Source organism: Streptomyces sp. NPDC048295, from assembly GCF_040652135.1.
Taxonomy (GTDB): domain Bacteria; phylum Actinomycetota; class Actinomycetes; order Streptomycetales; family Streptomycetaceae; genus Streptomyces.
The window spans coordinates 114,416-172,086 of record NZ_JBEZLL010000011.1 but is presented as its reverse complement, the minus strand read 5'-3'; the positions used below and the strand labels follow the sequence as shown (position 1 = coordinate 172,086).

General features: G+C 70.8%; 48 protein-coding genes and 1 pseudogene (2 of these 49 running past the window's edge). 35 read left to right on the top strand and 14 right to left on the bottom strand.

The genetic code is table 11. From position 1 onward, the window contains the following. From AB0D53_RS18795 to AB0D53_RS18720, 16 genes are all read left to right on the top strand, one after another. A protein-coding gene (locus AB0D53_RS18795) for an ATP-binding protein (RefSeq protein ID WP_362447508.1) crosses the window boundary here: on the top strand, positions 1-1,107 show its 3' portion. It extends 258 nt beyond the left edge of the window; the window shows 1,107 of its 1,365 coding nt (coding positions 259-1,365); its start codon lies off the left edge, out of view; the stop codon is at positions 1,105-1,107. Then, positions 1,104-1,529: a roadblock/LC7 domain-containing protein gene (locus tag AB0D53_RS18790; protein WP_329819483.1), complete on the top strand. Its 426-nt coding sequence runs from the start codon at positions 1,104-1,106 to the stop codon at positions 1,527-1,529. The genes AB0D53_RS18795 and AB0D53_RS18790 overlap by 4 nt, the downstream gene beginning before the upstream one ends. Next, positions 1,526-1,879, top strand: a complete 354-nt coding sequence (locus tag AB0D53_RS18785) for a DUF742 domain-containing protein (RefSeq protein ID WP_362447504.1) — start codon at positions 1,526-1,528, stop codon at positions 1,877-1,879. The genes AB0D53_RS18790 and AB0D53_RS18785 overlap by 4 nt, the downstream gene beginning before the upstream one ends. Beyond that, positions 1,857-2,471 carry an ATP/GTP-binding protein gene (locus AB0D53_RS18780; RefSeq protein ID WP_362447501.1) on the top strand — a complete coding sequence of 205 codons (615 nt, stop codon included), beginning with the start codon at positions 1,857-1,859 and terminating at the stop codon, positions 2,469-2,471. Before AB0D53_RS18785 ends, AB0D53_RS18780 begins: the two co-directional genes overlap by 23 nt. After that, entirely contained in the window at positions 2,468-3,742 is a 1,275-nt protein-coding gene (locus tag AB0D53_RS18775) for a cytochrome P450 (protein ID WP_362447498.1), read from the top strand. The genes AB0D53_RS18780 and AB0D53_RS18775 overlap by 4 nt, the downstream gene beginning before the upstream one ends. Positions 3,743-3,846: 104 nt before the next feature. Then, the gene (locus AB0D53_RS18770) at positions 3,847-4,245 is read left to right on the top strand and encodes a cell division protein SepF (RefSeq protein WP_362447495.1); all 399 of its coding nucleotides are present in this window, start codon (positions 3,847-3,849) and stop codon (positions 4,243-4,245) included. Between the two features lie 109 nt (positions 4,246-4,354). Continuing rightward, a complete protein-coding gene (locus AB0D53_RS18765) occupies positions 4,355-5,602 on the top strand; it encodes an ATP-binding protein (protein WP_362447492.1) in 1,248 nt (415 codons plus the stop codon). Further along, complete coding sequence (locus AB0D53_RS18760) at positions 5,599-5,967, top strand: nucleotide pyrophosphohydrolase (protein ID WP_362447489.1); 369 nt, start codon at positions 5,599-5,601, stop codon at positions 5,965-5,967. The genes AB0D53_RS18765 and AB0D53_RS18760 overlap by 4 nt, the downstream gene beginning before the upstream one ends. A 123-nt stretch (positions 5,968-6,090) precedes the next feature. Continuing rightward, complete coding sequence (locus AB0D53_RS18755; protein ID WP_362447486.1) at positions 6,091-6,666, top strand: DUF6099 family protein; 576 nt, start codon at positions 6,091-6,093, stop codon at positions 6,664-6,666. 58 nt (positions 6,667-6,724) lie between these two features. Continuing rightward, positions 6,725-7,648 carry an LLM class F420-dependent oxidoreductase gene (locus AB0D53_RS18750; protein ID WP_362447483.1) on the top strand — a complete coding sequence of 308 codons (924 nt, stop codon included), beginning with the start codon at positions 6,725-6,727 and terminating at the stop codon, positions 7,646-7,648. A gap of 64 nt (positions 7,649-7,712) precedes the next feature. After that, the gene (gene mmuM, locus AB0D53_RS18745; protein WP_362447480.1) at positions 7,713-8,693 is read left to right on the top strand and encodes a homocysteine S-methyltransferase; all 981 of its coding nucleotides are present in this window, start codon (positions 7,713-7,715) and stop codon (positions 8,691-8,693) included. 44 nt (positions 8,694-8,737) lie between these two features. After that, on the top strand, positions 8,738-10,297 hold the full coding sequence (locus tag AB0D53_RS18740) for a 3' terminal RNA ribose 2'-O-methyltransferase Hen1 (RefSeq protein ID WP_362447477.1): 1,560 nt from the start codon (positions 8,738-8,740) through the stop codon (positions 10,295-10,297). Next, positions 10,294-12,855, top strand: a complete 2,562-nt coding sequence (locus tag AB0D53_RS18735) for a polynucleotide kinase-phosphatase (RefSeq protein ID WP_362447474.1) — start codon at positions 10,294-10,296, stop codon at positions 12,853-12,855. The genes AB0D53_RS18740 and AB0D53_RS18735 overlap by 4 nt, the downstream gene beginning before the upstream one ends. A gap of 111 nt (positions 12,856-12,966) precedes the next feature. Continuing rightward, positions 12,967-14,199 (top strand): arginine deiminase, encoded by a 1,233-nt coding sequence (locus AB0D53_RS18730; RefSeq protein WP_362447471.1) that lies wholly within the window; start codon positions 12,967-12,969, stop codon positions 14,197-14,199. A 112-nt stretch (positions 14,200-14,311) separates the two neighbouring features. After that, positions 14,312-15,328, top strand: a complete 1,017-nt coding sequence (gene argF / locus AB0D53_RS18725) for an ornithine carbamoyltransferase (protein WP_362447468.1) — start codon at positions 14,312-14,314, stop codon at positions 15,326-15,328. Between the two features lie 175 nt (positions 15,329-15,503). Beyond that, positions 15,504-16,946, top strand: a complete 1,443-nt coding sequence (locus AB0D53_RS18720) for an amino acid permease (RefSeq protein WP_362447465.1) — start codon at positions 15,504-15,506, stop codon at positions 16,944-16,946. A 10-nt stretch (positions 16,947-16,956) separates the two neighbouring features. On the opposite strand, the gene AB0D53_RS18715 is transcribed toward AB0D53_RS18720, so the two are convergent. Continuing rightward, the gene (locus AB0D53_RS18715; protein WP_362447462.1) at positions 16,957-17,388 is read right to left on the bottom strand and encodes an ATP-binding protein; all 432 of its coding nucleotides are present in this window, start codon (positions 17,386-17,388) and stop codon (positions 16,957-16,959) included. A 299-nt stretch (positions 17,389-17,687) separates the two neighbouring features. On the opposite strand from AB0D53_RS18715, the gene AB0D53_RS18710 reads away from it, so the two are divergent. Together AB0D53_RS18710 and AB0D53_RS18705 are read left to right on the top strand one after the other, a co-directional pair. Continuing rightward, on the top strand, positions 17,688-18,515 hold the full coding sequence (locus AB0D53_RS18710) for an enoyl-CoA hydratase family protein (RefSeq protein WP_362447459.1): 828 nt from the start codon (positions 17,688-17,690) through the stop codon (positions 18,513-18,515). Between the two features lie 4 nt (positions 18,516-18,519). Next, positions 18,520-20,832, top strand: a complete 2,313-nt coding sequence (locus AB0D53_RS18705; protein WP_362447456.1) for a bifunctional salicylyl-CoA 5-hydroxylase/oxidoreductase — start codon at positions 18,520-18,522, stop codon at positions 20,830-20,832. Here the strand turns inward: AB0D53_RS18705 and AB0D53_RS18700 are convergent. From AB0D53_RS18700 to AB0D53_RS18690, 3 genes are read right to left on the bottom strand one after another with little or no spacing between them, the layout of a single operon-like run. Beyond that, positions 20,819-21,250 carry a hypothetical protein gene (locus AB0D53_RS18700; RefSeq protein ID WP_362447453.1) on the bottom strand — a complete coding sequence of 144 codons (432 nt, stop codon included), beginning with the start codon at positions 21,248-21,250 and terminating at the stop codon, positions 20,819-20,821. The genes AB0D53_RS18705 and AB0D53_RS18700 overlap by 14 nt on opposite strands. Then, positions 21,247-22,068 carry a GNAT family N-acetyltransferase gene (locus AB0D53_RS18695; RefSeq protein ID WP_362447450.1) on the bottom strand — a complete coding sequence of 274 codons (822 nt, stop codon included), beginning with the start codon at positions 22,066-22,068 and terminating at the stop codon, positions 21,247-21,249. Before AB0D53_RS18695 ends, AB0D53_RS18700 begins: the two co-directional genes overlap by 4 nt. Positions 22,069-22,071: 3 nt before the next feature. After that, positions 22,072-23,718: an AMP-binding protein gene (locus AB0D53_RS18690; RefSeq protein ID WP_362447447.1), complete on the bottom strand. Its 1,647-nt coding sequence runs from the start codon at positions 23,716-23,718 to the stop codon at positions 22,072-22,074. Positions 23,719-23,912: 194 nt separating this feature from the next. On the opposite strand from AB0D53_RS18690, the gene AB0D53_RS18685 reads away from it, so the two are divergent. Further along, entirely contained in the window at positions 23,913-25,040 is a 1,128-nt protein-coding gene (locus AB0D53_RS18685) for an acyl-CoA dehydrogenase family protein (protein WP_362447444.1), read from the top strand. After that, complete coding sequence (locus tag AB0D53_RS18680) at positions 25,037-25,438, top strand: RidA family protein (protein WP_329819520.1); 402 nt, start codon at positions 25,037-25,039, stop codon at positions 25,436-25,438. The genes AB0D53_RS18685 and AB0D53_RS18680 overlap by 4 nt, the downstream gene beginning before the upstream one ends. 68 nt (positions 25,439-25,506) lie before the next feature. Here the strand turns inward: AB0D53_RS18680 and AB0D53_RS18675 are convergent, their stop codons facing one another. The 5 genes from AB0D53_RS18675 to AB0D53_RS18655 are packed head-to-tail and all read right to left on the bottom strand — an operon-like array spanning position 25,507 to position 30,981. Then, positions 25,507-26,640 (bottom strand): FAD-dependent monooxygenase, encoded by a 1,134-nt coding sequence (locus AB0D53_RS18675; protein WP_362447439.1) that lies wholly within the window; start codon positions 26,638-26,640, stop codon positions 25,507-25,509. Positions 26,641-26,693: 53 nt separating this feature from the next. Next, positions 26,694-27,263 carry an ATP/GTP-binding protein gene (locus AB0D53_RS18670; protein WP_362447436.1) on the bottom strand — a complete coding sequence of 190 codons (570 nt, stop codon included), beginning with the start codon at positions 27,261-27,263 and terminating at the stop codon, positions 26,694-26,696. 6 nt (positions 27,264-27,269) lie between these two features. Further along, complete coding sequence (locus tag AB0D53_RS18665; protein WP_362447696.1) at positions 27,270-27,626, bottom strand: DUF742 domain-containing protein; 357 nt, start codon at positions 27,624-27,626, stop codon at positions 27,270-27,272. A 44-nt stretch (positions 27,627-27,670) separates the two neighbouring features. Beyond that, positions 27,671-28,105, bottom strand: a complete 435-nt coding sequence (locus AB0D53_RS18660) for a roadblock/LC7 domain-containing protein (RefSeq protein ID WP_362447433.1) — start codon at positions 28,103-28,105, stop codon at positions 27,671-27,673. After that, a complete protein-coding gene (locus AB0D53_RS18655) occupies positions 28,102-30,981 on the bottom strand; it encodes a nitrate- and nitrite sensing domain-containing protein (protein WP_362447430.1) in 2,880 nt (959 codons plus the stop codon). The genes AB0D53_RS18660 and AB0D53_RS18655 overlap by 4 nt, the downstream gene beginning before the upstream one ends. Positions 30,982-31,226: 245 nt before the next feature. Here AB0D53_RS18655 and AB0D53_RS18650 point away from each other — a divergent pair, with 245 nt between their 5' ends. From AB0D53_RS18650 to AB0D53_RS18620, 7 genes are all read left to right on the top strand, one after another. After that, the gene (locus tag AB0D53_RS18650) at positions 31,227-34,154 is read left to right on the top strand and encodes a Na+/H+ antiporter subunit A (protein WP_362447427.1); all 2,928 of its coding nucleotides are present in this window, start codon (positions 31,227-31,229) and stop codon (positions 34,152-34,154) included. Further along, positions 34,151-34,753 carry a Na(+)/H(+) antiporter subunit C gene (locus AB0D53_RS18645; RefSeq protein ID WP_362447424.1) on the top strand — a complete coding sequence of 201 codons (603 nt, stop codon included), beginning with the start codon at positions 34,151-34,153 and terminating at the stop codon, positions 34,751-34,753. Before AB0D53_RS18650 ends, AB0D53_RS18645 begins: the two co-directional genes overlap by 4 nt. Beyond that, positions 34,750-36,405: a Na+/H+ antiporter subunit D gene (locus tag AB0D53_RS18640; RefSeq protein ID WP_362447421.1), complete on the top strand. Its 1,656-nt coding sequence runs from the start codon at positions 34,750-34,752 to the stop codon at positions 36,403-36,405. Before AB0D53_RS18645 ends, AB0D53_RS18640 begins: the two co-directional genes overlap by 4 nt. Continuing rightward, positions 36,402-37,046, top strand: a complete 645-nt coding sequence (locus AB0D53_RS18635) for a Na+/H+ antiporter subunit E (protein ID WP_362447418.1) — start codon at positions 36,402-36,404, stop codon at positions 37,044-37,046. The genes AB0D53_RS18640 and AB0D53_RS18635 overlap by 4 nt, the downstream gene beginning before the upstream one ends. Continuing rightward, a complete protein-coding gene (locus AB0D53_RS18630; RefSeq protein WP_362447415.1) occupies positions 37,043-37,381 on the top strand; it encodes a monovalent cation/H+ antiporter complex subunit F in 339 nt (112 codons plus the stop codon). The genes AB0D53_RS18635 and AB0D53_RS18630 overlap by 4 nt, the downstream gene beginning before the upstream one ends. Beyond that, positions 37,378-37,731, top strand: a complete 354-nt coding sequence (mnhG, locus tag AB0D53_RS18625) for a monovalent cation/H(+) antiporter subunit G (protein WP_362447412.1) — start codon at positions 37,378-37,380, stop codon at positions 37,729-37,731. The genes AB0D53_RS18630 and mnhG overlap by 4 nt, the downstream gene beginning before the upstream one ends. Positions 37,732-37,796: 65 nt before the next feature. Beyond that, positions 37,797-38,642, top strand: a complete 846-nt coding sequence (locus AB0D53_RS18620; protein ID WP_362447409.1) for a hypothetical protein — start codon at positions 37,797-37,799, stop codon at positions 38,640-38,642. A gap of 101 nt (positions 38,643-38,743) precedes the next feature. Here the strand turns inward: AB0D53_RS18620 and AB0D53_RS18615 are convergent, their stop codons facing one another. The 4 genes and pseudogenes from AB0D53_RS18615 to AB0D53_RS18600 all read right to left on the bottom strand — a co-directional run. Continuing rightward, positions 38,744-40,273, bottom strand: coding sequence for a UDP-N-acetylglucosamine 1-carboxyvinyltransferase (locus AB0D53_RS18615; RefSeq protein WP_362447406.1), 1,530 nt, complete (start codon positions 40,271-40,273; stop codon positions 38,744-38,746). Positions 40,274-40,532: 259 nt separating this feature from the next. Further along, complete coding sequence (locus tag AB0D53_RS18610) at positions 40,533-41,156, bottom strand: RraA family protein (protein WP_362447403.1); 624 nt, start codon at positions 41,154-41,156, stop codon at positions 40,533-40,535. Positions 41,157-41,182: 26 nt separating this feature from the next. Next, a complete protein-coding gene (locus tag AB0D53_RS18605) occupies positions 41,183-41,701 on the bottom strand; it encodes a hypothetical protein (protein ID WP_362447400.1) in 519 nt (172 codons plus the stop codon). Between the two features lie 113 nt (positions 41,702-41,814). Continuing rightward, positions 41,815-42,219, bottom strand: a pseudogene (locus tag AB0D53_RS18600) (GNAT family N-acetyltransferase); the annotation flags it as partial. Between the two features lie 29 nt (positions 42,220-42,248). Between AB0D53_RS18600 and AB0D53_RS18595 the strand changes: the two are divergent. The 3 genes from AB0D53_RS18595 to AB0D53_RS18585 all read left to right on the top strand — a co-directional run bounded on the left by AB0D53_RS18595 (position 42,249) and on the right by AB0D53_RS18585 (position 47,690). Beyond that, on the top strand, positions 42,249-43,556 hold the full coding sequence (locus AB0D53_RS18595) for a hypothetical protein (RefSeq protein ID WP_362447397.1): 1,308 nt from the start codon (positions 42,249-42,251) through the stop codon (positions 43,554-43,556). A 360-nt stretch (positions 43,557-43,916) separates the two neighbouring features. Beyond that, a complete protein-coding gene (gene acnA / locus AB0D53_RS18590) occupies positions 43,917-46,631 on the top strand; it encodes an aconitate hydratase AcnA (protein WP_362447394.1) in 2,715 nt (904 codons plus the stop codon). 414 nt (positions 46,632-47,045) lie between these two features. Beyond that, positions 47,046-47,690, top strand: a complete 645-nt coding sequence (locus tag AB0D53_RS18585; RefSeq protein WP_362447391.1) for a histidine phosphatase family protein — start codon at positions 47,046-47,048, stop codon at positions 47,688-47,690. Between the two features lie 87 nt (positions 47,691-47,777). On the opposite strand, the gene AB0D53_RS18580 is transcribed toward AB0D53_RS18585, so the two are convergent. Beyond that, entirely contained in the window at positions 47,778-51,623 is a 3,846-nt protein-coding gene (locus tag AB0D53_RS18580; RefSeq protein ID WP_362447388.1) for a GH92 family glycosyl hydrolase, read from the bottom strand. 500 nt (positions 51,624-52,123) lie between these two features. Between AB0D53_RS18580 and ngcE the strand changes: the two genes are divergently transcribed. The 5 genes from ngcE to AB0D53_RS18555 form a co-directional block, all read left to right on the top strand. Continuing rightward, entirely contained in the window at positions 52,124-53,572 is a 1,449-nt protein-coding gene (ngcE, locus tag AB0D53_RS18575) for an N-acetylglucosamine/diacetylchitobiose ABC transporter substrate-binding protein (protein WP_362447384.1), read from the top strand. Between the two features lie 50 nt (positions 53,573-53,622). Further along, on the top strand, positions 53,623-54,546 hold the full coding sequence (locus tag AB0D53_RS18570) for a sugar ABC transporter permease (protein ID WP_362447381.1): 924 nt from the start codon (positions 53,623-53,625) through the stop codon (positions 54,544-54,546). A 142-nt stretch (positions 54,547-54,688) separates the two neighbouring features. Then, positions 54,689-55,555 (top strand): carbohydrate ABC transporter permease, encoded by an 867-nt coding sequence (locus AB0D53_RS18565; protein ID WP_362447693.1) that lies wholly within the window; start codon positions 54,689-54,691, stop codon positions 55,553-55,555. Positions 55,556-55,746: 191 nt separating this feature from the next. Continuing rightward, a complete protein-coding gene (locus AB0D53_RS18560; protein WP_362447378.1) occupies positions 55,747-56,946 on the top strand; it encodes an ROK family transcriptional regulator in 1,200 nt (399 codons plus the stop codon). A gap of 122 nt (positions 56,947-57,068) precedes the next feature. Then, positions 57,069-57,671: the 5' portion of a substrate-binding domain-containing protein gene (locus AB0D53_RS18555; RefSeq protein ID WP_329819575.1), read on the top strand. The gene runs 495 nt beyond the window's last position; 603 of the gene's 1,098 nt are visible here — the first part of the coding sequence; the start codon lies at positions 57,069-57,071; the stop codon falls past the right edge of the window.

The following is a 57,671-nucleotide window of genomic DNA, read 5'->3' as shown; positions in this document are numbered from 1 at the left end:
GACGGCGATTCCGCGCGGCTGCTCACCGAGGCGGTGCAGGCCGCCCGCAAGGCCGTCGTCGAGGAGCGCGGCCGCGTCGACGCGGCCGCCCGCGCGGCGATGCGCGGCACCTCCGCCAAGATCCAGTCCCTGCTCAACCAGTCCCAGCAACTCCTGCACGAGCTCCAGCACGAGTACGACGACCCGCGGATCCTGCAACTCGACTTCCGCAACGAACTGGCGCTGCGCCGCACCCAGGCCACCGCGGTCCTCTGCGACGCCTGGCCCGGCCTCGCCCGCCAGAACTCGCCGCTCGTCGAGATCGTGCTCGGTGCCCAGTCCCGGGTCGCCGGCTACGAACGCATCAAGGTCGCCAACCACCTGCGCGACGAACGGCTGGCGCTCGTCGCCCGCGCCGCCGAACCCCTCGCCATCGCACTGGCCGAACTCCTGGCCAACGCCACCGCCTACTCGCACCCCGACACCGATGTCCAGGTCACCGTCCAGCAGAGCGGCGGCCGGGGCGCGTTCCTGGTGGTCGACGACGCGGGCATCGGCATGGACGACGACGCGCTCGACCGGGCACGGGCCCTGCTGGCGGGCCCGCCCGAAGTCCTGCTGACCGAGCTGGGCGATCCGCCGCAGACCGGCTTCGCCGTCGTCGGCCGGCTGGTGCTGCAGTACGGCTTCAACTGCCACATCGAGGCATCGCCGTTCGGCGGCATGCGTACGATCCTGCGCGTCCCCGCCCATCTGCTGACCGTGATGGAGGAGGACCGCAGCCTCTCCGCCCTCGTCCCGAAGCCGGTGCAGACGCAGGCCGCCTCCGCCCATCCCGCCCCGACCGAGCAGGAGACCGCCCCTGTGCCGCAACCCGCCGGCGGGGAGGCTGCCGCGCTGCCCAGCCGGCGCCGACGCGCCCCGCGTCCGGCCCGCCCCGCGCCCGCCGACGCGGCCCCGGACCGCGAACAGGTGCCTCGTACACCGGAGCAGGCCGGGGCTTCCTGGGCGGCACTCCAGCAGGGCACCCTCAACGGCAGGAGCGTCGCCGGGCGGCCATCCGCACCGGCACCGGACGACCACGACCACCCGGACGACCGGGACGAGCAAGGAGACGACCTGACGTGAGCGCCCCCACTTCCACCGCCGGTGACCTCGCATGGGTGCTGACCCCGCTGCTGGAGCTGCCCGGAGTCCAGCACGCCGTCGTCGCCACCGGGGACGGCCTCGTCGAGGGCGCGTCGCCCGGCCTGGACCGGGCCTCCGGCGAACGCGTCGCCGCCATGACCGCGACGCTGCACGCCGCGGCACGCGCGTTCACCACGGCGTTCACCGATGTCGAGGCACCGCGCCTGGCCCAGACGGTCGTCGAGTCCGACCAGGGCTTCGCCATCGTCGTACCGGCCGGGAACAACACCACACTCGCCCTGTTCGCGGAACCCGGTGCCAAGCTCGGCGACATCGCGTACCAGATGCAGGTGCAGGTCACCGCCCTGACCCGGGCGATGAACGCACCCGCCCGCCTGCCGGACACCGCCGCCCGGCCATGACCGCCGGTCGGGGGCGCCGTCTGATACCCGCCTATCTGGTCACCGGCGGCCGTACCCGGCCCGCCGGCCCCGCGCTCGACCGGCTCGACGTACTCGTACGCGCCGACGGCGAGCTGCCCCCGGACACCGGCTCGGAACAGCGCAGGCTGTGGGAGCTGCTCGAACCGGGAGCGCTCACCGTCGTCGAGTGCGCGGCCCACCTGGACCTGCCGGTCAGCGCCACCGTCTTCCTGGCCACGGACCTCGCGGCCGCCGGACATCTGCACACCCGACCGCCCATCCCCAGTGCCGGGGAGATCGACCGGTCGCTCGTCGAGAGGCTGCTCGTTGGACTCCGCTCCCTGCACTGACCGCACCGGCGTGGGCTATCTGCCGCCCGCGGCCCGGACCCTGATGAAGCTGGTCGTCACGGGCCCGTTCGGTGTCGGTAAGACCACCCTGATCCGGACGCTGTCGGAGATCGCCACGCTCCACACCGAAGAGGCGATGACCCAGTCCAGCACCCGGCTCGACGACACCGCCGGGCTGCCGGACAAGACCACGACCACCGTCGCCATCGACTTCGGCCGGCTCACCGTCCTGGACGACCTGGTGCTCTACATGTTCGGCACCCCCGGCCAGCAGCGCTTCCTGCCGCTCTGGGAGGACATCGCGCGCGGTGCGCTCGGCGCGCTCGTCCTGGTCGACACCCGCAGGCTCGGCGACTCCTTCGCGGTCATGGACATGGTCGAGGAGCAGGGGCTGCCGTACGCGGTCGCGGTCAACCGCTTCCCGGACGCCCCCGCCCACCCCGACGAGGTCCTGCGCAAGCACCTCGACCTCGCGCCCGGGACCCCGCTCGTGCAGTGCGACGCCCGCGAACGCCGCGGCAGCATCGACGCGCTGATCGCGCTGGCCGAGCACGTGCTCACCCGGATGCCCAGGCCCGAGGACCCGTCATGACACCGTACGCACAGCCGCCGCAGCCCCTCGCCCTGTACGGCCCGGAATTCGCCGCCGACCCGAAAAGCCACTACCGCCGCCTGCGCGAACACGGCCCGCTCGCACCCGTCCGGCTCGCCCCCGGCATCGACGCCCTGCTGGTCACCGACTACCAGGCCGCCGTCGATCTGCTGCGTGACACCCACACCTTCACCAAGGACCCGCGCGCCTGGCAGGCCACCGTCCCCGAGGACTCGCCGGTCCTGCCGATGCTCGGCTACCGGCCCACCGCGCTCTTCAGCGACGGCGATGTGCACGCCCGCTACCGCGACGCCATCAACGACAGCCTCGCCCTGATCGAACCGCACGTCCTGCGGGCCGAGGTCGCCCGGGTCGCCCAGCGGCTCATCGGCGAATTCGCCGCCACCGGAAACGGCGACCTCATCGCCCAGTACGCCCGACGCCTTCCGCTGCATGTCTTCGTCACCTGGTTCGGCGTGGAGCCGGGCGACGGCGAACGCATCGTCAACGGCATCGCGGGCATGTTCAACTCGGCCGAGAACGCCGCCGCCGCGTACGCCGACCTCGTCGAGGTCGTCACCGCGCTGGTCGCCGACCGGCGCGCCCGGCCGCGCCGCGACCTCACCTCGTACCTCCTCGGCCACCCCGCGAATCTCGACAACGACGAGACTGTGCGTCAGATCACCCTCATCATGAGCGCGGGCCACGATCCGACCACGAATCTGATCGGCAACGCGCTGCTGCACATGCTCACCGACGCCCGCTACGCCGGTTCGCTGCACGGGGGCGCGATGACGGCGCACGAGGCGATCGACGAGGTCCTCTGGCAGGACCCCCCGCTGGCCAATCTCTCGGCCCACTACCCGCGGCGCGACACCGAGTTCCACGGCGTGCGGCTGCGCGCCGGACAGCTCCTCCTGGTCTCCTACGCCGCGGCCAACACCCGTTCCACACCTGCTCCTTCGGACCTCGCGATCCGCTCCGGGGCCAGTGCCCACCTCGCCTGGTCCGCGGGTCCGCACCGGTGCCCGGCGAAGCAGCCGGCGCTGCTCATCGCCATGACCGCGATCGAGCAGCTCACCAGTCAGCTGTGCGACGCGGAACTGGCCGTTCCGGTCGATGGGCTGAAGTGGCGTCCGGGCCCCTTCCACCGTGCGCTGGTCCGGCTTCCGGTACGGTTCACCCCCGTCGACATGAGCGCGGAAGCGCACCGGCTCAGGGCCGCCGGGGAAGCCGCGGACGAGGCGCCGGCGGTGTCGATCGGGCCATGAACCGTGTCGGTGGTACGCCGAACGGGTGAGTGGCGAGAGAATTGCCCGATGAACAGCGAGCGCAGCCGGCGCAACGCCAACCGAAGCACAGACGGGGTGGTCCGGTGAGCAGGTACGACAGGTACGACGTCACGGACGAGCAGTGGGAGGGGCTTGCCCAGGTCGTACCTCTGCGCAGCCGCAACGAGTGGCCGTCCCGGGTGGATCACCGCTCGGTCCCCGACGAGGGCCCGGCCTCGGAGCAGCGGCGACTCGTCGTGCTGCGGGTCCAGGTCTTCGCGGACGCACGGGAGGTGGCCGAGTACCTGGTCGCCCAGATCCCGGTGCTCCTCGACCTGACCAGCGCCGAGACGGACGTCGCCAAGCGCATCCTGGACTTCACCAGCGGGGTGGTCTTCGGCCTCGGCAGCGGAATGCACCGGGTCGACCGGAATGTCTTCCTGCTGTCGCCGGTCGGCATGGAGGTCGAGGGAGTCACGGCGGCGGGCCTTCCCGGTTCGTAGTCCGGGAAGGGCGGCCCGGGCCGGGGTGGGCCGGTTCATGTACTCCGATCGTAGGAAGGTCGTTCAGGCGGAACGGTTCGCCGGCCCACGGCCCGCATACCGTCCGCCCATGACCGCACTCCGTCCGGAAGTCACCCCGCCACCGCCGACCGGCCCCTCCGGGTCCGCCGGGCCGCCCACCGCCGCCCGGGCTCCGGCCCGTACGGAGGCCGCGCGACCTCCGCACGGGCCGGAGCGCTCTGCCGGACCCGTCGTCACCGAGCTGCGGCTGTCCTCCTTCGCCTCGCACCGGGGAGCCGTCTTCCCGGTCGGCCCGGTCACACTCTTCACGGGGCCCGGCGGCAGTGGAAAGTCCAGCGCGCTGCGGGCTTACGAGGCGCTGGCGCGGCTGGGCGCCGGGGACCCGCTGGACGAGGTGTTCCCGGACCCGGAGGGCTGCGTGCCGGAAGGGGCCGCGGCCGACGCGCAGGGCCGCCGCGGGTTCCGGATCGGCTGCACGGCGGACGGACCGGCGGGACCGGTGCGGCTCGACGTCGCCGTCCAGGCGGAGCCCGCTCTCCGCATCGTCGGCGAACGGCTCACCGGTGGTGGCGAGACCCTGCTCACCACCGCGTTGCGAGACCCGGGGCGCTCCATGGTCCAGGCGGCCTGGCACACCGCCGGCGTGGTCCCGGTGACGCGTGCGCCGCTCCCGGACGACCGCCTCGGCACGGCACTGCTGCCGCTGCGCGTCGCGGGCCGGACCGAGGGGCAGTTACGGGTGCTGGCCGCCGCCGAACAGATGGTCGTGGCCCTGCGGTCGGTCTTCGCGTGCCAACCGCGGCCGCAGCGGATGCGTGCCCCCGTGCCGGCCGGTGACGGCGGGCTGCGACGCGGTTGCGACAACTTCGCGGCGGTGCTTGAGCGTACGCACACACAGTGCGCCCAGCGCCACGCCCGGCTGGTCGCCGCGGCGCGTGCCGGATGCGCGGGGCCGGTGACCGCGCTGGGCGTCGAGCGGCTCATCGACGGATCGCTGCGGGCGACGGTCGGGCGGGGCGGGGGGCGGGCCACCCCGGCCGGACGGCTGGGGGACGGCGAACTGCGCTACCTCGCGTTCGCCCTCGTGCTGCTCGCCGGTCCCGGGGTGCTGGAGGTGGACGCCGCGGGGGAGGTGCCGTCGGCCATGCAGACCCTCACCGTGCTGGCCGACGGACTCGACCGGGACCTGGACGGCGGCCAGCTGCGCGAACTGCTGTCCCTGGCCGTGTCGATCGGGGCGGCCGGACACCTCAGACTGGTCGGGACGGTCACGGAGCCCGGCGCGACGGGGGCCCGGGAGACGCCCGGGGTGGCGGTGGTAGACCTGGAGCCGTGACAGAACCTGATGTACATGCCCTGCAGAGACGGCTCGCCGCGTTCGCGGCCGCACGGGACTGGGAGCAGTACCACACCCCGAAGAACCTGGCGGCGGCACTGAGCGTCGAGGCATCCGAACTGGTGGAGATCTTCCAGTGGTTGACGCCGGAGGAATCGGCGCGGGTGATGGAGCGGCCCGAGACGGCGCACCGGGTCGCGGACGAGGTCGCGGATGTCCTCGCGTATCTGCTGCAGTTCTGCGAGGTGCTGGGGATCGACGCGCTCACGGCATTGTCGGAGAAGATCGAACGGAACGAGTCCCGCTTCCCGGTGCCGGGGCGCCAGGACTCCCCGGAACCGAGTGATCGTCACTCTTCGGAGTGATCGACTTATCCACAATCGAGTTAGTGTCCATAGATTTCCGAATTCCCCTGGCTTTTCGGTACCAGTGACCTCACTGTGGGTAATGGATGAGGTGAGCGGCTTTTCGTACGGACGGGGGAACGCATGGAAGCGGAACGGCTTGTAGGAGTCAGCCGGCGTGCTCTGGCTCAGAGCAGGGGGACGCCGGACATCATCGCGGAGGCGTGGCAGGCACAGGCGCTGGCCCAGGCGATCGGCAGCCGCCTGGCTGCCGAGGGGCCCAAGGAGTTACGGGGCGAGGCGCGCGGGCTGAGTGAGATCGGCGGGCGGAGCGGCGGGGCGCTGGACCACCCGGCGGCGCGTGCCGGGGTGGCACGGGCCGCGCAGCTCTCCGGGCTCGCCGATCCCCGGGCGACGCTGACGGCGCTGGGCACACTGCTCGGGGAAGTGGGGATGGCGCTGGTCGGGGTGGCCTGCGAGACCGATGAGCAGGGGCTCTACTGGCAGTGCATGGAGGCGATCGACGCGGCCGACGAGTCCATGGACCGGGTGCACGGAATGCTCCGCCGCCTCGATGAGCAGGACAGGGAGCGGCAGCAGGATCTGGAGCGCGGCCGGGGACGGGACGGCCCGTACGGTGCGCACGGGCCGTACGGTGCGACCGGCGCACCGGCGGGTACGACCGCGGCCGGCCGCGGCCGGGCAAGGCTCCGGGAGTGACCGCGCGGGGAGGCCGGAGGAGAGCGGCGGCCGGTGCCCGGAGGTGCAGGATGGAGGTATGGATCTTCGAATCTTCACCGAGCCCCAGCAGGGGGCGAGCTACGACACCCTGCTCACCGTCGCCAAGGCGACCGAGGACCTCGGCTTCGACGCCTTCTACCGCTCCGACCACTACCTCCGCATGGGGCCGGGGGACGGGCTGCCCGGCCCGACCGACGCGTGGATCACACTGGCCGGGCTGGCGCGTGAGACCAGGCGGATCCGGCTCGGCACCCTGATGACCGCGGGGACCTTCCGGCTCCCCGGTGTGCTGGCCATCCAGGTCGCCCAGGTCGACCAGATGTCCGGCGGGCGGGTCGAGCTCGGTCTCGGCGCCGGGTGGTTCGAGGAGGAGCACAGGGCCTACGGCATTCCGTTCCCCAAGGAGAAGTTCGGCAGGCTGGAGGAGCAGCTGGAGATCATCACCGGGCTGTGGGCGACCGGGATCGGCGAGACGTTCAGCTTCGACGGCACCTACTACCAGCTCACCGACTCACCCGCGCTGCCCAAGCCGACGCAGGCCAAGGTGCCGGTGCTGATCGGCGGTCACGGTGCGACGCGCACACCGCGGCTGGCCGCCCGCTACGCGGACGAGTTCAACATCCCCTTCGCGTCGCTGGAGGACAGCGAGAAGCAGTTCGGCCGGGTCGGCGAGGCCGCCCGCGCGGCCGGCCGCGCACCGGACGACCTGGTGTACTCCAACGCCCTGGTGGTCTGCGTCGGAAAGAACGACGTGGAGGTGGCGCGCCGTGCCTCCGTCATCGGGCGTGAGGTGGCGGAGCTGAAGGCGAACGGGCTGGCCGGCTCGCCCGCCGAGGTGGTCGACAAGATCGGCCGGTACGGCGCGATCGGTTCGTCCCGGATCTACCTCCAGGTCCTGGACCTGGAGGATCTGGACCACCTGGAGCTGATCTCCTCCCAGGTCCAGTCCCAGCTCGCCTGAGGCATGGGGCCTGGGTCCGGGGCCCGGGACCTCAAGGACAACAGGAGGACGAAGGGAGTCACCTGTGCACCCCGCCCGGCCGTCCGGCGACCCGTTTCCCCTCCGTGCGCCCGCCCGGAAACCCGTCCGCACGCTCGCCAGTGCTCTCGCGGCGGGGCCCGTCGTGCTGGACGGGGGTCTCTCCAACCAACTGGAGGCGCAGGGCTGCGATCTGTCCGACGCCCTGTGGTCGGCCCGTCTGCTGACCGACGGGCCCGGACAGATCGAGGCGGCTCACACCGCCTATGTGCGTGCGGGTGCGCAGGTGCTCATCACGTCCGGCTACCAGGCGACCTTCGAGGGATTCGCGCGGCGGGGCATCGGACGCGCGGAGGCGGTGGAGCTGTTCGCCCGCAGCGTCCGGCTGGCACGACGGGCCGCCCGTGCGGTGGAGCGGGAGGTGTGGGTCGCCGCTTCGGTCGGCCCGTACGGGGCGATGCTGGCGGACGGCAGCGAGTACCGGGGCCGCTACGGGCTCTCCGTCCGGGAGCTGGAGCGCTTCCACCGGCCCAGGATCGAGGCGCTGGCCGCTGCCGGGCCCGATGTGCTGGCGCTGGAGACGGTGCCGGACATCGACGAGGCGGAGGCGTTGCTGCGGGCGGTCGAGGGATGCGGGCTGCCCGTCTGGCTCTCGTACAGCGTGGCGGGCGGGCGGACCAGGGCGGGCCAGCCGCTGGAGACGGCCTTCGGGCTGGCCTCGGGCCACGACGAGGTGGTGGCCGTGGGGGTGAACTGCTGCGATCCGGCGGATGCGGACCGGGCGGTGCGGGTGGCTGCCGAGGTGACCGGGAAGCCGGTCGTCGTCTATCCCAACAGCGGCGAGCGGTGGGACGAGGGGGACCGGGAATGGGCCGGAGCGGCCACGTTCGACGCGGGCAGGGCAAGGGCCTGGGCCCAGGCCGGGGCCCGGCTGATCGGCGGCTGCTGCCGGGTCGGTCCGGACACTGTCGCGGAACTGGCCGGGCTGCTCGCCCCGCCGGTGGCCGACGAGGCCGTGGACACGTGAAAATACCTGGTGGGGGGAGAACGGACCGGACCATACTCGGACGTGTGTTCCTGACAATCAGCACCACCGGCGACCCCGGACGTCCGGCTACCGACCTCGGCTTCCTGCTGCACAAGCATCCCGAGAGGGCGCAGACGTTCTCCACCTCCCACGGCACCGCGCATGTCTTCTATCCCGAGGCATCCGCCGAGCGCTGCACCGCGGCGCTCCTGCTGGAAGTGGATCCCGTGGCCCTGGTGCGCCGCGGCAAGGGCAAGGGCCGGGGCGGCGCTCCCGACGCGGCGCTCGCGCAGTACGTCAACGACCGCCCGTACGCGGCGTCCTCGCTGCTGTCCGTCGCCCTGAGCGCGGTCTTCAAGTCCGCGCTGAACGGTGTGTGCCGTGCTCTGCCCGAGCGCGCGCAGGCGCCGATGCCGCTGCGGATCGAGGTGCCCGCGCTGCCGGCCCGCGGTGGTGCGGAGCTGGTGCGCAAGCTCTTCGGGCCGCTCGGCTGGACGGGCGTGGACGCCGTGGCCGTACCGCTGGACGAGCAGTTCCCGGAGTGGGGGGACTCCCGGTACGTACGGCTGGTGCTCGAAGGCGAGCTGCGGCTCGCGGACGCTCTGCGGCAGCTCTACGTCCTGCTGCCGGTGCTCGACGACGCCAAGCACTACTGGGTCGCGCCGGACGAGGTGGACAAGCTGTTGCGGGCGGGAGAGGGCTGGCTCGCCGCCCACCCGGAGCAGAAGCTGATCACCAGCCGCTATCTCTCGCGGCGCTGGGGACTGACCCGGCAGGCGATGCAGCGGCTCGAACTGGTGCGGCTCGCCGAGTCGGACGATCTCGACGTCGACAGCATCGACAACGCCGTGGACGAGACCACCGACACCGAGGAGAAGCCGGTCCCGCTCGCCGAGCAGCGGCGCGCCGCGATCCTCGACGCGCTGCGGGCCGCGGGCGCGAGCCGGGTGCTCGACCTGGGCTGCGGGCAGGGCCAGTTGGTGCAGGCCCTGCTCAAGGACGTGGGCTTCACGGAGATCGTCGGCGTCGACGTCTCGGTGCGCGCCCTCACGATCGCGTCGCGCCGGCTGAAGCTGGACCGGATGGGGGAGCGGCAGGCCGCCCGGGTCACGCTCAGGCAGGGCTCGCTCACCTACACCGACAAGCGGCTCAAGGGGTACGACGCGGCCGTGCTCAGCGAGGTCGTCGAACACCTCGACCTGCCGAGACTGCCCGCCCTGGAGTACGCGGTGTTCGGGTCGGCCCGCCCCCGGACCGTGCTCGTGACCACGCCGAACGTCGAGTACAACGTCCGGTGGGAGACCCTTCCGGCCGGGCATGTGCGCCACGGCGACCACCGGTTCGAGTGGACCAGGGCCGAATTCCGGGACTGGGCCCGGGAAGTGGCGCAGCGGCACGGATACGGAGTCGACTTCGTCCCCGTGGGGACGGACGACCCCGAGGTGGGACCGCCCACACAGATGGCCGTGTTCACGATGACCGCGGCCGACGGTGCCGGACAGCCGCACCGGAACGAAACGAAGAAGCAGAACACGCAGCGGAACCGGAACGAGGCCGCGAAGCAGAACGGCGAGCGGACCGAGAAGGAGGCGAATGCCGCATGACCACTACCTCACGCACGCTGCCGGTGACCGACCTCTCCCTCGTGGTCCTCATCGGGGCCAGCGGCTCCGGCAAGTCCACCTTCGCCCGCAGGCACTTCAAGCCCACGGAGATCGTCTCCTCGGACTTCTGCCGCGGCCTGGTCGCCGACGACGAGAACGACCAGAGCGCCAGCCGTGACGCCTTCGACGTCCTGCACTACATCGTGGGAAAGCGGCTGGCGGCCGGGCGGCTGACCGTCGTGGACGCGACCAGCGTCCAGTCCGAGAGCCGCAAGCAGCTCGTCCAGCTGGCCAGGAGCCACGACGTGCTGCCCATCGCGATCGTCCTAGACCTGCCCGAAGAGGTCTGCGTAGCGCGCAACGCGGCCCGGCCCGACCGCGCCGACATGCCGCGCCACGTCATCCAGCGCCACCGTCGCGAACTGCGCCGTTCGCTGCGCGGACTGGAGCGCGAGGGCTTCCGCAAGGTGCACGTCCTGCGCACAGAGGAAGAGGCGGACCGCGCCGAAGTGGTGCTGGAGCGCCGCTACAACGACCTGCGCCACCTCACCGGCCCCTTCGACATCATCGGTGACATCCACGGCTGCAGCTCCGAGCTGGAGTCCCTGCTCGGCAAGCTCGGCTATGTCGACGGAGCGCACCCCGAAGGGCGTACGGCGGTCTTCGTCGGCGACCTCGTGGACCGCGGCCCCGACAGCCCCGGGGTGCTGCGCCGCGTCATGGCCATGGTGTCGGCGGGCAACGCCCTGTGCGTGCCGGGCAACCACGAGAACAAGCTCGGCCGCTACCTCAAGGGCCGCCAGGTGCAGCCCACCCATGGGCTCGCCGAGACCATCGAGCAGCTCGACCGGGAGGACGAGAAGGACCCGGCCTTCCGGGGCCGGGTGCGCGAGTTCATCGACGGCCTCGTCAGCCACTACGTGCTCGACGGGGGCGGGCTCGTCGTCTGCCACGCCGGACTGCCCGAGAAGTACCACGGCCGCACCTCCGGACGGGTCCGCTCGCACGCGCTGTACGGGGACACCACCGGCGAGACCGACGAGTTCGGCCTGCCCGTGCGCTACCCGTGGGCGGAGGAGTACCGCGGCCGTGCCGCCGTGGTCTACGGGCACACCCCGGTGCCCAACACCTCCTGGGTCAACAACACCATCTGCCTGGACACCGGAGCCGTCTTCGGCGGGAAGATGACCGCGCTGCGCTGGCCGGAGCGCGAGCTCGTCGACGTACCCGCCGAGCAGGTCTGGTACGAGCCGGCCAAGCCGCTGGCTACCGGGGCACCCGGTGGCCGGGAGGGGCGGCCGCTCGACCTCGACGACGTGCAGGGGCGCCGGATCGTCGAGACCCGGCACATGGGCCGCATCGCGGTCCGTGAGGAGAACGCCGCCGCCGCGCTCGAAGTCATGAGCCGGTTCGCCGTCGACCCCCAGCTGCTCGGCTACCTCCCGCCGACCATGGCGCCCACCGCCACCTCGCGCGAGGACGGCTATCTGGAGCACCCGGCCGAGGCCTTCGCGCAGTACCGGGCGGACGGCGTCGCCGAGGTCGTGTGCGAGGAGAAGCACATGGGATCGCGTGCGGTGGCGCTGGTCTGCAGGGACGCGGCCGCCGCCCGTGAGCGGTTCGGTGCGGGCGCCTCCGACTCCGCCGGTGGCCCGACCGGTGCGCTGTACACCCGTACCGGACGGCCGTTCCTCGACGACGTCGCGCTCACCGAGGTGATCCTCGGCAGGCTGCGCGCCGCCGTCACCGCCGCCGGGCTCTGGGAGGAGTGGGGCACCGAGTGGGTGCTGCTCGACGCCGAGCTGATGCCCTGGTCCCTCAAGGCGGGCGGGCTGCTGCGCTCGCAGTACGCCGCGGTCGGCGCCGCGTCCGGCGCAGCCCTGCCGGAGGCCAACGCGGCCCTCGCGGCGGCAGCGGCCCGCGGTGTGGACGTCGGTGCTCTCGCCGACCGTCAGCGGGGCCGCGCCGAGGACGCCACCGCGTTCACCGAGGCGTACCGCCGGTACTGCTGGAGCACCCAGGGGCTGGACGGGGTGCGGCTCGCGCCGTTCCAGATCCTCGCGGTCCAGGGCCGCTCACTGGCCTCCGTACCGCACGACGAGCAGCTGGCCTGGATCGACCGCCTGGTCGAGCACGACCCGACCGGGCTCCTGCGGACCACCCGCCGCCTCGTCGTCGACACGGGCGACGAGGCGTCGGTGCGCGCCGGTGTCGAGTGGTGGCTGGAGATGACCGGCCGCGGCGGCGAGGGCATGGTCGTCAAGCCGCGCTCCGCGCTCGTGCGGGACGGCAGGGGCAGGCTGGTCCAGCCGGGCATCAAGGTGCGCGGCCGGGAGTACCTCCGGATCGTCTACGGCCCCGAGTACACCCGCCCGGAGAACCTGGAGCGGCTGCGCGACAGGTTCCTCGGCCACAAGCGCTCGCTGGCCCTGCGGGAGTACGCGCTGGGGCTCGAAGCACTGGACCGGCTGGCCGACGGGGAGCCGCTGTGGCGGGTCCACGAGGCGGTGTTCGCGGTGCTGGCCCTGGAGTCGGAGCCGGTCGACCCGAGGCTCTGACGCCTGTCGCGGAGGGCGGGGGAATCGTCGACGGGATCTCCGATGCGATGAACGGAGATCCCGCTGGCGATTCGTGGGAGTGAAACGCCTGCGCACGGTGAGGATGGAGACATGGGATTCCACGTCGACTCCGAGGCCGGGCGGCTGCGCCGCGTCATCCTGCACCGCCCCGATCTGGAACTGAAGCGCCTCACCCCCAGCAACAAGGACGCGCTCCTGTTCGACGACGTGCTCTGGGTGCGCCGGGCCCGTGAGGAGCACGACGGCTTCGCGGACGTGCTGCGGGACCGGGGCGTGGCGGTGCATCTCTTCGGCGACCTGCTCCGTGAGTCGCTGGACATCCCGGTGGCCAGGCGGCTCGTCCTGGACCGGGTCTTCGACGAGAAGGAGTACGGCCCGCTCGCCACCGAGCATCTGCGGGCCGTCTTCGAGGAGCTGCCCAGCGGCGAGCTGGCCGACGCGCTCGTCGGCGGGATGACCAAGCGGGAGTTCCTGTCCGGGCACAGTGAGCCGACCTCGGTCCGCTTCCATGTGATGGACCTGGACGACTTCCTGCTCGACCCGCTGCCGAACCACCTCTTCACCCGGGACACCTCGGCGTGGATATACGACGGGGTGTCCATCAACGCGATGCGGTGGCCGGCCCGGCAGCGCGAGACCGTCCACTTCGAGGCGATCTACCGCCACCACCCCCTCTTCACCGGCCCCGACGCGGGCGCCTTCCACCACTGGTCCCAGGGGCAGGACGACTACCCGTCCACCATCGAGGGCGGCGACGTGCTGGTCATCGGCCGCGGCGCCGTACTCATCGGGATGAGCGAACGCACCACCCCGCAGGCGGTGGAGATGCTGGCCCGCGGACTGTTCGACGCCGGTTCGGCCCGCACGATCGTGGCGCTCGACATGCCCAAGCGCCGGGCGTTCATGCACCTCGACACGGTGATGACGATGGTCGACGGCGACACCTTCACCAAGTACGCGGGCCTGGGCATGCTCCGCTCGTACACCATCGAGCCCGGCGAGGGGCCCAGGGACCTGAAGGTCACCGACCATCCGCCCGAGCACATGCACCGGGCGATCGCCCAGGCCCTGGGCCTGGACTCGATCCGCGTCCTCACGGCCACCCAGGACGTGCACGCCGCCGAGCGCGAGCAGTGGGACGACGGCTGCAATGTGCTGGCCGTGGAGCCGGGCGTCGTCGTCGCGTACGAGCGCAACGCCACCACCAACACCTTTCTGCGCAAGGAGGGCATCGAGGTCATCGAGATCCGCGGCAGCGAACTCGGCCGGGGCAGGGGCGGCCCCCGTTGCATGAGCTGTCCGGTGGTGCGCGACCCGGTGTAGCAGCCGGAGGGCACCGGACGGACGGCGGGCATGCCGTATAGCGATGCAGTGTGTCGTATAGACTTCCAGGGTCACTGCATGTGCGATCCTCGCCCGACCCAGGAGCTGTCCCATGGCCATAGACCTCGCAGGCCGCCACTTCCTCAAGGAGCTGGACTTCACGGCCGAGGAGTTCCGCGGCCTGATCGAGCTCGCGGCCGAGCTCAAGGCCGCCAAGAAGTCGGGGACCGAGACGCAGCGGCTGCGCGGCAGGAACATCGCGCTGATCTTTGAGAAGACCTCGACACGTACCCGCTGCGCCTTCGAGGTGGCCGCCGCGGACCAGGGCGCGTCCACGACCTACCTGGACCCCTCCGGTTCGCAGATGGGGCACAAGGAGTCGGTGAAGGACACGGCCCGCGTCCTCGGCCGGATGTTCGACGGCATCGAATACCGCGGTGACAGCCAGGCGGCCGTGGAGGAACTGGCCGCCCACGGTGGTGTTCCGGTCTTCAACGGGCTCACCGACGACTGGCACCCCACCCAGATGCTCGCCGACGTCCTCACCATGACCGAGCACAGCGACAAGCCGCTGGAGCGGATCGCCTTCGCCTACCTCGGCGACGCCCGCTTCAACATGGGCAACTCCTACCTGATCACCGGCGCCCTGCTCGGCATGGACGTCCGGATCGTCGCGCCGAAGGCGTACTGGCCCGCCGGGGAGATCGTCGCCGAGGCCCGTCGGCTGGCCGGTGCGAGCGGTGCGACCGTCACCCTCACCGAGGACATCACCGAGGGCGTCAAGGGTGTCGACTTCGTCGTTACCGACGTCTGGGTCTCCATGGGCGAGCCCAAGGAGGTCTGGGCCGAGCGGATCCAGGCCCTGGCGCCGTACGCCGTGACCATGGACGTGCTCCGCGCCACCGGCAACGCCGATGTGAAGTTCATGCACTGCCTCCCGGCCTACCACGACCTCGGCACCGCGGTCGGGCGGGAGGTCGAGGCCGCCTACGGGCTGGCGGAGCTGGAAGTCACCGACGAGGTGTTCGAGTCCGCGCACTCGGTCGTCTTCGACGAGGCGGAGAACCGGATGCACACGATCAAGGCCGTTCTGGTGGCGACCCTGGCGCCCCGGGCGGTCAAGGGCTGATCGCTGCATGGCCATGCACCCGATTGGGTGAACATGCGTGAAGGCGACTAATATGTTGCCTCTTGGTGGGGTTCGAGCTCGCACGCTCGAACCCCATTTTCCGTGTGGCACCGGAGCCCCCACAGCTCCCGGTGCACCTCCCCCCACGCGCTCCACCAGAGAAGAGACCGTCCCCGTGAGTCCGCTGCGCCCACCGAGCCCCCCGCACCCGTCCGGGCGGCGCATCAAGAACCCCCATCAGCTGATCGCCGAGTCCGGCGCCGATCTGGAGGGGCACGGCCTCAAGCGCAGCATGGGGCTCTTCCAGCTGGTGTGCTTCGGGGTCGGCGCGGTCGTCGGCACCGGCATCTTCGTCGGCCTCTCCGACAGCGTCGCCGAGGCGGGCCCCGCGGTCGTGCTCTCCTTCGTGCTCGCCGCGATCACCTGCATCTTCACCGCGTTCTCCTTCGCCGAGCTGGGCAGCGCCATCCCGGTCTCCGGCAGCTCCTACTCCTTCGCCTACGCGACCCTCGGCGAACGCGTCGCGTTCCTCGTCGGCTGGTGCCTGCTGCTGGAGTACGGCGTCTCGGTCTCCGCGGTCGCCGTCGGCTGGAGCCAGTACGTCAACGAGCTGCTGGACAGCCTGTTCGGCGCGCAGTTGCCGGCCGCCCTCTCGGCGGGTCCCGGCGACGGCGGCGTGATCAATCTGCCGGCCGTCCTGGTCGTCATGATGGCCGCGACCCTGCTGGTGCGCGGCGTCCGCGAGAGCGCGACCGCCACCGCCGCGATGGCGGTCCTCAAGATCACCATCCTGGTCCTGTTCTGTGCCGTCGCCTTCACGGCCTTCGAGCACGGCAACCTCACGCCCTTCTTCGCCCACGGCGCGGGCGGGGTCACGGCCGGTGCGTCGCTGGCGTTCTTCTCGTACATCGGCTTCGACGCCATCACCACCGCGGGCGAAGAGGTCAGGAACCCGCGGCGGAACATCCCGATCGCGATCATGGTCTGCATCGGCCTGGTCACCCTGCTCTACTGCGCGGTCGCGCTCGCCGCCATCGGCGCGCTCGGGCCGCAGGCCGTGGCCGACCGGCCCGCGGCGCTCTCGATCGTCGTCGACCAGGTCACCGACTCGACGGTCGGCGGCGGGATCATCGCCTTCGGGGCGGTCGTCGCGATCGCGTCCGTCGTGCTCGCGGTGATGTACGGGCAGACCCGCATCCTGATGTCGATGTCCCGTGACGGACTGATCCCGCGGGTCTTCGAGCGGGTCTCGCCCCGAACGTCGACGCCGGTCGCCAACACCTGGATCGTGGCCGTCGTCTTCGCGGTCCCGGCGGCCTTCTCGTCGCTCGGCGTGGTGGTGAACCTGACGACCATCGGCGCGCTGGCGACCATGGTCGCGGTGAACCTCGCGGTGATCGTGCTGCGGCGCCGCAACCCGGAGGTGAAGGGGTCGTTCCGGGTACCGCTCTATCCGCTGAGCCCGCTGCTGGGCGTCGGCTTCTGCCTCTATCTGATGTACGGGACGGGCTGGGCGACCTGGGTCCAGTTCGCGGTCTTCCTGGCCGTCGGCTCGGCGGTGTACGCCTTCTACGGCCGCAGCCGCTCCCGGCTGGCCGGAGCCGGCGCGGCCCGGTGAGGGCGGCGGGTCAGCTCTGAGGCGCGAGGGACGGCAGGGTGAACCACACCGCCTTGCCGTGCTCCGTCGCACGGTGGCCGCAGGACGAGCTGAGCGTACGGATCAGCAGCAGACCCCGGCCGTGTTCCTGCCAGGGGTCCGGCTCGCTGTCGTGCCGGGGGAAGGAGAGCCCGCCGGGCGGGGCGGGGTCGCGGTCGTGCACCTCGACCTGACAGCCGGTCGGCAGGAGCTCCACCACCAGCTCGATCGGCTCGTCGCTGCGGGTGTGCTCGACCGCGTTGGCGACCAGCTCCGCGGTGAGGAGCTCGGCGGTGTCGGTGTCGGCCGGTGCGTCGATGTCCGCGAGCGCGGTACGGATCAGAGCACGGGCAATCGGCACGGCCGCCGTCGAGTGCGGCAGCGCGATCCGCCACGAGGCGGGAAGGGGGACATCGGGGGGCACGGCATGGTTTCCGTTCCGGGGTGCGAGGGCGGGTGCGGGTTCACGAGGGCGGAGACCCCCTGCGGGCTCCGGGGTCTCTGAGCTCTCCCGGCTCTCCGGGGCTTTCTGGGCGGCAAGACTTCTCGGTTTCAACCTTACGAAGTGCAACGACACGGGCAAGGGGCTGCCGACCGGTATGAAAGGGACGTTGGTCACTGTGTTCTCACACCTCCGCGTATCGCGTGCTCGTGACGGAAGTCACGCACCAGTGATAAGTTCGGGGCAGGTAGCAGCCCGACGGCTGAAGGGGAGCCCCCTCCATGAGCCCGTTTCCCAGCTCCGCCCCGCACACGGACGACTGGCGCCATCTGCGGCTGACGACGGACGACGGGGTCGCCACCGTCACGCTCGCCCGGCCCGAGAAACTCAACGCGCTCACCTTCGGTGCCTACGCGGACCTGCGTGACCTGCTCGCCGAACTGTCCCGCGAACGCAGCGTGCGCGCTCTGGTGCTCGCGGGGGAGGGCCGCGGATTCTGCTCCGGCGGAGATGTCGACGACATCATCGGCGCGACACTCGCCATGGACACCGCCCAGCTCCTCGATTTCAATCGCATGACCGGACAGGTGGTGCGGGCCCTACGTGAAACCCCCTTCCCCGTCATCGCCGCCGTACACGGGGTGGCGGCGGGCGCCGGGGCGGTGCTCGCGCTGGCCGCCGACTTCCGGATCGCCGATCCGTCGGCCCGCTTCGCCTTCCTGTTCACCAGGGTCGGCCTCTCCGGCGGAGACATGGGCGCCGCCTACCTGCTGCCGCGTGTCGTCGGCCTCGGCCACGCCACCCGGCTGCTGATGCTCGGCGAACCCGTCCGCGCACCCGAAGCGGAACGGATCGGGCTGATCAGCGAGCTGACCGACGAGGGGCAGGCGGACGTACGCGCGGCCGCGCTCGCCCGCCGCCTCGCCGACGGGCCGGCCCTCGCCCTCGCCCAGACCAAGGCCCTGCTCAGCGCCGAACTCGACATGCCGCTCGCCGCCGCCGTCGAGATGGACGCCGCCACCCAGGCCCTGCTGATGCACGGCGAGGACTACGCGGAATTCCACGCCGCCTTCACCGAGAAGCGGCCCCCGAAGTGGCAGGGCCGGTAGCGCGATGGCGTCCGAAGCGGCTGCGGCCGGTGCGAGCCGGACCGTCGTGAAGCGCATCGCGGTCATCGGCGGCGGGCCCGGCGGGCTCTATGCCGCGGCCCTGCTCAAGCGGCTCGACCCGGGCCGCGAGATCACCGTCTGGGAGCGCAACGCCCCCGAGGACACCTTCGGCTTCGGCGTCGTCCTCTCCGACGAGACCCTCGGCGGCATCGAACACGCCGACCCCGTCGTGTACCGGGCCCTCAGGGACGCGTTCGTACGGTGGGACGACATCGACATCGTCCACCGGGGCGTCACCCAGACGTCCGGCGGCCATGGCTTCGCCGCGCTGGGCCGACGCAGGCTGCTGCGGATCCTGCAGGAGCGCTGCCAGTCCCTCGGCGTCCGCCTCCGTTTCCGCACCGAGGCACCGCCGGCCGCCGAGCTGGCCGCCACCCATGACCTGGTGATCGCCGCCGACGGTGTGCACAGCCTCACCCGCGCCGCCCACGCCGACACCTTCGGCCCCCGCCTCACCACCCACCGCTGCCGCTACATCTGGCTCGCCGCCGACTTCGCCCTCGACGCCTTCCGTTTCGAGACCGCCGAGACCGCGTACGGGGTGATGCAGTTCCACGGCTACCCCTACTCGGCCGACGCCTCCACCGTCATCGTCGAGATGCGCGAGGAGGTGTGGCGGGCCGCAGGCTTCGACAGCTGCGCGGTCGAGCACTCGACGCTGCGGTGCGCCAAGATCTTCACCGAGGCGCTCGGCGGCCGGGCGCTGCGCTCCAACAACTCCTCCTGGCTCACCTTCCGCACCGTCGTCAACGCCCACTGGTCGCACGGCAACACGGTCCTCATCGGCGACGCCGCGCACACCGCGCACTTCTCCATCGGCTCAGGCACCAAACTCGCCGTCGAGGACGCCCTCGCCCTCGCCGCCTGCATCGAGGAACAGCCCGGCCTGCCGCGCGCACTGGCCGCGTACGAGACCGAGCGCCGGCCGGTCGTCGAATCGACCCAGCGGGCCGCCGCGGCCAGTCTGCGCTGGTTCGAGGAGCTGGGCACCTACGTCGACCAGCCGCCCCGCCAGTTCGCCTTCAACCTCCTCACCCGCAGCCGCCGCGTCACCCACGACAATCTGCGGCTGCGCGACGCCTCCTTCACCGCCGCCGTCGAGGAGGAGTTCGGCTGCGCACCGGGCGTCCCGCCGATGTTCACCCCGCTGCGGCTGCGCGGTCTGGAACTCCGCAACCGCGTCGTCGTCTCACCCATGGACATGTACTCCGCCGTCGACGGCGTCCCCGGCGACTTCCACCTCGTCCACCTGGGCGCACGCGCGCTCGGCGGCGCCGGACTCGTCATGACGGAGATGGTGTGCGTCAGCGCCGAGGGCCGCATCACTCCCGGCTGCACCGGTCTCTACACCCCCGAGCAGGCCGCCGCCTGGACCCGCATCACCGACTTCGTCCATGCGGGCGCACCCGGCACGGCCATCGGCGTGCAGCTCGGCCACTCCGGGCGCAAGGGCTCCACCAGACTGATGTGGGACGGCATCGACCAGCCTCTCGACCACGGCAACTGGCCGCTCGCCGCCGCCTCCCCGATCCCCTACGCGGACGGTGTCAACCAGGTCCCGCACGCCCTGGACCGGACCGGGCTCGACACCGTGCGCGAACAGTTCGTCTCGGCGGCCCGGCGCGCCGACCGCTGCGGCTTCGACCTGCTCGAACTCCACTGCGCCCACGGCTACCTGCTCTCCGGCTTCCTCTCGCCGCTCACCAACCACCGCACCGACGAGTACGGCGGAGCACTGCACGACCGGCTCCGCTTCCCCCTCGAAGTCTTCGACGCCGTCCGTGCCGTCTGGCCCGACGACCGGCCCATGACCGTCCGGATCTCCGCCACGGACTGGGCCGAGGGCGGCACCACGGCCGAGGACGCCGTCGAGATCGCCCGTGCCTTCGTCGCCCACGGGGCCGACGCCATCGACGTCTCCACCGGCCAGGTCGTGCCCGACGAGCGCCCCGAGTACGGCCGCTCGTACCAGACCCCGTACGCGGACCGGATCCGCAACACGCTGTGCGTGCCCGTCATCGCGGTCGGGGCGATCTCCTCCTGGGACGACGTCAACTCCCTGCTGCTCGCGGGCCGGGCCGACCTCTGCGCGCTGGCCCGCCCCCATCTGTACGATCCGCACTGGACTCTGCACGCGGCGGCCGAGCAGGGCTACGCAGGACCGGGCGCGCCCTGGCCGCTCCCGTACCGCGCGGGCAGCCGCACCCCGCCGACCGGCCGCACGGACGCGCCGAAGCCGCGGCTCACCCTGGACTGACGGACAGGCACGCGTGACACCGGCACCCGTCCGGGTGCGGGGCCCCGTGGTGGGCGTGCCGCTCCTCGCGGGCGACCCGCTCCAGCAGCGCGGCCGGTTCCCCGGCTTCCTCACGGGTGCCGAAGCCCCGGCCGGCGCACCGCTTCAGCACGGCCGGTGCGTACACCAACCGCGCCCGGAAGGTGTGCAGATGACGGGTCCCCGTGTCGACGGTGATCCAGCGACCGGTGCGGCGCCCGTGTCCCACCGTGGTCAGCTGCTGGTGCCCCGTCCCCGGATACGTGTCGACGACGTACACTTTCGCCCCGTCCCGGTACGCCTTCGTACCGGGACGCAGCTCCTGGCCCAGCTCCCCGTACCGCCGCCACAGCACCACGTTCGCGGCGACCAGCCAGACGGGTTCCGGCGGCCCGCTCACCCCTCCGCCGCGCTGACCAGCAGCCGGTCCGAGACCGGCCGGAAGCCGATGCGCCGGTACACACCGTTGCTGGTGGGGTTCGCGAGGTCGGTGAAGAGCAGCACCTCCCGCGCGCCGGCCTCCCGCGCCGCCCGGCTGATCTCCGCCGTCACCGCGGCCGCACAGCCCCGGCCGCGGTTCTCCGGCGGGGTGTAGACCGTCGAGACCCGCACCATGCCCGCGAGTCGCGGGGAGACGGCCGCCATCGCCACCGGGACACCGCCGTCCTCCCAGAGCGTCAGCCCGCCGGAGGCCGTACGGTCCTCGACCAGCCGCTCGACATGGGTACCGGACTGGCCGATCTCGTCGGCGAAGGCGTGGTGCCAGCTCAGCAACAGCTCCCGGTCGGCGGCGACGGCGGCCCTGGGCCGTCCCGAAGGGGCGGGGGAGGGCGGGACCAGCGTCGCCAGCCGGTAGAGCCGCTGCTCCTCGTCGACCCGGTGGCCGGGCCAGGTCGCGGCAAGAGCTTCTGCGGCGGCCCGGTCCGCGTTGATCCGGGTCAGGGGGAGCGCGGCGGCCAGCGGACCGATCGCCTCCCGGGCGACGGACCCCAGCATCGGCGGATACGGCGGGGTCTGCACCAGCGTCCCCGCGACCTCGCCGTCCGCCCCGCGCCACCAGCCCAGCAGCGGGGCGGCGTCGCCGTAGGCGTGCGGGCCGCGTTGCCGCAGGGTCTCGGCGACGGTCAGGATCAGGGTGTTCTCGGCGGGCCGGGCGGCCAGCGAGGCGCCGGCCGCTTCGAGGAAGACATCGACGTCATCGGTGAAGGTCCAGGTCATGGTTCATCCTGCTGGGTGCGCGGGCAGCACGGCACCCGCATTTCCGTTCAGGTCCTCACGCAGCCGGAAACGCTGGAGCTTGCCGGTGGCGGTGCGGGGGAGGGCGGGCAGGAACTCGACGACGCGCGGGCACTTGTGCGGGGCCAGCTCGTTCTTCATGAACGCGCGCAGCTCCTCGGCCGCCGTCACCGCGCCCTCGCGCAGCACCACGTACGCCACCACGACCTGGCCGCGCAGCTCGTCCGCCCGGCCCACCACGGCCGCCTCGGCCACCGAGGGGTGGCGCAGCAGGGCATCCTCCACCTCGGGGCCCGCGATGTTGTAGCCGGAGGAGATGATCATGTCGTCGGCGCGGGCCACGTAACGGAAGTAGCCGTCCGCGTCGCGCACATAGGTGTCACCGGTGAGGTTCCAGCCGTGAGCCACATAGTCCCGCTGGCGTTCGTCGGCGAGATAGCGGCAGCCGACCGGGCCGCGTACGGCGAGGAGCCCGGGCTCGCCGTCCGGCACCGGCCGGCCGTCACGGTCCAGCACCCGGGCCTGCCAGCCGGGCACGGGGACTCCCGTGGTGCCGGGGCGGATCGCGTCGTCGGCCGCCGAGATGAAGATGTGCAGCAGCTCGGTGGCGCCGATGCCGTTGATGATGCGCAGCCCCGTCCGCTCGTGCCAGGACCGCCAGGTGGCCACCGGAAGGTTCTCCCCGGCCGAGACACAGCGGCGCAACGCGCCGAGGTCGTGCCCGTCGATGCGGTCGAGCATCACGCGGTAGGCGGTCGGCGCGGTGAACAGCACCGAGACCCGATGGGTGGCGAGCGCGGGCAGCAACTGGGCCGGGCCGGACTGTTCGAGCAGCAGGGCACTGGCACCGGCCCGCAGCGGGAAGACCACCAGACCGCCGAGCCCGAAGGTGAAGCCGAGCGGCGGACTGCCCGCGAACACGTCCTCGGGCGTGGGCCGCAGCACACGGGCCGAGAAGGTGTCGGCGACGGCGAGCACATCCCGGTGGAAGTGCATGCAGCCCTTGGGCCGTCCGGTGGTGCCCGAGGTGAACGCGATCAGCGCGACATCGTCCGCCGCCGTGTCCACGGCGCGGTACGGCCCGGTCCTGGCCTCGGCCAGCCGCAGCAGGTCGTCCGGGGAGTCACCCCCGTACACCGTGATCCGCAGCCCCGGCACCTCGGCCTTCACCAGGTCGTCGGCGGCCCGGACGTCGCACAGAGCGTGACTCACCCGCGCGATGGAGCAGATGGTCGACAGTTCGGCGGACCGCTGCCGGTCCAGCACCGTGACGGCGATCGCTCCGGCCTTCAGCACCGCGAGCCAGCAGGCGGCCAGCCAGGGAGTGGTGGGGCCGCGCAGCAGGACCCGGTTGCCGGGGACGACCCCCAGGTCGGAGGTGAGGACATGGGCGATCCGGTCCACCCGCTCCCGCAGCTCCCCGTAGCTCCAGACCCCGCCGTCCGGGGTGCGGAAGGCGGGGCGGTCGGGGCCCAGGCGGTCGGCCGTGCGGTCCAGCAGCTCGGCCGCGCAGTTGAGGCGGTCCGGATAGCGCAGTTCGGGAAGGTCGAAGAGCAGTTCCGGCCACTCGTCCCGGGGTGGCAGGTGCTCCCTGGCGAAGGTGTCGAGGTGCGCTGAGGTCTTCGGGTCCATGACGGATCGCCCCCTTGTCGCCTCTGGAGCGTATCGTTTGGGTGACGGTAGTCAACGGTCCGCGATAAGGCGAGTGGACTGGAATTCGAACGGGCGGGAAGACGAGCACGGGAACGGACAGGACGACAGGCCGGAGCGCCGATGCGAAGAACGGGCACGAGAAACCGAGAAGACGCGACAAGAGAGGTGCCGGTATGACGGCATTCTCGCTCGACCCGGCACAAACCGCCTGGTGTGAGGAGCTGAGGACCCTTGCCGAGCAGAGCCTGCGCCCCCTCGCGGAGAAAGGTGACCCCGGACATGTCAACCGCCCCCTGATCGCCGCACTCGGCGAATCGGGCCTCCTCGACCGGATGCTGGGCTCCGGCGCCCTGGGCCTCTGCCTGCTCCGCGAGTCCCTGGCCCGTGGCTGCACCGAGGCCGAGACCGCTCTGGCCCTCCAGGGCCTCGGCACCCACCCGCTGCTCCGCTCGGGCACCCCGGCCCAGCGCGAGCGCTGGCTCCCCGAGGTGCGGGCGGGCCGAGCCGTCGCCGCCTTCGCGCTCAGCGAGCCGGGCGCGGGCTCCGACGCGGCGGCCCTCGCCCTGAACGCCGAACCCGCCTCCGGCGGCTGGCGGCTGACCGGCGAGAAGTGCTGGATCTCCAACGCGCCGGAGGCCGACTTCTACACGGTCTTCGCCCGCACGACCCAGGACGCGGGCTCCCGCGGCGTCACCGCGTTCCTGGTCCCCGCCGACCGCCCCGGACTGACCGGTAGCGCTCTGGACATGCTCTCGCCGCACCCCATCGGGGCGCTGGACTTCGACGGTGTCCCGGTCGGACCGGACGACGTCCTCGGCGAACCGGACCGGGGTTTCCGGGTCGCCATGGACACCCTCAACCTGTTCCGCCCCAGCGTCGGCGCGTTCGCCGTCGGAATGGCCCGCGCGGCGCTCGACGCCACGGTGGAGCACACCGCCCACCGCACCGCGTTCGGCGGCCCGCTGAAAGACCTTCAGGCCGTCTCCCACCAGGTCGCCGAAATGGCGACCCGGACCGAGGCCGCCCGGCTCCTGGTGTACGCGGCCGCGGCCGCGTACGACGCGGGGGAGCCCGGCGTGCCGCGCCGGGCCGCCATGGCGAAGCTGTACGCCACCGAGACCGCGCAGTTCGTCGTCGACACCGCCGTCCAACTGCACGGCGCCCGCGCCCTGCGCCGCGGCCACCTCCTGGAACACCTCTACCGGGAGGTCCGCGCGCCACGGATCTACGAGGGCGCCAGCGAGGTCCAGCGCACCATCATCGCCAAGGAGCTGTACGCGAGCCGGGAGGCGTCCGCATGAGTCCGGTCCACCGGATCAACCCCGTCGAGCTGTCCCCGCCCACGGGCTTCTCGCACGCCGTCACCGTGACCGGCGGTCACCTGGTCTTCCTGGCCGGGCAGACCGCCCTCGACCCGGCCGGCAAGGTCGTCGGTGACGATCTGCCCGAGCAGTTCGCGACGGCGCTCACCAACCTGCTCACCGCTCTGGGCGCGGCGGGCGGCGCCCCGACGGACCTCGCCCGGGTCACCGTGTACGCCACCGATGTGGCCGACTACCGCGAACGGGCCGAGGAACTGGGCCGGATCTGGCGGCGGCTGGCCGGCCGCGACTACCCGGCGATGGCCGTCATCGGTGTGGCCAGGCTCTGGGACGAACAGGCCCTGGTCGAGATCGACGGGGTGGCCGTCCTGCCGTGAACGCACCGTGCGGGCCCGGTGATCCGGGCCCGCACGGTCCTGGGCGTATCAGCGCGTACCGGTGCCGGTCAGTACGGCTTCACCAGCACGTGCGCCGCACCCGGAATACCGACCTTCAGCAGCTCGTCCTCCTCGGGCGTCGTCCCGTTGCCCGTCTCCTGCTTGAGCACCGCACGCGACATGGCCTGCACCCACATGGCCCGGGGGCGGCGGCGTGCCTCCCACGCGTCGAGGGCCGCGGCCACCCCGGTCCCGGCGTCCAGCGACTCGGCGAGCACCAGCGCGTCCTCGACGGCCATCGCCGCACCCTGCGCGATGTGCGGGGTGGAGGCGTGCGCGGCGTCACCGGCCAGCACGACCCGGCCGACGTGCCACGGCGCCTCGACCGTCACCTGGGAGATCCGCGAGTACACCACCGAGGCCGGGTCGGTCACGGTGGCGAGCGCCTCGGCGACCGGTCCGGAGAACATCGACAGCCGCTCCGTGAGCTGCTCGTGGGCCCGCTCCGGGTCCGGCCGGAAGTCCTCGGCCTCGGCGAACACCGCGCCCAGGTACATCAGTTCCTCGGTGATCGGGGTGAGCAGCGCCTTGGCGTCCTTGCCCGCCGTGCCCATCACCACGCCCCGCACCCGGGGCTGGCGGGGCACCGTCACCCGCCAGTTGGCGAAGCCGGTGTACTCGGGGGTGTAGCGGTCCCCGTAGAGCCGGGTGCGCAGCGGCGAACCGATGCCGTCGAAGCCGGCCACCAGGTCCCAGCGGCCCGAGGAGCCGTCGGACAGGGTGACGTCCACGCCCTGGCCGTCGTCGGTCAGTTCGGTGATCGTGGTGCCGAAGCGGATCTTCGCGCCCGCGCCGACGGCGGCGGAGTTCAGCACCCGGGCCAGGGCGGGGCGCGGGATGCCGTTGTTGGAGGGGGCGTCGCCCATCCGGGGCTGGGGTATCTCGGCGAGCGTGTTGCCGGCCGGGTCCGCGATGGTCAGGACCTCCCACTCGAAGCCCGCCTCCAGGCACTCGTCGAGGACCCCGATCTCCCGCATCACGTGCAGTGCGTTGGACGGCTGGATGATGCCCACGCCGAGCGCGTCCACCTCGTCACGGAGCTCGGCGACCTCGACGGTGTGGCCGCGCCGGGCCAGTGCGGTGGCGAGGGTGAGTCCGCCGATGCCGCCGCCGTGAATCAGGACGCGCAGGGGTGTTGCCATCTCAGGTGTCTCCAGAGCGAGAGGGGTACGGAGCGATACGGGGGAGCGGACGGTCAGCCGGCCGCGACGGGCAGGCTCATCAGGTGGTCCACCAGGGCCAGCAGCACGTCCCGGCCGAACGGCCGCTCGCGGACGTCGCCGATCAGCAGCGGTACGTGCGGGTCGAGGTCGAGAGCGGTCCTGATCTCGTCCGGTGTACGGGTGTTGTGGCCGTGGAAGCAGTTGATCGCGACCACGAACGGAATGTCCCGGCTCTCGTAGAAGTCGATCGAGGCGAAGCTCGTCTCCAGCCTGCGGGTGTCGGCGATCACCACTCCGCCGAGCGCCCCGTTGACCAGGTCGTTCCACATGAACCAGAAGCGTTCCTGGCCGGGGGTGCCGAAGAGGTAGACGACCAGTTCGGGACTGACCGTGATCCGGCCGAAGTCCAGCGCCACGGTCGTCGTGTCCTTCTGGCCGATGCCGGCCAGGTCGTCGACGCCGATGCTGGCCTTGGTCAGGTACTCCTCGGTGCGCAACGGCGCGACCTCGCTGACCGCGCCCACCAGGGTGGTCTTGCCGACGCCGAAGCCTCCGGCGATAAGTATCTTGACGGCGGCGGGGGCCGCCTGACTGCTTGTCATCTTGGTTCAGAGTCTCCGGAGTCCGTCACGAACGGCGGCCAGCATGCCCATGTCGGCCCCGCCGGCCACCCGCGCCACCGAGAGCGGGGCGCGGGCCAGCAGCAGGCCCTGGGCGACGAGGTCGGCCAGCAGGATCTTGGTCACCGATACCGGGAGGCCGAGGTCGGAGGCGACCTCGGCGACCGCGGCCGGGCGGTGGCAGCGCTCCAGGATCATCCGGTGTTCCGGCTGGAGCCTCCCGGGCCGGACCGGCACCCCGTGCTCGTCCCGGGGATCCTGAGCGGTCGTGAGCACGGTGATGAGGCTGAAGTCGTCCCGCTCGGGAGCGGTCCGGCCCCGGGTGATGGTGTACGGGCGCACCATCGTGCCCGCCCCGTCCTCCTCGGCCTCGTCCTCCCAGTACGGGGTCACGCGCGCTGCCCGTCCCCGGTGCCGAAGGCGTCGAACTCACGGGCCGGGGTGCCGAGCTTCTGGCCGACCTGCTGCACGAGGTTGTGCATGGCGAGCGACATGATCTCGGCATCCACCTCCTGTGAGGCGATGACGGCCAGGTGGGTGCCCTGGGCCGCGGCGATGATGAAGAGCCAGAGCTCGTTCAGCTCGACGATCACCTGGTGCACGCCGCCGCCGTCGAAGAGCTGGCCGACGCCGCGGGCCAGGCTCTGCTGGCCGGTGCAGATGGCGGCCAGGCGTTCGGCGTCGGAGCGGTCGATGGTGCGCGAGTGGCTCACCACGAGTCCGTCGTCGGACAGCAGGACGGCGTTCCGGGTCTCGGCCACCGAGTCCACCAGGCCGTCGAGCAGCCAGTCGAGATCCTGGTGGGTGGCGGTTGTGCGTGTCATGGCCGTTCTTCTCTCGTGGGCTGGGGGATGGCGGGCGGTGCGGGCTGCCGCGGTGTCTCGTCGGTCGCGCGGGCCGCACGGGACCGGCGCTGGAACGCGCCGATCGCGGCTCCGGTCCGGCGTGGCTCCGGTCGTGGCAGCGGGTTCTCCGGCCGGCTCGGCGGCTGCGGTGCGACGGGCCGGGCGGCCGGGTCGATGCGCAGTTCGTCGGCCAGGCTGGCCTGCCGGACCCGGCGCGGCAACGGGGGTTCCGCACCGGGGGCGGGGAGCGCGGGGGGCTGGGCCCCGTGCCCGGCGTTCCGGGCACGGACGGCTTCCGGCTCCGGCGGCGCGGGGTGGTCCGGCTCGGACACCGGCAGCGGGGCGGGCCGGACGCCTTCCGGACCGGACTGCCGGGGCGCCGGGACCGGCAGGGACGTACGGTCCGCCCCGGCACCGGAGGGATACGGGGCGGCGTACGGCTGCTGCGGGTTCCCGTACGGCTCCTCGGGCACCGGGTACGGGGGCTGGTCCACCGGATACTGGCCGGCGGCCGTCATATAGGGCTGCTCGGCCGCGCCGTACGGGTCCTCGTGCCTCGCGTACGGCGCGGCGTAGGGGCCCGTCGGCGCTCCGAACGCCTCGCCGGGCGCCGGGTCCGTGGGCGCAGGTGCCGCGTACGGCGGCTCCTGGCCCGTGAACGGGGGGCCGGCCGGCGGGTAGGGCTGCTCCTGCTCCGGTGCGGGGTACGGCTGCTCGGCGGTGGCGTACGGGACGCCCGCCGTGTTCAGCGCGGTGACTCCGGCCAGCGCCTGACCCTGTACGCGGGTGGGCAGCGCGTCGCCGGGCGCGGGAGCGGCGGGGGCAGCAGGTGCGGCGGCGGGGGCCGGCACACCGGCCGGTCCGGTGTGCGGTTCGGGGACGGTCAGCTCGTCGGGGACGAGCAGGACCACGCGGGTACCGCCGTACGCCGAGGAGCGGAACTCCACCCGCAGACCGTGCTGGTCCGCGAGCCGGGCGATCACGTACAGACCGAGACGGATGTCGTCGGAGTGGGCGAGCACGTCCATCCGGGGCGGCCGGACCATGAGTTCGTTGGCCGCCGCCAGCTGGTCCTCCTCCATCCCGAGGCCGCGGTCCTCGACCTCGATGGCCAGACCCCGGCTCACCTTGGCGGCCCTGACCTCGACCGGGCTCGGCGGCCGGGAGAAGCTGAGCGCGTTCTCGATGAGCTCGGCGAGCACATGGGAGACCGGGCCGACGGCCCGCTCGGACAGCCAGGGGCTGCCGTCGAGGTCGAGCACGACCCGCCGGTAGTCCTGCACCTCGCCCTGCGCGGACCGCATCACGTCCAGCAGCGGAACCGGCTTGCGCCAGCGCCGGTGCGGGGAACCGCCCGCGAGGATCACCAGGTTCTCCTCGTACCGCCGCAGTCGGGCGGTGAGGTGGTCGAGGTCGAAGAGGCCGTCGAGCACCTCGGGGTCCTCGTGCTTGCGCTCCAGCTCGTCCAGCCTCTTCAGCTGCTGGCCGATCAACTGCTGGGTACGGCGGGCGATGCGCTGGAGCAGCCGCTCGAAGCCGCGGTGCTGGTCGGCCTGTTTGACGGCCGCTGCCAGCGCGCTGGTGCGCGCCAGGTTCAGCGCGTCGCCGAGCTGCGTCAGTTCGTCGCCCTTGCCGCCCTTGCTGTCGTGCTCGATGGCACGCGCCTCGGCCTCGACATCGATCCGCTCGCCCTGGGCGAGCCGCTCGACGACGTCCGGCAGGGTCTTCTCCAGTTCCTCGGCCCGCTCCTGGAGGCTTTCGATCCGGCGGCGGAGGTTACGGGTGAGGCGCCAGGTGGTCCAGATGACCGCGATCACGGCCACCAGACCGACGACCGTGGTCAGCACCATCTTGAACAGCAGCGACATGACGCTGCCCTTGCCCTCCTCGACCACACTGGCGGTGCGGTGTTCGAGCAGCTTCTCGATCTGCGGGGTGAGCTCGTCCATCGCGCCGCGCCAGGTCTTCTCCTGGGCTCCGAGAGCGACGAACCCCTTCGCGTCGGCACCGGCCGGACGCAGCACCTCGTTCTCGACCTGCGTCTTGGTCTTCCAGGCCGCGCTCCGGGTGATCTTCTCCCACATCGCCTTCTCGTCCGAGGGCAGCTGGGGAACGACCTTGGTGGAGTACTGGAGTTCCTGGCCGGAAACCGCCTCCCGGACCTGCTTCAGGTCCTCGGTGCTCAGCTTTCCCCTGGACCAGCCGCGCGCCAGCAGGGCGTCCGAGCGGGAGATCATCTCCTTGGTCCAGAACAGGTCGACCAGCGGCTGGGAGAGCGTGGTGATCCGGCCGTTGTCGACATGGCTGAGCGCCGCGAAGAGCTGGAGGTCGACCGCGATCAGATCCGTGTAGTAGCCGTACACGGCCTTCTGCTGGTCGCTGCCGCCGTCGTCGACGAGGGCGCGCTGGGCGGGCAGCTGGTTGATGGCCTCGCGCGCCCTGCCGACCGCGTCACGGACCTCGGCGGGTGCGTCGTCGGTCGCCACGTCGGAGAGTGCCCGGAAGCTCTCGACGGCCTTGTCGGTCAGCCCGCGCTGCCGCTGGAGTTCCCCGGTGGCGCCCTTGTGCCGGGCGAGTGCCTCGGCGCTCAGCCGGCGCTCCTGCTGCAGGTTGTAGTACACGATGTTGGACGGCTGGCCGGCCTTCTGCGCCAACTGCCCCTGGGCTGCCTGGCGTTGGAAGTCCAGCAGAGTCTGGCCACTGGTGACGGCCCAGAGGGCGGCCAGTGCGACACCGGGAACGATGGCCAGAACGAGCAGGGCTGTCCGCAGCGACATGGTGGTCGACTCGGTCCGCCGTGAGGCGCGCGTGCGCAGGGCGTGCTCCTTGATGATGCCAGCCTCAGGACTGGTCAAATCCGTTGAGAACTTCGACAGATAGATATTAGTCACAGTGAAAAAATGAAAAGAAAGTGGGCTCACAAGTGCATCACCGGTCACGCACAGCTCCGTCACAGCCATCCGGAAGCGCCGGGTGCGGCGCGCCGTAAAGGTGAAGCGCGGTCGGGGATATATCTGTATTTAGTGCTCTTTGCCCGTGATGCATCGCCCAGGCCCCGGACGCCCGTCCCGGGCGGGCGCGGGGTCCCCGCCGGGGTCGTATGACCGCGCTCATCGTCTGCCACTTCGTCCTGGCCGCCTGCGCGCGACCGCTGGTACGGAGGCTGGGCACACGCGCCTTCGTCGTCCTCGCGCTGCCACCGGCCGCCGCCACCGTGTGGGCGGCCACGCAGTGGAACACCGCGGCGTCCGGCGGTGCGGTCACCTGGTCATGGCGGTGGATGCCGGCGTACGACGTCACCGTCGTCCTGCGGTTCGACGCGCTCGCCGAGCTGATGGTGCTGCTCGCGGCCGGGATCGGCACCCTCGTCCTGCTCTACTGCGCCTCGTACTTCACCGACGGGACCCCGCAACTGGCCGGATTCGCCGGGAATCTGCTGGCGTTCGCGGGAGCCATGCTCGCCCTCGTCCTCGCCGACGACCTGATCTCGCTCTATGTGTTCTGGGAGCTGACCACGGTCTTCTCGTACCTGCTGATCGGGTACGACAGCGAGCAGAAGCACAGCCGGCGTTCCGCGCTCCAGGCACTCGTCGTGACCACCCTCGGCGGCCTCGCGATGCTCGTCGGCTTTCTGATGATCGGTCAGGCGGCGGGCACGTACCGCATCTCCGCGATCCTCGCCGACCCGCCGCGGACCACCCTCTCCCTCTCCGTCGCGGTGGTGCTGATCCTGTGCGGGGCCCTGTCGAAGTCGGCCGTCTGGCCGTTCAGCCTCTGGTTGCCCAACGCCATGGCCGCGCCCACCCCCGTGAGCGCCTATCTGCACGCCGCCGCGATGGTGAAGGCCGGTGTCTACCTGGTCGCGCGGCTCGCGCCCGGCTTCGCGGACGTGCCCGTCTGGCGGCCCGTCGTGATCGTCCTCGGCGCCGCGACCATGCTGCTCGGCGGGTGGCGGGCGCTGCGCCTGAACGACCTCAAGCTCGTCCTCGCCTACGGGACCGTCAGCCAGCTCGGCTTCCTCACCCTGCTCGCCGGGGCCGGCAGCCGGGACACCGCGCTGGCCGCCGCCGTCATGATCCTGGGTCACGCACTGTTCAAGGCACCGCTGTTCCTCGTCACCGGCATCGTCGATCACGCGGCGGGCACCCGCGACCTGCGCAGGCTCTCCGGCGTCGGCCGGGCCCTGCCGCACGTCTGCGCGGTGGCGGTGCTCGCCGCCGCGTCCATGGCGGCCCTGCCCCCGCTGCTCGGCTTCGCGGCCAAGGAGGCCGCTTTCGAGGCGCTGTTGCACGGATCGGCCGCCGACCGCTGGGCGCTGGGCGTCACGGTCGCGGGCTCGGCGCTGACCGTCGCGTACACCGCGCGGTTCGTCTGGGGCGCCTTCGCCCGCAAGCCCGGGGCCGAGGACACCCCGGTGCACCGGGTCGGCTGGCCGTTCCTCGCACCGCCCGCCCTGCTCGCGCTCTGCGGGCTGGTGCTGGGGCCGGGCGTCGGATGGACCGACCGGCTCTTCGGCGCGTACGCGGACGCGTTCCCTCCGTCCGCCCATCCGTACCACCTGGCGCTCTGGCACGGCTTCGGGACGGCCCTGCTGCTCTCGGCCGTCGCCCTCGCGGGCGGTGCGGTGCTCTTCCTGGGGCGCACCACCGTGACCCGGCTCTCCCGGCGGATCGCCTGGCCGACCGCCGACAGCGTCTTCGGACACCTGCTGCTCGGCACGGAACGGCTCTCCCTCCAGCTCACCGGCTTCGTCCAGCGCGGCTCGCTCTCCGTCTACCTCGCCACCACCCTGCTCGTGATGCTGGCCGGCCAGCTCACCGTCCTCGCCGTGGACCGGCCCTGGCGCACGGCCGCCGCCCCGAGGATCTGGGACGTCCCCCTCCAGGGCGCCGTCGCCGTGCTGACCTGCGCGGCCGCCCTCCTGTGCCTCACCGTGAGACGCCGGATGAAGGCCGTGGTCCTGGCCGGGCTCACCGGATACGGCGCGGCGCTGCTCTTCGTCGTCCACGGCGGCCCGGACCTGGCGCTCACCCAGTTCTGCGTCGAGACCGTGTCGATGATCGTGTTCGTGCTGGTGCTGCGGCGGATGCCGGTGCACTTCCAGGAGTCGGTCAGCACCTGGCGGCGGACCGTGCGCATCCCGGTGGCACTGGCCGCGGCGGCGACGCTCGGCGTGGTGGTGTGGGTCGCCGCGGCCGCCCGTACGGCGGCCCCGGCGGGCGCGGCCATGGTGGAGGAGGTCTCCCACCACGGGCTGAAGGACGTCGTGGCCACCATCCTCGTCGACCTGCGGTCCTGGGACACGATGGGGGAGTCCGCCGTGCTGGCCGCGGCGGCGGTCGGCGTGACGAGCCTGCTCTATCTGCACCGCCGGACCGAGGCGCCCCCGCCGCACGAAGAGCTGCGGGGACGTACCGCCTGGTCGCTGACGACCCCGGGGCTGACGGGACTTCCGCAGGGCGACGAAGGCGCGCCGGAGCGCGACTGGCTCGCGGCCGGTGCGACACTGGCGCCCGAACACCGCTCCGTCGTCTTCGAGGTCGTGGCCCGGCTGCTGTTCCACCCGGTCCTGGTGCTCTCGCTGTATCTGCTGTTCTGCGCCGAGAACATGCCGGGCGGCGGCTTCGTCGCCGGACTCGTCGCAGGGCTCGCCCTGATCACCCGCTACCTGGCGGGCGGCCGGTTCGAACTGGCCGAGGCTGCCCCGCTCCAGCCCGGACTCTTCACCGGCCTCGGACTGTTCGTCTCCACCGGCGTCGCCCTGCTCGGCCTCGCCGACGGAACGGTCCTGCACACCTGGACCCACCACGGCCGACTGCCGCTGATCGGCGAATACCACATCGGTACGCCCGTCCTCTTCGACTTCGGGGTCTATCTGCTGGTCCTGGGCGTGGTCCTGGACATCGTGCGCGCGCTCGGCGCCAAGATCGACCGTCAGATCGAGCGCGAGGAGGCCGAGAAGGCGGCCGCCGCGAACACCGCCGCACCACCGCGTCCGGCACCCGGAACGGAAGGCACCCCCGGATGACCGTCAGTGCCTCCCTCCTGGCCACCGCCGCGGTGCTCTGCGCGGTCGGCGGCATCCTCATGCTCACCCGGCCGCTCACCCGCATCCTGCTCGGCGCGGTGATCGCCGGCAACGGCATCAACCTGCTCGTCCTCGCCGCCGGCGGACGGGCCGGTGCGGAACCACTCCTCTACGGCGTCCCGCTGGGCCGGGTCACCGACCCGCTGCCGCAGGCGATCGCGCTCACCGCGATCGTCATCACCCTCGCCACCACGGCGTTCCTCCTCGCCATGGCCTACCGCGGCCACCAGCTGACCGGCACGGACGAGGTCCACGACGACGACGAGGACCGGCGCATCGCCCTGCGCGCCGAGGTACTGGGGGAACGGGACGAACTGCGCGAACGCTACCGGGCCGCCTCCGACATCACGGACGAGGAACGCACCCGCTACCGCGAGGAGCGCCGCCGCCTGCGGGCCCGGCTGCGCGCCGACCGCGCCCTCCAGGCCCGCGGCCGCTACGCCACCGGGGACCTCTGGCACGACGTACTGGGCGCCGACCCCGAGGACTACGCGGCACCGCAGCCCCACCCCGACGCCGACCCGGGAGCCACCGGATGAACGCACTCGTCCCCCTGCCGGTGCTCCTGCCGCTCTGCGCCACCGGCCTGAGCCTCGCCTTCGGCACCCGCCTCAAACAGGTCCAGCGCCTCATCAGCGTCGCCGTGCTCACCGCCGTACTCGGGCTCTCCGTCACCCTGATGATCGCCGCCGACATCCGCGGCCCGCTCACCGTCCACCTCGGCGACTTCGCACCGCCGCTCGGCATCACCCTGGTCGCCGACCGGCTGTCCGGACTGATGCTGACCGTCTCCTCGGCCGTCACGCTCTGCGTGCTGGTCTACTCCCTGGGCCAGGGCATGGCCGACCGCGAGGAGGAGACACCCGTGGCGGTCTTCCACCCCGCCTATCTGATCCTGGTCGCCGGAGTCTCCTGCACCTTCCTCGCGGGCGACCTCGTCAACCTCTACGTCGGCTTCGAGATCATGCTGGTCGCCAGCTTCGTGCTGCTCACCCTCGGCGGCACCGGACCCCGCATCCGCGCGGGCTCCACCTACGTGATCATCTCGCTGTTCTCGTCGATGCTCTTCCTCACCGCCATCGCCATGACGTACGCGGCGACCGGCACCGCGAACTTCGCCCAGCTCGCCCTCCGCCTCGCCGGACTCCCGCTCGGCGTCCAGACCCTGATCCAGGCGATGCTGCTCACCGTCTTCGCCGTCAAGGCCGCCGTCTTCCCGCTCGCCGCCTGGCTGCCCGACTCCTACCCGACCGCGCCCGCCCCGGTCACCGCCGTCTTCGCCGGCCTGCTCACCAAGGTCGGCGTCTACTGCATGCTGCGTACGGAGACACTGCTCTTCCCGGGCAACCGGCTCGGCGATCTGCTGATGGCCGCCGCACTCGCCTCGATGGTCGTCGGCATCCTCGGAGCCGTGGCCCAGACCGACCTGAAACGGCTCCTCTCCTTCACCCTCGTCAGCCACATCGGCTACATGGTCTTCGGCATCGGACTCGCCACCCGGGACGCGTACGGCGGCGCGATCGTCTACGTCGCCCACCACATCACCGTCCAGACCACGCTCTTCCTGGTGGCGGGGCTGATCGAACGCCGGGGCGGCACCACCGAACTCACCCGGATCGGCGGCCTCGCCAAGGCCGCCCCGCTGCTCGCCGTCCTCTTCTTCGTACCCGCCATGAACCTGGCCGGCATCCCGCCGCTCTCCGGCTTCATCGGCAAACTGGGGCTGATGCGGGCCGGGGTCGCCGACGGCAGCGTCTGGGCCTGGATCCTCGTCACCGGCTCGGCGGTGACCAGCCTCCTCACCCTGTACGTGATCGCCAAGGTCTGGAACCTGGCGTTCTGGCGGGCCGCACCCCCCGGCCAGACCGCCGCCGGCACCGTCCTGGAGTCCGACTCCGACGAGGGTGACGAGGACGGGGACGAGGGCCCCGACCACATCCCCGGCACCGGCGACGAACCGGTCCGCCCCCGCCACCAGCCCGCCGGACGGGTCGTCGCGGCCACCCTGCACGGTCACGCCGTCACCACCACCACGAAACTCCCCCTGCCGATGACCGGAGCCACCGCCGCGGCCGTCGCGCTCGGCCTCGCCTTCACCGTGTTCGCGGGACCACTGACCGCCTACACCGACCGCGCGGCCGCCGAACTCATCGCGCGGACCCCCTATGTGACGGCGGTGCTCGGCCGGTGAAACGCCTGCTCAGACTGTCCTTCCGGAACAAGGACCTGCCGCCCTTCAGCTGCGAGTTCGTCGGGCGCCGACGGCGCGTGCTCGACCTCCCGCTGATCGCCTGGCTCACCCTCATCTGGGTACTGCTCTGGTCCAGCCCGAACCTGGCCAACCTGCTCACCGGCGCGGTCGTCGCGGTGGCCGTCTGCCTGGCCTTCCCGCTGCCCCGCGTCGACCTGGGGCTCCGCCTTCACCCCTGGGGCATCCTGATGCTCGCCGGATATCTGCTCTACGACATGTACACCTCGGGCGTACGCGTCACCCGGCAGATCTTCGTCGAACACCCGCACCGGGCCGCCGTCATCGCGGTGCCACTGCGCTGCCGCTCCGACCTGATGCTCGCGGCCACCGCCGTCGCCGTGTCCAATGTGCCCGGCGGATCGGTCGTCGAGGTGCGCCGCGCCACGGCCACCGTCTTCCTGCACGTCCTCGACGCGGACAGACCCGCCGTGCTCGACGCGGCACGCCGCTCCGTCTGGCGCCTGGAACGGCTGACCGTACGGGCCTTCGGCACCGCCGACGAGATCGCCCGCGTCGCCGCACCACCACCGCCGACCACACCACCGCCGACCACACCACCCGACAGGGAGGGCCCCGCATGAGCGTGCCGGAGACCGTCGACCGGGCGCTGCTCACCGCGTCCGTCGTGGTGATCGTCGTCGCCGGAGCGGGGCTCCTCGCCCGGATCTGGCGGGGCCCCTCCATGCTGGACCGGGCCATCTCGCTGGACGTGTGCGCCGCCCTCATCATCGCGGGCCTCGGCGCCAAGTCCGCCTTCGCACGCGACTCCTTCTACTTCCCGATCATGCTGGTGCTGGCATTCCTCGGGTTCACCGGGTCGGTCGGCATCGCCCGCTTCATCGCCGTACGCGACCGGCCACCCCGGCGCGGCACGAACGGGGACGGCCCCGACCGCCCCGAAAAGGACTCACGGTGAACGTCTGGTTCCAGATCCTCGACATGGCGGGCGCGGTCCTGGTCCTCATCGGCGCGGCCATCTGCCTGCTGGGTGTGATCGGGATGCTGCGGCTGCCCGATGCGCTCTCCCGCAGCCACGCCGCGACCAAACCGCAGACCCTCGGCATGCTCCTGGTCCTCGCCGGGGTCGCCCTGCGACTGCGCAGCGGCATGGATCTGGCGACCCTCGGACTGATCGGCTTCTTCCAGTTGATGACCGGCCCCGTCGCCGCCCACCTGGTGGCCCGGACCGCCTACCGCACCGGCCAGATCGACCACGGAGAGCTGCTCTTCGACGAACTGGACCAGCAACTGACGGAGGAGAACTGACCACGGCGCGAACGGCACGCACAAGCTCCCACACGCGGCAGCCCCCCACGACTAGCCTCCGCATCATGCTGCGCATCGCCGACACCCGCACCGGCCACCTCGTGGAAGTCCCCGCCGCCCCACGCCGCCTGCTGCGCAGCTGCGTCCACCTGCCGGACACCGGCACGGGCCCGGACACCGGCACCGGGCTCGGCCCCGTGCACCTGCGCGTCCCTCTGATCGGCGACGTACTGGCACGCACCGCCGAACTGAACGGCCTCCAGGTCGTCACGGTCCTCACCACCCCGGAGCTGACGCACGAACAGGCCCGCGCCCTGGACCGCGTGATGGCGGTGCTCGGCATCCATCCCCCCGCGGTCGTCGGAGCCCACCGCCCGGACGCCGCACTCGGCGGCCCCGCCGACCTCCACGTGACCGCCGCCGGCACCACCCCGGTCGACGCGGGGTCCGGCGCCCTGATCGAGGTGGGCCAAGTAGCCACGGCCCCACCGACGGAGGGCGCCCCCGCCGTCCCCGATCTCGCCGCCCTCCCCGGCCTTCCGGACGCGACGATGCCGGAGGCCGCCGATCCACTGGCGGTACGCCTGCTGCTGCTCGGCCGCCCCTACGCGACTCCGGTCACGGTCACCGGTCCCGCGCTCGCCGAGGCCCGGCGGACACTGCGCGACTGGCGGCGATCGGTCGCCGACTGGGCACAGCAGCCGTCCAGACCGATCCCCACCGACCTGCTGCGCCAGTCGCACACGGCCCTCAGCGAGAACCTCGACGTCCCCGCCGTCCTGACGCTCCTGGCCGTGGTGGCGGAACGTCCCGATGTGCCGCCGGGCGCCAAGTTCGAGACCTTCGCCCACCTCGACCGCGTCCTCGGCCTGGACCTCGCCCGCGACATCGGCCATCAGTACAGCCCGTGACGGCCGACGGCCCCCGAGCAGGCACACTGCCTGAATCCGGAGGGCCGTCGGCCGCACTCGTACTGCCGGACGGCGCCGACGTATACGGGATGTCGCGTGGGCTAGATGTCCCGGAAGATCTCGATCTGCGCGCCCACCGAGTTGAGCCGCTCCGCGAGCTCTTCGTAACCCCGGTTGATGACGTACACGTTGCGCAGTACGGATGTGCCCTCCGCCGCCATCATGGCGAGCAGGACCACCACGGCGGGGCGCAGTGCGGGCGGGCACATCATCTCGGCGGCGCGCCACCGGGTCGGGCCGTCGACCAGGACGCGGTGCGGGTCCAGGAGTTGGAGCCTGCCGCCGAGGCGGTTCAGGTCGGTGAGGTAGATGGCCCGGTTGTCGTAGACCCAGTCGTGGATGAGGGTCTGGCCCTGGGCCGAGGCGGCGATCGCCGCGAAGAAGGGCACATTGTCGATGTTGAGCCCGGGGAACGGCATGGGGTGGATCTTGTCGATCGGCGCCTCCAGTTTGGAGGGCCGGACCGTGAGGTCGACCAGCCTGGTACGGCCGTTGTCGGCGGTGTACTCCGTCGTGCGGTCGCAGTCGACGCCCATTTCCTCCAGCACCGCGAGCTCGATCTCCAGGAACTCGATCGGTACCCGGCGGATCGTCAGCTCGGACTCCGTCACTACGGCGGCGGCGAGGAGGCTCATCGCCTCGACCGGGTCCTCGGAGGGGGAGTAGTCGACGTCCACGTCTATGTGCGGGGAGCCGTGCACGGTCAGGGTGGTGGTGCCGATGCCGTCCACGCGTATACCGAGTGCCTCCAGGAAGAAGCAGAGGTCCTGGACCATGTAGTTGGAGGACGCGTTGCGGATGACGGTGGTGCCGTCGTGGCGGGCGGCGGCCAGCAGTGCGTTCTCGGTCACGGTGTCGCCGCGCTCGGTCAGCACGATGGGGCGGCCGGGGGTGACCGAGTGGTCGACCTGGGCGTGGTAGATCCCCTCGGTCGCGGCGATCTCCAGACCGAAGCGGCGCAGCGCGATCATGTGGGGCTCGATGGTCCGCGTACCGAGGTCGCAGCCGCCCGCGTACGGGAGTTTGAACCGGTCCATGCGGTGCAGCAGCGGGCCGAGGAACATGATGATGGAGCGGGTCCGGCGCGCGGCGTCCGCGTCGATCGCGTCCATGTCCAGCCGGGCGGGCGGGACTATCTCCAGATCGGTTCCCTCGTTGATCCACCGGGTCCGCACGCCGATGGAGTTCAGCACCTCCAGGAGGCGGTAGACCTCCTCGATGCGGGCCACCCGACGCAGCACCGTACGGCCCTTGTTGAGCAGCGAGGCGCAGAGCAGTGCCACGCACGCGTTCTTGCTCGTCTTGACGTCGATGGAGCCCGAGAGCCGACGGCCGCCGACCACCCGCAGGTGCATGGGGCCGGCGTAGCCGAGCGACACGATCTCGCTGTCGAGTGCCTCACCGATACGCGCGATCATCTCAAGGCTGATGTTTTGATTGCCGCGCTCGATGCGGTTCACGGCGCTCTGGCTGGTGGCGAGCGCCTCGGCGAGTTGACTCTGTGTCCAGCCCCGATGCTGACGGGCGTCACGGATGAGCTTGCCGATGCGTACGAGGTAATCGTCTGACATGGCGAAAGGCTATCTCAGATATGAGATGAGACCTGTGCCGGGGTGTGGTGTTCGGGTGACGCTCGCGCGTGTCGGCGCGGAAATTGCAGGCCGGGTCCGATGAAATGAGCGGGTCCGGTGCGTGCCGTGCGTTCCATGGTTCCCCCGGATCGCCGCGAACGCGCGCGGTGTGCGTCCGTACGGGGGCAGGAGGGGCGGGAAGGGCAGGAGGGGCAGGAGGAGGGGCGACGACGCCGGGGTCCGACGTCGCCGCCCGCGGTCAGTCCTCGAAGCCGCCGCTGCGCAGGATGCTGTCGATGCGGGCGCGGTGCGCCGCCTCCCACGCGTCGAGGGATTCGCCGGCCTCCTTGGCCGCCTTCGCGCGGGCGTCGATGAGCACCTGCTCGTGCCGGGCCCGGGGAACGACCACGATGCCCTCCTCGTCGGCCACCACGATGTCGCCGGCGTCCACGTCCACACCGCCGCACCGCACGGGGCCGTTGAGCGGCGCGACGGCCTTCTTGCTTCCCGGGATCGGGATGACGCCCCTGGCGAAGACGGGGAATCCCCTCTCGCGCACCTCGGCGAGGTCGCGGATCACTCCGTCGGCCACGAACGCGGCGATTCCCCGGCGTTGGGCCACGGCACAGACATTGCCGCCGGCGAGTGCGTAGTCCACGTCACCCGACTCGACGACGATGACGGAGCCGGGCTCCGCGCGATGGATGGCCGCGTGCAGCATCAGGTTGTCGCCCGGTGGGCACCGCACGGTGAACGCGGGGCCGGCGACCCGTGGGACCGAGGGCCACAGGGGCCGGATGCCGATGTCCATGACCTGCCCGCGCCCCAGGAGGTCGGCGAGGGTGGTCGGGGAGATGTCCTTGAACCCACTGGTGTTGTTCATGTTCCTCCGTCGTCCGGGCCCGCATGTCAGGTGTCGTACTGGCCGTCCCAGGGGGCGTAGAAGCCGAGGCCGTCGGGGTGGAGCTCGGCCCATTCGTCCTCGTGCTCGTCGACCTCGTCGTTCTCGTGTCCGTCCTCGCCGCCGTCGTGGCGTTCGACGACCAGCCCGAACAGCACGTCGTCGACCATCAGCCGGAAGGGCCGGATCGCGATGTCCCCGTACTCGCGTCCGGGAAGACCGTCGAGCAGCGCCGCCATCCGGGACTGTGCCCGCGCCAGGACGGAGTCCTCGCCCTGCGGACGTTGCCGCTGCTCGGCCCATGTGCCCACGCGTTCGATCTCCGAGTCGACGTGGCGGCCTTCGTGGTCGAACCGGTGGAGGACGGTGTAGAGGCGCTTGTGCTCCTCCCAGCCGTCACCGAGCGTGAACCCGTCCGGGAAGGCGTAGGTGATGGAGGCCAGGAACTGACCGCCCGTGTACCGCCCGATGGTGCCGGTCCGGTAGTCCGGCTCGTGGGCGATGGGGATGATCGCGGGGACTGCCATGGCGAAACCATAGACAGGGCAACGGACATGAGGGCGCCCGGGGCGGCGGATCCGGTCGTGCCGGGCTGGATCAGCTTCGGCCGTGCCGGGCCGGATCCGCCGCCCCGTCGTGCTCAGGCGTCGGCCGGACGGCGCGGCTCGCGCCACATGGCCCACAGCGTCGGCCCGTTCTCCGGGAGCCGCACCTCTTCGCGCACGGTGAAGCCGAAGCGTTCCTAGAAGGGGAGGTCGGCCGCCTTGGAGGATTCCGGACAGGCGGGCAGCCCCGCCGCATCGGCCTTGTCCGGCCCAGGGCGCAGCAGGGCGGCGCCCCGCCCCTGGCCCTGGGCGGCGGGGTCGGCGCCGATCAACGCCAGGTACCAGTGCGGTTCCTCGGGCCTGTGTGCGGCGGCCGTCTCGATGGTTTCCTTGAACAGCCCGGCCCGGTCGTCGAGAATGTTCAGCAGTTCCTGGATGGTCTCCGCGTCGGGCACGGCCTTGGCCTGCGTCTCCGGCGGCACCCGGAAGACCGACGGGGCGGGGTGGTGGCCCTGAGGGGAGTCGGACGGTGGCGCGGACGCGCGAGGTGTACTACTTCGACTACGTGAAGGACTTCGGGCTCAGCTGCTTGGCCGGCACACTGTGCTCCCGCGCGACGCTCCGCACGGACGCGCCCGGGGTGCTCGCCCTCGCCGGGGCACAGGCGAAGGACGAGAAGGACGGGGACGGGGACGGGGACGACCAGCTCGGCAGGGATGTCCGGCTGCTGCTGGACTCCCCGCTGCCGGACGAGGTGCTCCGTACCGTGTGGCTGGCTGCCGTACGGCGGTGCTTCGACCCCGTCGAGGAGGACACGGACACCCGGTCGTGGCTGCGCCGGGTCGCGGAGGTGTGCCCGGCGCACAGGCGGGAGCGGGGCCGGGCCGAGGCGGAGGTCCTCGACGAGGCGCGCCCGACGGTGCCGGAGGAGGAGCTGCGGGGGACCGTGGCGGCGGAGATCGAGTCGGCCGCGCCCGCACTCGAACGTGCCGTCGCCGTACCGGAGATCGTCCCGGCGCTCCTGCGGGTCGTGCGCGAGGTGGACGCCGACCTCGGGCTCCGCCTGTTCCTGCGGGCCGCGAAGGCGTACTCCGTACCGATCGGGCAGGAGGCGTACGACCGGATTCTGGGCATCGGCGATCTGCTGGCCTACCCCGCGACCGCCGTCTTCGAAGAGCTGAACGTGCAGTGGCTCCCTCTCGACCCCGGCCGGCGCGACTTCGCGCTCGGCCGCTTCGGTGTGACGCTGCTCGCGGGCGTGTTCCACGGGACGGACTGGCGGTACCAGGGCACGGTGCCGGAGAACATCCGGAGCATCACCGAAGGCGACGGGATGTACGCGCCGGGCTCGTACGCCGCGGTGCTGCTGGAGGATGTGCGGCGCCTGGTGGACTCCGCCCTGTCCGACGAGGCGGTCACCGCGCTGTGGCGGACGGCCTCGGGGCGGGTGTACGTGCACGACGAGGCGTTCGACGCCGACGGGCGGCCGTGGCTGGAGCAGGTCGCCCGGGCGTGCCTGGTGCGGCTGGCGGAGGTCGATCCCTGCTACGTGCCCCGTGTGACCCCGGCCCGGAGCGACCTGGCACAGGCCGTGCTGCGGGAGGTCCGTGAGGCCACGCGCACCGAGTCGGCCGAGGTGCGGGGGGTGGCGCGGACGCTGGAGGACGTGGTCACCACCGTGGATCCGGACCTGGGCTTCCGTCTGCTCCTCGACATCCTCTTCACGTACCGGGTTCCCGTCACCGAGGCCCAGGGCGTCCGCTACCGGGCGCTCGCCGAACGGTTCGGATACGGCGCGGACCACCTCGACGAACAGCTGTCCCGCCGACCGCACTGATCCACCCGGTCACCGTTCCCCGTTCCCCGCCTCTGTCTCTCGGGGCCGTGCGGGGCGCTGTCGCGGGCCCGCTGCTCGGCGGTGATCCTCCGCGGGCCCGTCCGCGGCACGGGTGCCTCGCCCCTGGGCCGCGGCACGAGAGATCGGTGGCGCCCGCGCATGACCGTGCGACGGTGATGTACTAGAGTTATCTCGACATCGAGATATATGCCGAAGGCGCACCGTAGTCCGTCAGTCGGTAAGGGTTACCTAACTAAGCCTTACCTTAGCGGATGGTCGAGGGCCGTAGGCGGCACCACGCGGCGCCCGGCCAGATGAGGCGCGGCGCGGAGTACGCGCACATTGATGAAGGAGACTGTCGTGTCGGCGAACAGCTTCGACGCCCGCAGCACGCTGCGCGTGGGCGACGAGTCGTACGAGATCTTCAAGCTGGACAAGGTCGAGGGCTCCGCGCGCCTCCCCTACAGCCTGAAGGTGCTGCTGGAGAACCTGCTCCGCACCGAGGACGGCGCGAACATCACCGCCGACCACATCCGGGCGCTCGGCGGCTGGGACTCCCAGGCGCAGCCCAGCCAGGAGATCCAGTTCACGCCGGCCCGCGTGATCATGCAGGACTTCACCGGTGTGCCGTGCGTCGTGGACCTCGCCACCATGCGTGAGGCCGTCAAGGAGCTGGGCGGCGACCCGGCCAAGATCAACCCGCTCGCCCCGGCCGAGCTGGTCATCGACCACTCCGTCATCGCCGACAAGTTCGGCACCAACGACGCGTTCGCGCAGAACGTCGAGCTGGAGTACGGCCGCAACAAGGAGCGCTACCAGTTCCTGCGCTGGGGCCAGACCGCCTTCGACGAGTTCAAGGTCGTCCCCCCGGGCACCGGCATCGTCCACCAGGTCAACATCGAGCACCTGGCCCGTACGGTCATGGTGCGCAACGGCCAGGCGTACCCCGACACCCTCGTCGGCACCGACTCGCACACCACCATGGTCAACGGTCTCGGTGTGCTGGGCTGGGGCGTCGGCGGCATCGAGGCCGAGGCCGCGATGCTCGGCCAGCCGGTCTCCATGCTCATCCCGCGCGTCGTCGGCTTCAAGCTGACCGGCGAGCTCCCGGCCGGCACCACCGCCACCGACCTGGTGCTGACCATCACCGAGATGCTCCGCAAGCACGGCGTCGTCGGCAAGTTCGTCGAGTTCTACGGTGAGGGCGTCGCCGCCACCTCCCTCGCGAACCGCGCCACCATCGGCAACATGTCGCCGGAGTTCGGCTCCACCGCCGCGATCTTCCCGATCGACGACGAGACGCTGAACTACCTGCGCCTGACCGGCCGCGACGCACAGCAGGTCGCGCTCGTCGAGGCGTACGCCAAGGAGCAGGGCCTCTGGCTCGACCCGGCCGCCGAGCCGGACTTCTCCGAGAAGCTGGAGCTGGACCTCTCGACGGTCGTCCCGTCGATCGCCGGCCCGAAGCGCCCGCAGGACCGCATCGTCCTCGCCAACGCCTCGCAGCAGTTCGCGCAGGACGTGCGCAACTACGTCTCCGAGGACGAGGAGGCGGGCAAGGAGTCCTTCCCGGCCTCCGACGCCCCGGCCGCCAGCAACGGCGTCCCGTCGCGTCCGACCACGGTCACGGCCCCCGACGGCACGACGTACGAGATCGACCACGGCGCCGTCACCGTCGCCGCGATCACCTCCTGCACCAACACCTCGAACCCGTACGTCATGGTCGCCGCGGCGCTCGTGGCGAAGAAGGCGGTCGAGAAGGGCCTGACCCGCAAGCCGTGGGTCAAGACCACCCTCGCCCCGGGCTCGAAGGTCGTCACCGACTACTTCGACAAGGCGGGCCTGACCCCGTACCTCGACAAGGTCGGCTTCAACCTCGTCGGCTACGGCTGCACCACCTGCATCGGCAACTCCGGCCCGCTGCCGGAGGAGGTCTCCAAGGCCGTCAACGAGCACGACCTGGCCGTGACCTCGGTGCTCTCCGGCAACCGTAACTTCGAGGGCCGGATCAACCCCGACGTCAAGATGAACTACCTGGCGTCCCCGCCGCTGGTCGTCGCGTACGCCATCGCCGGTTCGATGAAGGTGGACATCACCAAGGACGCCCTGGGCATCGACCAGGACGGCAAGCCGGTCCACCTCACCGACATCTGGCCCTCCGAGGCCGAGGTGAACGACGTCGTCGCCAACGCCATCGGCGAGGACATGTTCAACAAGTCCTACCAGGACGTCTTCGCGGGCGACGCCCAGTGGCAGGCGCTGGCGGTCCCGACCGGCAACACCTTCGAGTGGGACCCGCAGTCCACCTACGTGCGCAAGCCCCCGTACTTCGAGGGCATGACGATGGAGACGACCCCGGTCGAGGACATCACCGGCGCCCGGGTGCTCGCCAAGCTGGGCGACTCGGTCACCACCGACCACATCTCCCCGGCCGGTGCGATCAAGGCCGACACCCCGGCCGGCAAGTACCTCACGGAGCACGGCGTCGAGCGTCGTGACTTCAACTCCTACGGCTCGCGCCGGGGCAACCACGAGGTCATGATCCGCGGCACCTTCGCCAACATCCGCCTGCGCAACCAGATCGCCCCGGGCACCGAGGGTGGCTTCACCCGCGACTTCACCCAGGCGGATGCTCCGGTGTCGTTCATCTACGACGCCTCGCAGAACTACCAGGCCGCCGGCACCCCGCTGGTCATCCTGGCGGGCAAGGAGTACGGCTCCGGCTCGTCCCGCGACTGGGCCGCCAAGGGCACCGCGCTCCTCGGCGTCAAGGCCGTCATCGCCGAGTCCTACGAGCGCATCCACCGCTCGAACCTCATCGGCATGGGCGTCCTCCCGCTCCAGTTCCCGGAGGGTGCGAGCGCCGAGGCCCTCGGCCTGACCGGCGAGGAGACCTTCTCCTTCACCGGCGTGACCGAGCTGAACAACGGCACCACGCCGCGCACGGTCAAGGTCACCACCGACACCGGTGTGGAGTTCGACGCGGTCGTCCGCATCGACACCCCCGGTGAGGCGGACTACTACCGCAACGGCGGCATCATGCAGTACGTGCTCCGCAGCCTGATCCGCAAGTAGCCGATCCGGCAGGGCAGTGGGCCGCACCTCTTCGCAGGACGAAGGGGTGCGGCCCTTTCCCGTACCCGCTCGCCCGGTTGCCCGGAGCCGGGCGAGCGGGAAACGGAAATGAGTTGACCGGCAGCATGCTCCCGGGGCTGGTGGCGGTCTGCCTCGTCCTGTGCGCCGTCGCCCCCCCCTGCTGCGCGGCGGCAACGGCCGGGAGCCGCACGGCCGCGTGACCGGTCGCGGCCCCGGCCGCTCCGGTCCGTCCTGCTGGGGCATTGGGCGGAATGTCGCGGACCGGGCGGCTGCCGTACCCGGAAACGAGCCACGCCCGCCCCGTCGTGGGTGCGTGGAATGCGATGGTGGCCCAGCGGGTTCACGGATCTGCGGACCACGCGGAACGAACGGCACAGAGAGCGGATGACACCCATGGGCGAGCTGATCCTGATCCGGCACGGCGAGACGGAGTGGTCGAGGTCCGGGCAGCACACGAGCTACACCGATCTGCCCCTGACCCCCCTCGGCGAGCGGCAGGCCCGCGCACTGGCGCCCCTGCTCACCGACCGGCGGATCGCGCTCACCCTCGTCAGCCCCGCCGTACGCGCCCGGCGCACCGCCGAGCTCGCCGGGCTCGCCGCCCCCCGCATCACGCCCGAGCTGCGCGAGTGGGACTACGGCGGCTACGAGGGGGTGACCACCGACGAGATCCGCCGCACCAGCCCCGAGTGGAACCTCTGGACCGACGGAGTCGCCCCCGGCCCCGAGGCGCACCCCGGTGAGACCCCCGCCGAGGTCGGCGCCCGCGCCGACCGGGTGCTGGCCGAGGTCGCGGAGGCGGCGAGCCGTGACGCGGACGAGGACATCGCGCTCGTCGCCCACTCGCACTTCCTGCGTGTGCTCACCGCCCGCTACCTCGGCCTGACCCCGGCCGAGGGCACACTGTTCCAGCTCGCCACGGGCGCCGTCTCCCGGCTCGGCACCGAGCACGGGAAGCCGGTCATCACGGCATGGAATGTGACACTGCCCGAGAGCCTGTTCCCCCGGGCCGTTCCGGAGACCCCCGAACACGACTGAGCGGGAGCCGCGGCGCGGGCGGACCGATGGCCGGTACCCCGGGGGCGGGGTACCGGCCATCGGCCGTGACGCAGGCGGATCAGCGGGTCAGGAGAGCAACTCCAGCTCCGCCAGCGTGCCTTCACCGGCGAACACCAGGCGGTAGTGCGCGTACGAGCCGGGCTCACCCACCGAGAACACCCTCGTCTGCTTGTCCCAGGCGAAGGATTCGGCCGACCGCTTGTCGAGGTCCTTCCACGTCGCGCCGTCCGACGAGCCCTGGAGGACCCAGCCGGACGGGGCCCCGGCCGCCTTGTCCGACGTCAGGGTGTACTGGACCGCCTCCGTGGCCGAGGCGACCGGCAGGTCCACCGTGGCGACCTTCGCCGCGGTGGCCGACGTGTTGTCGAACAGGGCACCCTCGCCCTTGATCGCGTCCGTCCGCGGCGACGCCACCTTGTCGTCCGTGGTGATCGAGGCCGGCGCCGCGTCCTTGCCGGTGCCCCACGACGACGGCTTGGGACCCATGTCGAAGTCCAGCACCCCGCCCCTGGCCAGCAGGTCGTGCGGCAGGGAGGTGGAGGTCCACTTCTTGCCGTTGACCCTCAGGCCCTGCACATAGATGTTCTCGGCGCTGTTCTTCGGCGCCCTGACCACCAGGTCGTGGCCGTTCTCCAGATGGACGGTGGTCTTCTTGAAGAGCGGGGAGCCGATCGCGTACTCGCCACTGCCCATGACCAGCGGGTAGAAGCCGAGCGAGGAGAAGAGGTACCAGGCCGACTGCTCGCCGTTGTCCTCGTCGCCGTGGTAGCCCTGGCCGATGTCGCTGCCGGTGTAGAGCCGGCTCAGGACCTCGCGGACCTTCTCCTGCGTCTTCCAGGGCTGCGAGGCCGCGTCGTACATGTAGGTGACATGGTGCGCGACCTGGTTGCTGTGGCCGTACTGCCCCATCCGTACGTCACGCGCCTCCGTCATCTCGTGGATGACACCGCCGTACGAACCGACGAACTCGGGACCGGCCGTCTCCGGTGTGGCGAAGTACGTGTCGAGCTTCTTCGCCAGGCCGTCGCGCCCGCCGTACAGGTTCGCCAGACCGCGGCTGTCCTGCGGGGCCGTGAACGCGTATCCCCAGCCGTTCGTCTCCGTGTAGTCGTAGCCCCAGACCCGGGGGTCGTACTTCTCCGAGGGGAGCCGCCAGCCGCCCTTGGCGTCCTTGCCCTGGAAGAAGCCGGCCTTGTCGTCGAAGAGCTGGACGTAGTTGCGGGCGCGGTTGAGGAAGTACGCGGACTCCTCCTTGTACCGGGCCTTCTTCGTCTTCTTGTAGAGGGCCTCGCCCATCCGCGCGATGCCGTAGTCGTTGAGGTATCCCTCCAGCGACCAGGACAGGCCCTCGTGCGTCGAGGTGTCGGCGTAGCCGACGAAGGGGGACGTCGCCATGCCCTTGCGGCCGACGCCCGAGGACGGCGGGAGGGCCGTGGCGTTCTTCAGCGCCGCGTCGTACGCCGCCTCCGCGTCGAACTTCACGCCCTTGACGTAGGCGTCCGCGAACGCGACGTCCGAGGAGGTGCCCGTCATCAGGTCGGAGTAGCCGGGGGAGGACCAGCGGGAGATCCAGCCACCGTCCTTGTACTGCTGGACGAAGCCGTCCACCATCTCGCCGGCCCTGTCCGGAGTAAGGAGCGAGTACGCGGGCCACGTCGTCCGATAGGTGTCCCAGAAGCCGTTGTTGACGTACACCTTGCCGTCGACGATCTTCGCCCCGGTGTGCGTCGGGGTGTCGGAGCCGACCTGCGGGGAGAACGGGCTGGCGTACTTGTCCTTGCCGCCGACCTTCTCGAAGCCCGAGTTCGGGTACAGGTACAACCGGTACAGGCTGGAGTAGAGGGTGGTCAGCTGATCGGCCGTGGCACCCTCGACCTCCACCTTGCCCAGGATGTCGTCCCAGGCCCGCTGCGCACGGTCCTCGACGCGGCCGAAGGAGCGGGAGGCGGGGATCTCGGCGGCGAGGTTCTGCTTCGCCTGGTCGACGCTGATCAGTGAGGTCGCCAGGCGCAGTTCGACGGTGCGGTCCTTGCCGGCGTCGAAGCGGAGGTAGCCCGTGACGTCGTCGCCACCGCCGCCGGACAGCTTGCCGCTCGCGGTGACCGGGGCGTCGAAGACGCCGTACACGAAGAGGCGGGTGGCTCCGGTCGAGCCACCGCTCTTGACGTCGGAGAAACCGGTGAAGGAGCGGGTGGCCGGGTCGAGGGTGAGCCCGCCGTCGTTGGAGACGTTGTCGAAGACGACGCTCGCGTCGTCACCGGGGTAGGTGAACCGCATCCGGGCCGCGTGGTCGGACGGAGTCATCTCCGCCTTGAGACCGTTGTCGAACGTCACACCGTAGTAGTGCGGCTTCGCCGTCTCGTTCTCGTGGTGGAACGGCAGCGCACGCGCCTTGCGGGAGGCGTCCGGGGTACCGGTCGCCGCCGACGGCATCAGCTGGAAGGTCTGCCGGTCGCCCATCCAGGGGCTCGGCTCATGGCTGGCGCTGAAGGCCTGGAGAGTGGGCAGGTTGTCGTCGTTGTTGCCCCGCGCGTAGTCGTACAGCCAGCTCGTGGAACCGGCGTTGGTGACCGGGGTCCAGAAGTTGAAGCCGTTGGGGACCGCGGTGGCGGGGAAGCTGTTGCCCCGGGAGAAAGCACCGCTGGAGTTGGTGCCGCGGACCGTCGACGCGTAGTCCGAGAGGTGGGAGCGGCGCTTCTCGGGCGCCTTCGGCGCGATCGCGATGTCGTCGATCCAGCCCTGGAACTTCGCCGTGCCCTTGGGGGAGTCGTACGCCACCAGGATCCGGTCCACGGTCTTGCCCGCCGCGACCGTGCCGATGGTCGACTCGACCTTGTTCCACTGGTTGACGTACAGCCGCTTGGCATCGGCCTGGCCCTGCGGGGTCAGCGGGCCGCCGTTGCTGTCGGTGGCCCCCAGCTCGCTCAGATACGTGCCGTCCGTGAACGCCAGGTCCACCGCGACATGCGTCGCCGGGTAGGAGAGGTCGGTCTCGCCCATCTGCGGATAGACCAGATAGGACAGTGAGGTGTCACGGGTGACGGCCGTGTTCACATCGAAGACCTTGTTGTACGAGTACGCCCGGCCGTCCGCCTTGTGTGTACCGGCGTACCGCAGGGCCTTCTTGCCGCTGAAGCCCGCGCCCGCCTTCGCGGTGGGGGAGCCGGAGGGGCCGCGGTCGACCTGGCTGCGCATCTCTTCGGGGGCCGGGGTGGAGGTGTCGCCGTCGGAGAACTGGACGTCGGCGAGCTGGGTGGCGTCCGAGGCACCGTTGTTCCGCGTGATCTGCAGACGGAAGTGCCGGTACGCGGTGCCGGACGTGAAGTCGTACGACTTCGTCTGGAACCGCTCCGTGAAGGTCTGGCCGGTCCGGGAATCGAGCTCCTTCCAGTCCTTGCCGTCGGCGGAGCCCTGGAGGGTCCAGTCCTTCGGATCGCGCTCGGCGTGGTCATTGGCCGAGGTCAGCGCGTATGTCACGACCTCGACCGGTTCGTCGAGATCGAACTCGACCCAGCCGGTGGATTCGAAGGCCAGCCACTTGGTGCCGGACTCCCCGTCGATCAGGTTTTCCTTGACCTCTCCGCCACCGGTGTTCTCACCACTGGCGCGGACGTCTGTCACCTTGTCGGTCACATTGCCCGGTATTCCTGCGGAGAATCCGCCATCGACACCCGATGACCGCTTCTTTCCGTCGGGACCTTCTTCTACGGTGTTGCGCCAGTCCGGCTGCTTTTCATCAGCTTCGAAGGACGAGCTGAATGTCCGGTCCCCCGAAGGGGTCCGGCCCTTTTCGTGCGCGCCGGCCGGCTGTGCGGCGGCCACGGCGGGGGCGGTCACGACCAGGACCAGTGAAGCCGCGATCAGTGCGGCCGTACGGCTTTGTCTCTTGCGAGAACCATGTCGGGGCTGCATGTCGAGCTGTCCCTCCCGGGGGAAGTGCGTCTGGACAACGTTGTCAGAGCGATACGCAAGGTCCAGTAGGGAGCCAAGTGCCGGGATGTGTCAAGGGTGTTGGGTGTGAATGGCAAGCCGAATCGACCGGAATGCGGAAATCGTTACACCCGGGCCAGGAGCATGCGGGGGCCATGTATCCCTGAGGTCTCAACTCGGGAAAGACTGCTGTTCAAACTCGCATTCGATCTTGCTCAGTCGGCCGTGAGTGGACTATACCTGTCGGCGTCTGCACAGCTTTTCGGCGACGCGGGCAGGGGGACAAGGGGGAACGGCCGAGGACGGCACGACGGGTGCATCCGACGCCTGATCCCCCTGAGCCCCCCACTGCACATGGCTAGCCTGAAATCAGCACCACCCAAGCGCAACTGACCGCGGTGGCGGGGCCCTTCGCCTGAGGCGAATATCGACGGGCGACCGGTACACACCGCCTGAGTCCTGGAGAAGGCGAGGACTTGAGCATGGGATCCACCTCCGCCCACAAGAATGAGGGCCTTGGCCGTCGCGATGTGATCAAGCGATCGGCCGCACTCGGTCTGATCAGCGTTCCGACGATGGGCTTCCTGTCGGCGTGCGCGAGCAGCGACGGCGGCAGCGACAAGAAGGTCGAGAAGGGCAAGGCCACCAAGGCCAACCCGCTCGGCGTCAACGAGACGGCCCCGCTCGAGGTGGTCATCTTCGACGGCGGCTTCGGCCAGCAGTACGCGATCGACGCGGAGAAGAAGTACAACGCGGCGTTCCCGAAGGCCCCGAAGGTCAAGCACGTCGCGACCCAGAAGATCCAGTCGCAGCTGCAGCCCCGCTTCAACGGTGGCACCCCGCCGGACCTGATCGACAACTCCGGCGCCGAGCAGATGGACATGGGTGTCCTGGTCGGCAAGAAGCAGCTGCTCGACCTGACGCCGCTGATGGACGCCCCGTCCATCGACGACCCGAGCAAGAAGGTCCGCGACACGCTGCGCCCCGGTGTCCTGGAGATGGGCCAGTTCGACGGCGACCCGGTCTGGATCATGTACTACGCGTACACCGTGTACGGCGTCTGGTACTCGCAGACCGCGCTGGAGAAGCTCGACGCGGAGTACCCGGAGGACTGGGACGCCATGCTCGCCCTCTGCGCGAAGGCGAAGAAGCAGGGCATCGCGGGCTGGACGTACGCCGGTAAGTACCCGTACTACCTGCCGTTCTCGCTCTACCCGTTCATCGCCAAGATCGGTGGCCGGGAGGTTCTCGACAAGATCGACAACCTGGAGCCGAACGCCTGGAAGGACCCCGCGGTCAAGGCGGCCTTCGAGGCGTACTACGAGCTGTACCAGAAGGGCTACATCCTCAAGGGCACCCCCGGTCTGACCCACATCCAGTCGCAGACCGAGTGGACCAAGGGCAAGGCGCTCTTCATCCCGAACGGTTCGTGGGTGGAGAACGAGGCCGCGCCGACCACGCCCAAGGACTTCAAGATGATGGTCGCGCCGCCGTCCGGCCTGGACTCGTCGGACAAGCTGCCGTTCGGCACCATCTGGGCGTCCGGCGGTGAGCCCTTCATCGTCCCGGCCAACGCGAAGAACCCCGAGGGCGGCATGGAGCAGCTGCGCATCATGCTCTCCGAGGAGTCCTCGAAGAACTTCACCAAGCAGGTCAAGTCCCTCAGCGCGTTCAACGGCGGCACCGACGGCCTGACCCTGTCGACCGCCATGCAGTCCGGCGTCGACTCGCTGAAGAAGGCCGGCGACAACGTGGTGAACCCGCGTCTGCAGGACTGGTACGTGAAGCTCCAGAAGGAGCAGATCGGTGTCGCCGGTATCGGCGAGATGATGGCCGGCCGCGCGACCCCGGCGGAAGCCATCAAGAAGATCCAGGCCTTCGCCGACGCGGCGGCCAAGGACCAGTCCATCAAGCACTACAAGCACCAGTGAGCAACCGTCACCAGCGGCGGCACCCGCGGAAAGATCGGGGTCGGTAAACGATGCAGCACGGCAAGTACCGTTTCATCGTGGGATTCTTGGTAGTCCCACTCGCGTTGTACGCGGTCTTCGTGATTTGGCCGTTCATCCAGTCCATCTACTACTCGTTCACGGACTGGACCGGCCTGAGCCCGGACTTCAAGATGGTCGGGTTCAGCAACTACACGAGGATGCTGAAGGACGACATCTTCTGGAAGTCGTTGCAGCACAGCGTGTTGCTCGTGCTGCTGCTGCCGCTGGTGACGCTGGGCCTGGCGCTCTTCTTCGCCTTCATGCTCAATGTCGGGGGCCGGCGGCGCAAGAACGCCGCGGTCTCCGGCGTGCGGGGTTCCAGTTTCTACAAGATCGCCTATTTCTTCCCGCAGGTGCTCTCGATCGTCATCGTGGCCCTGCTGTTCCAGTTCGCGTTCAACCCCACCAGCGGGATGCTGAATTCGACACTGAAGGGAATCGGCCTGGATTCCATCCAGCCGGACTGGCTGGGCGACCCGAATCTCGCGCTGATCTGCGTCATGACGGTGCTGGTCTGGTCGACGGTCGGATTCTTCGTCGTCCTGTTCTCGGCCGGTATGGCGTCCATCCCGAAGGACTTCTACGAGGCGGCGCTCCTCGACGGCGCCAGCCGCTTCACCACGTTCTTCAAGATCACGCTTCCGCTGCTCTGGGACACGGTGCAGTCGGGCTGGGTCTACATGGGCATCCTGGCCCTCGGTGTGGAGGCGTTCACCGCCGTACAGGTCATGACCGTGGGCCCCGGTGGCCCCGACTACTCGACCACGGTCCTGCCGCTGTACGTGTACCAGACGGCCTTCCGCGACGGACAGGCCGGCTACGCGACGACGATCGGTGTCGGGCTGCTCATCGTCACGCTGGCCTTCGCCGCCATCGTGATGCGACTGGGCCGCCGCGATCGTCTGGAGTTCTGATGCTGCGATTCCCGGGAGACGCCCCCCGGACCCCCAGCAGGCACCACAGGTCGGCCTCCGTGTCCGGCTCGACAGTACGAGGTGAGTACACGTGAAGACGACTGACACCCCTCCCGCGGCCCCGGCCGCGGACCCGGCTCCGGTGGCCAAGGCGCCGGCGCCCGCCGCCAAGGAGAAGAGTGGCGAGGGCAAGGTCCTCAACGTCTTCTCGCACGGTGTGCTGATCATCTGGGCGATCCTGGTCGTCCTGCCGCTGCTCTGGGCGGTGATGGCGTCGTTCAAGACAGACGACTCCATCCTGTCGACGCCGTGGGCGCTGCCCGACAAGCTGCACTTCGAGAACTGGTCGCGCGCCTGGAGCCAGGCGCACATGAGCGACTACTTCTTCAACACCGTCGTGGTGGTGGGCTGTTCGCTCGTCGGCACCCTGCTGCTCGGCTCGATGGCGGCGTACGTACTGGCGCGGTTCGACTTCCCCGGCAACCGCTTCATCTACTACCTGTTCATCGGCGGGATGAGCTTCCCGATCATCCTGGCGCTGGTCCCGCTGTTCTTCGTCATGAACAACATGGCCCTGCTGAACACGCGGCACGGACTGATCATGGTCTACATCGCGTACTCGCTGCCGTTCACCGTCTTCTTCCTCACCTCGTTCTTCCGGACGCTGCCGACCTCGGTGGCGGAGGCGGCGATGCTCGACGGGGCCTCGCACACCCGGACGTTCTTCCAGGTGATGCTGCCGATGGCGAAGCCCGGCCTGATCAGCGTCGGTATCTTCAACTTCCTGGGGCAGTGGAACCAGTACATGCTGCCGACGGTGCTCAATACCGAGCCGAAATACCGGGTGCTCTCCCAGGGCCTGGTCGAACTGGCCACCAGCCAGGGGTACAAGGGCGACTGGTCCGGTCTCTTCGCCGGTCTGGTGATGGCGATGCTGCCGGTCCTCGCGGCCTACATCATCTTCCAGCGCCAGGTCGTCGCCGGGCTCACCGCGGGTGCGGTGAAGTAGCGTCCCGGCACCGTCCCCGTACTCACGAACCGCCCGTCGGCCATGCGCCGGCGGGCGGTTCGCGCGTACGGGGACGGCCGTCCCAGGCGCTCATCCGAGGCTTCGCTTGCTCAAGGTCTTGACGGGGAGTGCCGCAAAACGCTCAGCTTAGGGTTCACATGTTAGAGAAAACGGTAGGAGTGAGAGAGTCGATGGAGACTCCGGGGTCGCAGACATCTCTGCATCGCGCCAACCTTGAGCGGGTCGTGCGCGCGGTACGTATGGCCGGTTCGCTCACCCAGGCGGAGATCGCACGGAGCACCGGCCTGTCAGCGGCCACCGTCTCCAATATCGTTCGTGAACTGAAGGAAGGCGGCACGGTCGAGGTCACCCCGACCTCGGCGGGCGGCCGCCGGGCCCGCAGTGTCTCGCTCAGCGGCGACGCAGGCATCGTGATCGGGGTCGACTTCGGCCATACGCATCTGCGCGTCGCGGTCGGCAACCTCGCGCACCAGGTGCTCGCCGAGGAGGCCGAGCCGCTGGACGTCGACGCCTCCTCCGCGCAGGGGTTCGGGCGGGCCGAGCGGCTGGTCAGGCGGCTGATCGAGACGACCGGGATCAGCCCGGACAAGGTGATCGGGGTGGGGCTCGGAGTTCCCGGCCCGATCGACGTGGAGTCCGGCACGCTGGGCTCCACGTCGATCCTGCCGGGCTGGACGGGCATCAACCCCAGCAAGGAGCTCGCCGGCCGGCTCGGTGTGCCGGTGTACGTCGACAACGACGCCAACCTCGGCGCGCTCGGCGAGCTGGTCTGGGGGAGCGGCCGGGGGGTCAAGGACCTCGCCTACATCAAGGTCGCCAGCGGTGTCGGCGCCGGTCTGGTGATCGACGGGCGCATCTACCGGGGGCCGGGCGGCACGGCCGGCGAGATCGGGCACATCACGCTCGACGAGTCCGGGCCGGTCTGCCGCTGCGGGAACCGCGGCTGCCTGGAGACCTTCACGGCCGCCCGGTACGTACTGCCGCTGCTCCAGCCCAGCCACGGTCCCGACCTCACCATGGAACGGGTGGTCCAGCTGGCCCGCGAGGGCGATCCGGGCTGCCGCCGGGTGATCGGCGACGTCGGACGGCACATCGGCAGCGGTGTGGCCAACCTCTGCAATCTGCTCAACCCCAGCCGGGTGGTCCTCGGCGGATCGCTCGCCGAAGCGGGCGAGTTGGTGCTGGCCCCGATCCGCGACTCGGTCTCCAGGTACGCCATTCCGAGCGCGGCGCGGCAGCTCTCGGTGCTGCCCGGGGCGCTGGGCGGCCGGGCCGAAGTCCTGGGCGCACTGGCCCTCGTGCTCAGCGAGATGGGGGATTCGACCCTTTTGGAAAGCACTCTGCCGAAGACCACTCCTGCCTTCACTTAGATAACGAATGGCACCGTTGTCATCTCGTTAAGGATTTACTCCTTGACGCTGACGTTGCAGCCGAGTTGACTGCCAGCCACCTCGGCCGCAACGTTGCGGCCTCGTCAGGGAGGCAACCCGAAATGAACGCAACGACGCGACGCATCGTCATTGGCACGGCCGCACTCTCGATGGCCGTCTCCCTCGCGGCGTGTGGCAAGGCCGGCGACGACAAGGACTCCGGCAGCGGCGGCGACGGCAAGACCATCGGCCTGCTCCTGCCGGAGAACAAGACCACGCGTTACGAGACGTTCGACCGCCCCATCATGGAGGCGAAGATCAAGGCGCTGTGCTCCGACTGCAAGGTCAAGTACAACAACGCCGCGCAGGACAGCGAGACCCAGAAGAAGCAGTTCGACGCGCTCGTCACGCAGGGTGTGAAGGTCATCATCCTGGACACCGTCGACTACAAGGCCGCGAAGTCCTGGGTCCAGCAGGCCGCGAAGAAGGACGTCAAGGTCGTCGCGTACGACCGGCTCGCCGAGGGCCCGATCTCCGCCTATGTCTCGTACGACAACGAGAAGATCGGCCAGCTCCAGGGCGAGGCGCTGGTCAAGGCGATGGGCGCCAAGGCCAAGGACAGCAACGTTGTCATGATCAACGGCTCGCCGACCGACCCGAACGCCCCCTTCTTCAAGAAGGGCGCGCACAGCGTCCTCGACAAGCAGGTCAAGAAGGTCGTCTAC

Coding starts and splice junctions, on each gene's coding strand:
- AB0D53_RS18785 (WP_362447504.1), top strand. CDS start 1,526: ATGACCGCCGGTCGGGGGCGCCGTCTGATACCCGCCTATCTGGTCACC.
- AB0D53_RS18775 (WP_362447498.1), top strand. CDS start 2,468: ATGACACCGTACGCACAGCCGCCGCAGCCCCTCGCCCTGTACGGCCCG.
- AB0D53_RS18765 (WP_362447492.1), top strand. CDS start 4,355: ATGACCGCACTCCGTCCGGAAGTCACCCCGCCACCGCCGACCGGCCCC.
- AB0D53_RS18755 (WP_362447486.1), top strand. CDS start 6,091: ATGGAAGCGGAACGGCTTGTAGGAGTCAGCCGGCGTGCTCTGGCTCAG.
- AB0D53_RS18750 (WP_362447483.1), top strand. CDS start 6,725: ATGGATCTTCGAATCTTCACCGAGCCCCAGCAGGGGGCGAGCTACGAC.
- AB0D53_RS18735 (WP_362447474.1), top strand. CDS start 10,294: ATGACCACTACCTCACGCACGCTGCCGGTGACCGACCTCTCCCTCGTG.
- AB0D53_RS18730 (WP_362447471.1), top strand. CDS start 12,967: ATGGGATTCCACGTCGACTCCGAGGCCGGGCGGCTGCGCCGCGTCATC.
- argF (WP_362447468.1), top strand. CDS start 14,312: ATGGCCATAGACCTCGCAGGCCGCCACTTCCTCAAGGAGCTGGACTTC.
- AB0D53_RS18710 (WP_362447459.1), top strand. CDS start 17,688: ATGAGCCCGTTTCCCAGCTCCGCCCCGCACACGGACGACTGGCGCCAT.
- AB0D53_RS18705 (WP_362447456.1), top strand. CDS start 18,520: ATGGCGTCCGAAGCGGCTGCGGCCGGTGCGAGCCGGACCGTCGTGAAG.
- AB0D53_RS18695 (WP_362447450.1), bottom strand. CDS start 22,068: ATGACCTGGACCTTCACCGATGACGTCGATGTCTTCCTCGAAGCGGCC.
- AB0D53_RS18690 (WP_362447447.1), bottom strand. CDS start 23,718: ATGGACCCGAAGACCTCAGCGCACCTCGACACCTTCGCCAGGGAGCAC.
- AB0D53_RS18685 (WP_362447444.1), top strand. CDS start 23,913: ATGACGGCATTCTCGCTCGACCCGGCACAAACCGCCTGGTGTGAGGAG.
- AB0D53_RS18680 (WP_329819520.1), top strand. CDS start 25,037: ATGAGTCCGGTCCACCGGATCAACCCCGTCGAGCTGTCCCCGCCCACG.
- AB0D53_RS18675 (WP_362447439.1), bottom strand. CDS start 26,640: ATGGCAACACCCCTGCGCGTCCTGATTCACGGCGGCGGCATCGGCGGA.
- AB0D53_RS18670 (WP_362447436.1), bottom strand. CDS start 27,263: ATGACAAGCAGTCAGGCGGCCCCCGCCGCCGTCAAGATACTTATCGCC.
- AB0D53_RS18665 (WP_362447696.1), bottom strand. CDS start 27,626: ATGGTGCGCCCGTACACCATCACCCGGGGCCGGACCGCTCCCGAGCGG.
- AB0D53_RS18660 (WP_362447433.1), bottom strand. CDS start 28,105: ATGACACGCACAACCGCCACCCACCAGGATCTCGACTGGCTGCTCGAC.
- AB0D53_RS18650 (WP_362447427.1), top strand. CDS start 31,227: ATGACCGCGCTCATCGTCTGCCACTTCGTCCTGGCCGCCTGCGCGCGA.
- AB0D53_RS18645 (WP_362447424.1), top strand. CDS start 34,151: ATGACCGTCAGTGCCTCCCTCCTGGCCACCGCCGCGGTGCTCTGCGCG.
- AB0D53_RS18640 (WP_362447421.1), top strand. CDS start 34,750: ATGAACGCACTCGTCCCCCTGCCGGTGCTCCTGCCGCTCTGCGCCACC.
- AB0D53_RS18630 (WP_362447415.1), top strand. CDS start 37,043: ATGAGCGTGCCGGAGACCGTCGACCGGGCGCTGCTCACCGCGTCCGTC.
- AB0D53_RS18620 (WP_362447409.1), top strand. CDS start 37,797: ATGCTGCGCATCGCCGACACCCGCACCGGCCACCTCGTGGAAGTCCCC.
- AB0D53_RS18615 (WP_362447406.1), bottom strand. CDS start 40,273: ATGTCAGACGATTACCTCGTACGCATCGGCAAGCTCATCCGTGACGCC.
- AB0D53_RS18610 (WP_362447403.1), bottom strand. CDS start 41,156: ATGAACAACACCAGTGGGTTCAAGGACATCTCCCCGACCACCCTCGCC.
- AB0D53_RS18605 (WP_362447400.1), bottom strand. CDS start 41,701: ATGGCAGTCCCCGCGATCATCCCCATCGCCCACGAGCCGGACTACCGG.
- AB0D53_RS18585 (WP_362447391.1), top strand. CDS start 47,046: ATGGGCGAGCTGATCCTGATCCGGCACGGCGAGACGGAGTGGTCGAGG.
- AB0D53_RS18580 (WP_362447388.1), bottom strand. CDS start 51,623: ATGCAGCCCCGACATGGTTCTCGCAAGAGACAAAGCCGTACGGCCGCA.
- ngcE (WP_362447384.1), top strand. CDS start 52,124: ATGGGATCCACCTCCGCCCACAAGAATGAGGGCCTTGGCCGTCGCGAT.
- AB0D53_RS18570 (WP_362447381.1), top strand. CDS start 53,623: ATGCAGCACGGCAAGTACCGTTTCATCGTGGGATTCTTGGTAGTCCCA.
- AB0D53_RS18560 (WP_362447378.1), top strand. CDS start 55,747: ATGGAGACTCCGGGGTCGCAGACATCTCTGCATCGCGCCAACCTTGAG.